47 protein-coding genes (2 of these 47 cut by a window edge) are annotated in these 57,671 nt (G+C 46.3%); 29 read left to right on the forward strand and 18 right to left on the reverse strand.

Annotated elements, in window-relative coordinates; all coding sequences use genetic code 11:
- From DXN04_RS16535 to DXN04_RS16560, 6 genes are all read left to right on the forward strand, one after another.
- A protein-coding gene (locus DXN04_RS16535) for an SDR family oxidoreductase (protein ID WP_116854492.1) crosses the window boundary here: on the forward strand, nt 1-460 show its 3' portion. The gene continues 281 nt to the left of window position 1, outside the view; 460 of the gene's 741 nt are visible here — the last part of the coding sequence; its start codon lies off the left edge, out of view; it ends in the stop codon at nt 458-460.
- Between the two features lie 39 nt (nt 461-499).
- On the forward strand, nt 500-1,390 hold the full coding sequence (locus tag DXN04_RS16540; RefSeq protein ID WP_233525610.1) for a helix-turn-helix domain-containing protein: 891 nt from the start codon (nt 500-502) through the stop codon (nt 1,388-1,390).
- Between the two features lie 171 nt (nt 1,391-1,561).
- Entirely contained in the window at nt 1,562-2,518 is a 957-nt protein-coding gene (locus DXN04_RS16545; RefSeq protein WP_116854494.1) for an NADP-dependent oxidoreductase, read from the forward strand.
- Nucleotides 2,519-2,635: 117 nt separating this feature from the next.
- On the forward strand, nt 2,636-3,094 hold the full coding sequence (locus DXN04_RS16550; protein ID WP_116854495.1) for an ester cyclase: 459 nt from the start codon (nt 2,636-2,638) through the stop codon (nt 3,092-3,094).
- 19 nt (nt 3,095-3,113) lie between these two features.
- The gene (locus tag DXN04_RS16555) at nt 3,114-3,863 is read left to right on the forward strand and encodes an SDR family oxidoreductase (protein WP_158569055.1); all 750 of its coding nucleotides are present in this window, start codon (nt 3,114-3,116) and stop codon (nt 3,861-3,863) included.
- A gap of 56 nt (nt 3,864-3,919) precedes the next feature.
- A complete protein-coding gene (locus DXN04_RS16560; RefSeq protein ID WP_116854497.1) occupies nt 3,920-4,366 on the forward strand; it encodes a hypothetical protein in 447 nt (148 codons plus the stop codon).
- Between the two features lie 304 nt (nt 4,367-4,670).
- Here DXN04_RS16560 and DXN04_RS16570 read toward each other — a convergent pair whose 3' ends face one another.
- The 4 genes from DXN04_RS16570 to DXN04_RS16580 all read right to left on the reverse strand — a co-directional run bounded on the left by DXN04_RS16570 (nt 4,671) and on the right by DXN04_RS16580 (nt 9,926).
- Nucleotides 4,671-6,971, reverse strand: coding sequence for a GH92 family glycosyl hydrolase (locus DXN04_RS16570; protein WP_116854499.1), 2,301 nt, complete (start codon nt 6,969-6,971; stop codon nt 4,671-4,673).
- 54 nt (nt 6,972-7,025) lie between these two features.
- Entirely contained in the window at nt 7,026-7,256 is a 231-nt protein-coding gene (locus DXN04_RS34570) for an MFS transporter (protein WP_147319961.1), read from the reverse strand.
- Between the two features lie 378 nt (nt 7,257-7,634).
- Nucleotides 7,635-8,771: a tannase/feruloyl esterase family alpha/beta hydrolase gene (locus DXN04_RS16575; protein ID WP_116854500.1), complete on the reverse strand. Its 1,137-nt coding sequence runs from the start codon at nt 8,769-8,771 to the stop codon at nt 7,635-7,637.
- A 3-nt stretch (nt 8,772-8,774) separates the two neighbouring features.
- A complete protein-coding gene (locus DXN04_RS16580) occupies nt 8,775-9,926 on the reverse strand; it encodes a LacI family DNA-binding transcriptional regulator (RefSeq protein WP_116854501.1) in 1,152 nt (383 codons plus the stop codon).
- 134 nt (nt 9,927-10,060) lie between these two features.
- Between DXN04_RS16580 and DXN04_RS16585 the strand changes: the two genes are divergently transcribed.
- From DXN04_RS16585 to DXN04_RS16615, 7 genes are read left to right on the forward strand one after another with little or no spacing between them, the layout of a single operon-like run.
- Entirely contained in the window at nt 10,061-13,078 is a 3,018-nt protein-coding gene (locus tag DXN04_RS16585; RefSeq protein ID WP_116854502.1) for a SusC/RagA family TonB-linked outer membrane protein, read from the forward strand.
- Nucleotides 13,079-13,090: 12 nt separating this feature from the next.
- Nucleotides 13,091-14,569: a RagB/SusD family nutrient uptake outer membrane protein gene (locus DXN04_RS16590; protein ID WP_116854503.1), complete on the forward strand. Its 1,479-nt coding sequence runs from the start codon at nt 13,091-13,093 to the stop codon at nt 14,567-14,569.
- The gene (locus DXN04_RS16595; protein ID WP_116854504.1) at nt 14,566-15,375 is read left to right on the forward strand and encodes a sialate O-acetylesterase; all 810 of its coding nucleotides are present in this window, start codon (nt 14,566-14,568) and stop codon (nt 15,373-15,375) included. The genes DXN04_RS16590 and DXN04_RS16595 overlap by 4 nt, the downstream gene beginning before the upstream one ends.
- Nucleotides 15,372-17,303, forward strand: a complete 1,932-nt coding sequence (locus DXN04_RS16600; RefSeq protein ID WP_199415068.1) for a glycoside hydrolase family 2 protein — start codon at nt 15,372-15,374, stop codon at nt 17,301-17,303. The genes DXN04_RS16595 and DXN04_RS16600 overlap by 4 nt, the downstream gene beginning before the upstream one ends.
- Nucleotide 17,304: 1 nt before the next feature.
- Nucleotides 17,305-19,569 (forward strand): FAD-dependent oxidoreductase, encoded by a 2,265-nt coding sequence (locus tag DXN04_RS16605; protein ID WP_116854506.1) that lies wholly within the window; start codon nt 17,305-17,307, stop codon nt 19,567-19,569.
- Between the two features lie 22 nt (nt 19,570-19,591).
- Nucleotides 19,592-22,108 carry a glycerophosphoryl diester phosphodiesterase gene (locus DXN04_RS16610; protein ID WP_116854507.1) on the forward strand — a complete coding sequence of 839 codons (2,517 nt, stop codon included), beginning with the start codon at nt 19,592-19,594 and terminating at the stop codon, nt 22,106-22,108.
- Between the two features lie 14 nt (nt 22,109-22,122).
- Complete coding sequence (locus tag DXN04_RS16615) at nt 22,123-23,760, forward strand: sodium:solute symporter family protein (RefSeq protein WP_116854508.1); 1,638 nt, start codon at nt 22,123-22,125, stop codon at nt 23,758-23,760.
- Nucleotides 23,761-23,931: 171 nt separating this feature from the next.
- On the opposite strand, the gene DXN04_RS16620 is transcribed toward DXN04_RS16615, so the two are convergent.
- A complete protein-coding gene (locus DXN04_RS16620) occupies nt 23,932-26,031 on the reverse strand; it encodes a glycoside hydrolase family 97 protein (RefSeq protein WP_116854509.1) in 2,100 nt (699 codons plus the stop codon).
- A gap of 141 nt (nt 26,032-26,172) precedes the next feature.
- Here DXN04_RS16620 and DXN04_RS16625 point away from each other — a divergent pair, with 141 nt between their 5' ends.
- Nucleotides 26,173-26,403 (forward strand): hypothetical protein, encoded by a 231-nt coding sequence (locus DXN04_RS16625; RefSeq protein ID WP_147319962.1) that lies wholly within the window; start codon nt 26,173-26,175, stop codon nt 26,401-26,403.
- Nucleotides 26,404-26,711: 308 nt separating this feature from the next.
- On the opposite strand, the gene DXN04_RS16630 is transcribed toward DXN04_RS16625, so the two are convergent.
- The 4 genes from DXN04_RS16630 to DXN04_RS16645 form a co-directional block, all read right to left on the reverse strand.
- Nucleotides 26,712-27,335, reverse strand: a complete 624-nt coding sequence (locus DXN04_RS16630; protein ID WP_116854511.1) for a hypothetical protein — start codon at nt 27,333-27,335, stop codon at nt 26,712-26,714.
- Nucleotides 27,336-27,539: 204 nt separating this feature from the next.
- Nucleotides 27,540-28,334 (reverse strand): SDR family NAD(P)-dependent oxidoreductase, encoded by a 795-nt coding sequence (locus tag DXN04_RS16635; protein ID WP_116854512.1) that lies wholly within the window; start codon nt 28,332-28,334, stop codon nt 27,540-27,542.
- 60 nt (nt 28,335-28,394) lie between these two features.
- A complete protein-coding gene (locus tag DXN04_RS16640) occupies nt 28,395-29,186 on the reverse strand; it encodes an AraC family transcriptional regulator (RefSeq protein WP_116854513.1) in 792 nt (263 codons plus the stop codon).
- The gene (locus DXN04_RS16645; RefSeq protein ID WP_116854514.1) at nt 29,187-30,074 is read right to left on the reverse strand and encodes a helix-turn-helix domain-containing protein; all 888 of its coding nucleotides are present in this window, start codon (nt 30,072-30,074) and stop codon (nt 29,187-29,189) included.
- A 113-nt stretch (nt 30,075-30,187) separates the two neighbouring features.
- Between DXN04_RS16645 and DXN04_RS16650 the strand changes: the two genes are divergently transcribed.
- Complete coding sequence (locus DXN04_RS16650; protein ID WP_116854515.1) at nt 30,188-31,165, forward strand: aldo/keto reductase; 978 nt, start codon at nt 30,188-30,190, stop codon at nt 31,163-31,165.
- A gap of 85 nt (nt 31,166-31,250) precedes the next feature.
- Here DXN04_RS16650 and DXN04_RS16655 read toward each other — a convergent pair whose 3' ends face one another.
- Entirely contained in the window at nt 31,251-31,835 is a 585-nt protein-coding gene (locus DXN04_RS16655; RefSeq protein ID WP_116854516.1) for a TetR/AcrR family transcriptional regulator, read from the reverse strand.
- 78 nt (nt 31,836-31,913) lie between these two features.
- Here DXN04_RS16655 and DXN04_RS16660 point away from each other — a divergent pair, with 78 nt between their 5' ends.
- The gene (locus DXN04_RS16660; RefSeq protein WP_116854517.1) at nt 31,914-32,345 is read left to right on the forward strand and encodes a pyridoxamine 5'-phosphate oxidase family protein; all 432 of its coding nucleotides are present in this window, start codon (nt 31,914-31,916) and stop codon (nt 32,343-32,345) included.
- A gap of 3 nt (nt 32,346-32,348) precedes the next feature.
- On the opposite strand, the gene DXN04_RS16665 is transcribed toward DXN04_RS16660, so the two are convergent.
- On the reverse strand, nt 32,349-32,807 hold the full coding sequence (locus tag DXN04_RS16665) for a TlpA family protein disulfide reductase (RefSeq protein ID WP_199415069.1): 459 nt from the start codon (nt 32,805-32,807) through the stop codon (nt 32,349-32,351).
- 97 nt (nt 32,808-32,904) lie between these two features.
- On the opposite strand from DXN04_RS16665, the gene DXN04_RS16670 reads away from it, so the two are divergent.
- From DXN04_RS16670 to DXN04_RS16695, 6 genes are all read left to right on the forward strand, one after another.
- Entirely contained in the window at nt 32,905-33,345 is a 441-nt protein-coding gene (locus DXN04_RS16670) for a MarR family winged helix-turn-helix transcriptional regulator (protein ID WP_116854519.1), read from the forward strand.
- A gap of 279 nt (nt 33,346-33,624) precedes the next feature.
- Nucleotides 33,625-34,416, forward strand: coding sequence for a diaminopimelate epimerase (gene dapF / locus DXN04_RS16675; RefSeq protein WP_116854520.1), 792 nt, complete (start codon nt 33,625-33,627; stop codon nt 34,414-34,416).
- Between the two features lie 16 nt (nt 34,417-34,432).
- On the forward strand, nt 34,433-34,933 hold the full coding sequence (locus tag DXN04_RS16680; protein ID WP_147319963.1) for a hypothetical protein: 501 nt from the start codon (nt 34,433-34,435) through the stop codon (nt 34,931-34,933).
- A 73-nt stretch (nt 34,934-35,006) separates the two neighbouring features.
- Nucleotides 35,007-35,945, forward strand: a complete 939-nt coding sequence (locus tag DXN04_RS16685) for a magnesium transporter CorA family protein (protein ID WP_116854522.1) — start codon at nt 35,007-35,009, stop codon at nt 35,943-35,945.
- A gap of 126 nt (nt 35,946-36,071) precedes the next feature.
- Complete coding sequence (locus DXN04_RS16690; RefSeq protein ID WP_116854523.1) at nt 36,072-37,106, forward strand: SDR family oxidoreductase; 1,035 nt, start codon at nt 36,072-36,074, stop codon at nt 37,104-37,106.
- Between the two features lie 148 nt (nt 37,107-37,254).
- The gene (locus DXN04_RS16695) at nt 37,255-37,725 is read left to right on the forward strand and encodes an NUDIX hydrolase (RefSeq protein ID WP_116854524.1); all 471 of its coding nucleotides are present in this window, start codon (nt 37,255-37,257) and stop codon (nt 37,723-37,725) included.
- Nucleotides 37,726-37,805: 80 nt separating this feature from the next.
- Here DXN04_RS16695 and DXN04_RS16700 read toward each other — a convergent pair whose 3' ends face one another.
- On the reverse strand, nt 37,806-38,588 hold the full coding sequence (locus tag DXN04_RS16700; protein ID WP_116854525.1) for a queuosine precursor transporter: 783 nt from the start codon (nt 38,586-38,588) through the stop codon (nt 37,806-37,808).
- Between the two features lie 66 nt (nt 38,589-38,654).
- The gene (locus tag DXN04_RS16705) at nt 38,655-38,936 is read right to left on the reverse strand and encodes a hypothetical protein (protein WP_116854526.1); all 282 of its coding nucleotides are present in this window, start codon (nt 38,934-38,936) and stop codon (nt 38,655-38,657) included.
- Between the two features lie 105 nt (nt 38,937-39,041).
- Here DXN04_RS16705 and DXN04_RS16710 point away from each other — a divergent pair, with 105 nt between their 5' ends.
- Both DXN04_RS16710 and DXN04_RS16715 read left to right on the forward strand, forming a co-directional pair.
- Nucleotides 39,042-39,977, forward strand: coding sequence for a glycosyltransferase (locus DXN04_RS16710; protein ID WP_116854527.1), 936 nt, complete (start codon nt 39,042-39,044; stop codon nt 39,975-39,977).
- 131 nt (nt 39,978-40,108) lie between these two features.
- Nucleotides 40,109-42,580 (forward strand): YfhO family protein, encoded by a 2,472-nt coding sequence (locus DXN04_RS16715; protein WP_116854528.1) that lies wholly within the window; start codon nt 40,109-40,111, stop codon nt 42,578-42,580.
- Nucleotides 42,581-42,713: 133 nt separating this feature from the next.
- Here the strand turns inward: DXN04_RS16715 and DXN04_RS16720 are convergent, their stop codons facing one another.
- From DXN04_RS16720 to DXN04_RS16730, 3 genes are read right to left on the reverse strand one after another with little or no spacing between them, the layout of a single operon-like run.
- Nucleotides 42,714-43,136 carry a hypothetical protein gene (locus tag DXN04_RS16720; protein WP_116854529.1) on the reverse strand — a complete coding sequence of 141 codons (423 nt, stop codon included), beginning with the start codon at nt 43,134-43,136 and terminating at the stop codon, nt 42,714-42,716.
- A gap of 21 nt (nt 43,137-43,157) precedes the next feature.
- Entirely contained in the window at nt 43,158-44,162 is a 1,005-nt protein-coding gene (locus tag DXN04_RS16725; protein ID WP_116854530.1) for a glycosyltransferase family 2 protein, read from the reverse strand.
- Between the two features lie 3 nt (nt 44,163-44,165).
- Nucleotides 44,166-45,122, reverse strand: a complete 957-nt coding sequence (locus tag DXN04_RS16730; protein ID WP_116854531.1) for a glycosyltransferase family 2 protein — start codon at nt 45,120-45,122, stop codon at nt 44,166-44,168.
- 250 nt (nt 45,123-45,372) lie between these two features.
- Between DXN04_RS16730 and DXN04_RS16735 the strand changes: the two genes are divergently transcribed.
- Together DXN04_RS16735 and DXN04_RS16740 are read left to right on the forward strand one after the other, a co-directional pair.
- Nucleotides 45,373-46,872, forward strand: a complete 1,500-nt coding sequence (locus DXN04_RS16735) for a lipopolysaccharide biosynthesis protein (RefSeq protein ID WP_116854532.1) — start codon at nt 45,373-45,375, stop codon at nt 46,870-46,872.
- A gap of 263 nt (nt 46,873-47,135) precedes the next feature.
- Complete coding sequence (locus DXN04_RS16740) at nt 47,136-50,249, forward strand: gliding motility-associated C-terminal domain-containing protein (RefSeq protein ID WP_158569056.1); 3,114 nt, start codon at nt 47,136-47,138, stop codon at nt 50,247-50,249.
- Nucleotides 50,250-50,369: 120 nt separating this feature from the next.
- On the opposite strand, the gene DXN04_RS16745 is transcribed toward DXN04_RS16740, so the two are convergent.
- Both DXN04_RS16745 and DXN04_RS16750 read right to left on the reverse strand, forming a co-directional pair.
- Nucleotides 50,370-51,260 carry a glycosyltransferase gene (locus DXN04_RS16745; RefSeq protein WP_116854534.1) on the reverse strand — a complete coding sequence of 297 codons (891 nt, stop codon included), beginning with the start codon at nt 51,258-51,260 and terminating at the stop codon, nt 50,370-50,372.
- A gap of 162 nt (nt 51,261-51,422) precedes the next feature.
- A complete protein-coding gene (locus tag DXN04_RS16750) occupies nt 51,423-52,073 on the reverse strand; it encodes a C40 family peptidase (RefSeq protein ID WP_116854535.1) in 651 nt (216 codons plus the stop codon).
- A gap of 205 nt (nt 52,074-52,278) precedes the next feature.
- Between DXN04_RS16750 and dnaE the strand changes: the two genes are divergently transcribed.
- The 3 genes from dnaE to DXN04_RS16765 form a co-directional block, all read left to right on the forward strand.
- Complete coding sequence (gene dnaE, locus DXN04_RS16755; protein WP_233525611.1) at nt 52,279-55,944, forward strand: DNA polymerase III subunit alpha; 3,666 nt, start codon at nt 52,279-52,281, stop codon at nt 55,942-55,944.
- 320 nt (nt 55,945-56,264) lie between these two features.
- Complete coding sequence (gene trxA / locus DXN04_RS16760; RefSeq protein WP_072357364.1) at nt 56,265-56,582, forward strand: thioredoxin; 318 nt, start codon at nt 56,265-56,267, stop codon at nt 56,580-56,582.
- Between the two features lie 585 nt (nt 56,583-57,167).
- On the forward strand, nt 57,168-57,671 hold the 5' end (the start) of the coding sequence (locus DXN04_RS16765) for a M43 family zinc metalloprotease (RefSeq protein ID WP_116854537.1). 1,647 nt of this gene lie beyond the right edge of the window; the window shows 504 of its 2,151 coding nt (coding positions 1-504); it begins with the start codon at nt 57,168-57,170; its stop codon lies off the right edge, out of view.

Consider the following 57,671-nt stretch of genomic DNA (forward strand, 5'->3'; position numbering starts at 1 on the left):
AATGCTGACCAAACCAATTGGACAGGTATCAGGTGATGAGTTCGATCAGTTAATCAGCATTAACGTGAAAGGTGTATTCAACACGCTGCATCAGGCAGCTGGCAAACTGGCGGACAAAGGGAGTGTGATTAATTTATCCTCTACGGTAACCCGCACCATGTTCCCTGGTTATGGTCCGTACTGTGCCTCTAAGGGCGCGGTTGAACAGCTGACCCGGATTTTTGCAAAAGAAGTAGGCGGCCGGGGTATTAATGTGAACGCAGTATCGCCCGGGCCTACCGAAACAGAACTATTCCTGAATGGCAAGACGCAGGAGGATATTGAACGCCTGGCAGGCAGCAATGCGTTTGGCAGGTTGGGACAACCTGATGATATTGCAAGTGTTATTGTTACCTTAGCCAGCGATGACGCTAAGTGGATTTCCGGGCAAATCATTGGTGTTAACGGCGCTATGGCTTAATTTTGTATCAAGCCAGATAGCTTAAATAATATGAAAAATATGGAATCATTAGAAGTGTTTTATCGCGAAAAAATGGGGATTCTCCCCAGTGAAATTTTTCGCAAAACGGGTCACTTTAATGTATTTACAATGGAAGACTATGCAGGCCCAAAGCCTGCATATCCTATGCCTTACAGCCGAAAGGATTACTATAAAATTGCGTTGATCAGAGGCCCTCATACAGTGGAGTATGCTGATCATACATATAGTGTAGAGACAAATATGTTGATGTTTGCCAATCCTCAAATTCCTTATAACTGGACCCCGGCAAATACGCAACCCGTTGGTGCTTTTTGTGTGTTTACGGAAGATTACATAAGAGGGTACGGCAATATTACAGACTATCCGCTATACCAACCCGGGGGAATCCCCATATTGGACCTCAACGATGAAGAGGCTACGCAGGTAATGGAAATTTTTAATAAAATGTTCACGGAAATTGCCTCAGACTACGCTTATAAGTATGACGCATTACGGACCCAGGTGTTTGAACTTATTCATAAGGGGCTTAAATTGAGGCCAGCATTAACAATTAAAGAAGTCGGATCTAATGCAAGCGTCCGCATTGCTTCTTTATTTAATGAATTGTTAGAAAGGCAGTTTCCTATTGAATCAACTGCACAGCAAGTGAAGTTAAAAACTGCTGCTGAATTTGCCGAAAAACTCAATGTTCATGTTAATCACCTGAATAGGGTTTTAAAGGTTGTAACCGGAAAAACGACTACGAAATTGATTGCTGATCGTTTTACTTCAGAAGCAAGGGCCTTATTGAAACATACGAACTGGAATATCTCTGAAATTGGCTGGTGCCTTGGTTTTGAGGATACTTCAAATTTTATTAAATTTTTCAAAAGAGAAAATACCTCCACCCCAAACCAGTTCCGTTCATAGCCTGTAAATGTAAAGTTATTGCCTGTATTTTTATCTACAAAACCGGGTCATTCCTGGTCCCCTTCCAGAAAAAATAAAATAGTTTGAATAAGACTATTTTTGGTTTGAATCAGCCTTGCTCACCCCTCTCCCAGTTCCTAATTTTGTTTTAAATATTAAACTAAACTTCAAATGGAAGCTTATATTTTAGAACAAAACGGAGGAGTGGAAAATTTAAAGAAAACCACGATAGGTACACCAGTACCCAAAGCAGGCGAAGTCCTGATTAAAACCAGGGCTATTGGTATAAATCCAATTGACGTGCAGGTACGTGCTTCAAAAGATATGTTAGGTATGATTACGGGTGGTCACCTTCCAGATCGCGTAATTCCAGGATGGGATGTAGCTGGTACTATTGAACAAACCGGGGACGGTGTAACTGCTTTTAATACCGGGGATGAAGTATATGGTTTATTGAATATGCCCGGGCTTGGAAGTACCTATTCCAACTATGTCATAGCAAATATTGACCAGATTGCACTTAAGCCGGAAAACCTGGATTTTACCGCTGCCGGGGCCACGCCGATGGCTGCCTTGACTGCATGGCAGGCAGTAGTTACTTTAGCGAATATCCGGAAAGGTGAAAAAGTACTGATTCACGCAGCCTCCGGAGGTGTAGGTCATTTTGCCGTTCAATTTGCAAAAGTGCGTGGCGCATATGTTATTGGTACTGCCTCTGCTAAGAACGAAGCATTTGTGCGTAGTTTGGGCGTAGATGAATTTTTAGATTATACCGCTGGTTCGTTTGAGGAAAAGGTAAACGATTTAGATGTAGTGATAGATACCATCAATTCTGTCGAACACATTATACGCTCGATCTCGGTTATTAAGAGGGGTGGAAAATTAATTTATTTGCAGCCTCATTTTGCTGATGCCCTTTCATCAAAATTGGAGGAAACCGGTATAAAAGGTTTCGGAGTATTTGTCAACTCATCGGCTCCAATACTCAATGAAATCAGTACACTGATCAAAGCAGGCAAGGTAACGCCCCAAATTACAAAAGTGTTTTCCTTTGATCAATTGCCTGAGGCACAAACTATGATGGAATCCGGAAGAGCAGTTGGCAAGATAGCCGTTGAAATACAGTAAACCATCTTCATTTGCATTAAGATCTCCTCAACACTTCTAATTGGACTTTGATTTCTTCTGAACTCCCTTTCTCAGGTAAGATACGAGTCTACATAAATTTAAACGAAACATATTTTTATGAATACAGATCAAACTGCGCAAGGCTTGGTGAAAGCCTTAACGCAACAGGAAATTGACACTTTAAAAGCATTTTATGGTGTATTTAGCAACCGTGATTATAGTGTAGTCAATCAAATTTTAGCGCCGGACTGGCAAGACATTCCACTAGCTACAGGCCAACAAGCAGGGCCGGAAGGATTTAAGGATTTAGTGAAAGGTTTTACTCAGGCATTTCCTGACGTAACTGTGAATGTACACGAAATTTTTGGCAGTCATGAACGTGCGGGTGTAAGGGCGGAAATGGTCTTTACACACAGTAACGAATTTATGGGAATACCTGCGAGCAATCAAAAACTCACTATTGCCATACATGAATTTCACCATTTTAAAGATGGTAAACTGGAAAAAACCTGGCACCTGGAGGACTGGCTTAGCATGCTATTGCAAACAGGCGCGTGGCCAGCACAATCAAAATAATCGTCTAAAGAATTATAATATGTATCCGGAACTAAAAGGAAAGGTCGCATTAATTACTGGTGCCACTAAAGGTATAGGCCGGGGCATTGCTGAAAAATTAGCGTCTGAGGGTTTACAGCTTATTCTAAATTATAGCTCGGATGAAACGGCAGCCCAGGAAACAGCGCAAGTCATGGATGGATATGGAATTAAATATCAACTGATCAAAGCAGATGTGTCGAGACCTTCCTCCATTGAGGAATTATATCAGCAGGCATTAGCTAAGTTCGGACATCTTGATATTGTGATAGCAAATGCAGGTGTAGAGATGGTGGATACACCATTTACGAACTATACCGAAAAAGATTTTGATAAAATTTATAACCTGAATGTGAAAGGTACCTTCTTTGTAATGCAACAGGCTGCAAAACATATTACAGATGGTGGCCGGATCATCCTGATTTCTTCCACTCAAAGTTTGAATGCCGAGACAGGTGCTGCAGTCTATGCATCCAGCAAAAGTGCGGGGAAAAAGTTCGTCGACATCTTAAGTAAGGAATTAGGACACCGTCAGATTACTGTCAATTCTGTCATGCCGGGCGTGATCGATCAGGCAGGAGTGATCACCAACATTTCCGAAGAGTTTAAGCAGCTGGTTCGTGATAGTTCGCCGTTTGGCCGCCTTGGAAGTGTACAGGATATCGGGAAAGTAGTCGCTTTCCTGGCTTCTGATGAAGCAGCCTATATCAATGGAGACCATATCAAAGCTAATGGCGGCTCCGGTTTTTAAAATTCAAACAGTCCGGGATGCCTCATTCCCGGACGTTTTGCTTATCTTTTTTTATTATGAAAAACAAACGTTTTCTTCATCAAAACTGCCTGCTCCTTTTTGTGTTCGCCTTTTGCGTCGGTTTAAGTTTGCAGGCATGCGGACAAAATCATTCACATCAAAATGAAAGAAAATCGATGATTAATTATGAACGCATAAGCGATCCTGTAGCACGTAAAGCACTCCAGGCATGGCAGGAAGCAGATAGAACACGATGGAAGTCTATGTTTGCTGATGATGCAAGTTTAACAGATGATGGTCATCCAAGGGATTTGGAAGATTTCAGTAACAATGCAATTGGAGATGAATATTTCCTCACCATTGACAAAATTGAAGATCACGGCAGGACAGTCACTGGCCAATTTCATACAAAAAAGTATGGAGACTTTATTGCCCGATTCCACTTTGAAATAAATGATGCGGGAAAAATTTTTCGGTTGGACATTGGAATGGTTGGCCACTAACTTAAACCATATTAAATTGAAAAATTTACCATTACAAGTGGATTTGAGGCTGCTAGCATTCAGAATTGGAATAGGTGGAATGCTGTTCATCAATCACGGGATTGAAAAGATCTTTCATTATGATGAAATGCTAAAATGGTTTCCTGATCCATTTGACATAGGGCGCTTACCCGGGTTTATAGTAGCTTTCAGTGCCAGGACAAGAATGAGAAAGCCTTTGGACGATTGTTCCAAAGGCTTTCTCATTCTTACGAACTTTTAATTTTTATAGGTGAATTCTTTAAAATCACCTACTATATATTCACTATTGCCGCTGAGGTTGTGCTCCCATTTTCAAATGTAGCGTACCTCCATTCACAATATCCTGATAAGGGACCCTATCCGTTTGTTTCCCATTCAGACTTGCTTCCTGTATATACATATTCTCCTTACTGTTGTTTTCAGCTGTAATCACAAAAGCTTTCTTCCCTCCATTAATAGTAATCTTATCAAAGAGCGGACTAGCCAGCTGGAAAGACGCATTAGGTGCAGTCAGTCCTTTTACATCAAACAGACCTATGCCTGCCAGCACATACCACGCTCCCATCTGGCCCTGGTCTTCATCCTGGCCATAACCATAGCCATGAATACCATCCGTACCATAGAAATCATTACAGATAGCACGTACCCATTTCTGAGTCAGATCAGGTCTGCCAGAGAAATTAAATAACCAGGAGATGTGGAGATTCGGCTGGTTACCCTGGTTATATAAGCCTTTTAATCCGGCAAAAGCATCAATCTCTTTACCACCCCCAAAGATGTTTTCCTGTGAAATGGTGAAGATGCTGTCAAGACGGCGGTTAAACACATCTTTGCCGATCAGGCTCACCAGTTGTTCCGGCTCATGGGGCACAAAGAAGGTGTACTGCCATGCGTTTCCTTCCTGGAAACCTACCCATGGAGCAGCAGGATCGAAGTTTTGAATGAAGTCGCCTTTGAGGTCACGTGGACGAATAAACTTAGTACTTGAATCATACAGCAGTTTCCATCCCTGGGAGAGCTTCATTAACTGTTCGTAGTCCTGCGTCTTGCCGAGGGCCTTTGCAAACTGTGCTACCGCATAGCTGCTGAAGCAATATTCAAGTGTATGGGAGGTACCGAACTGAGAACCTTCGGTAGTCAACTCTCTTGTGGCCTGGTCATCATTGTTGATGTATGGACAAAAGCCTCTTTTTACAAAGGCACCTACATCCATTTTACCTGCACCGGGCGCTCTGTTGATATAGCCGATTTCGTTTTTCAAAGCAGCTTCGTAGGCGAGCCTTACATCGAAATCCCGGATCCCGATGTTGTAAGCCGCAGCGATCACGAGACCCGTAAAGTTGGTACCTACACCGGATACATATTTTCCTGCGGCGAGACCATCCGCCAGCCAGCCGGTTTCTTTGTAGATGAGTAACTGACCTTTGATGAAGTCAGCGTAGTATTCAGGGTAAGCGATGGCCCATACCGGTGTGAGGTTCCAGTAACCACCCCATATGGCATCGGTATTGTAAAAGGCATGATCTGATTTGCCCACAGTACCATCATTCTTGGGATAGGCACCGTTTACATCGCTGGCGAGGCCACGGCCTAATAAGGCATGAAAGAGGCCCGTGTAGAATTTCACGCGGTCAGTTTCCTGGCCACCTTCTACTGCAATGCGGCCCAGTTTCTCATTCCATTCGTCGAGGGCATTGTTTTTTGCCTGGTCGAAAGTAAGGTCTTTGGCTTCGGTTTGCAGGTTCAGTCTTGCGTTTTCCACGGAGGTATAGGAAAGACCTACTTTGATATTTACCTGCTCGTTAGCCGTGGTTTTATAGGTGAGGTAGATGCCGGCACCTTTGCCTTTCACTTCTTTTGCATTGGGTGTAGCGATACTGTCGATGAAGGTACCATAAGCAGTAGGTGCCTTATCCAGCACGGCGGAAAAGTACATAGGCACGGTAGCTTCGGCCTGGTATTTCTTTACATATTCAGGTTTGGTGATGACATAGCCCTCGATGTGAGTGCCGTCTACAAGTTTCACTCCGGCATCTACTACAGGGCCACTTTCACCCATGCGGTGACCTATGTCAAAGATAATGTGGGAGGAATCGGACTGCGGGAAGGTATAGCGGTGAAAGCCGACCCTGGCGGTAGCAGTAAGTTCGGCTTTGATGTTGTAGTCTTTGAGCAGGACGCTGTAGTAACCGGCAGTAGCCATTTCATCTTTGTGGTCAAAGCGGGAGCGGTAGCCGCTTTCAGGATCTTCCATTTTTCCGGGCGTGGTTTGTAGTTTGCCGGTGGTAGGAGCGAATACGATGCCGCCAACCTGGAATTCGTGGAAGTTGGGAAAGCCTTCGATAGAAGTATGACGCTCGTCATAACCTACGGCTTCCCAGCCGTCTTTGTTGCCATAGCTGCCGTTTGTAGACGGTGCGAGTTTGGCCATACCGAAAGGGACAGCAGCAGGTGTGTAGAAGAAGTAGCGGCTGTGGGCGGTGCCAATGTTTGGCTTTACAAATTTTGTATAATCGGTTTTAGGTGGTGTAGGCCCTTTACATGCCGCAAAGAGGCATAGGGACAGGTAAAGCAGTTTTTTCATTTGCTGATTTGATTTGTGCATTTTTCCCAGGACAAATGCAATGACAATAAAAATTTATAGAGACACCCGGCGATGTGGGCCGGCCTCCACCAGGCCATCTCCAGGTAATCGCATCACCGCAATGGCAACAGAAAAAGCAGCATAACCGGCTCCACTAAAAATGGCAGAATCAGGGCCATTAAAAGGATGGAAAAGGTAATGACGATTTTGCTGCCGTATTTGTTGATGAAAATACTGGTGACTGGCATGGCCGGCAATGGGCCGGAACCGGAGAATAAGAGTCATAGGCCTAAGTGATCATCGTGGAGACCAGGATGGTCTTTGACATATGGTGCGATAGGCACCCAGCTGGTGGTTCTAATCCACAGTCAGGAAATATTAATTGCGTAGCATAACGTGCCCGTCTTAATTGCATATTAAGAGAGTTGAGACCTGAATAAAGCGCAATAATATGCAATTATGCATACAATCGCAATACGTTGCCTGGATTTTAAGCAAGGGATATCTTGTCTTTTAGTGAAAGTGGGTTGTAAATTTGTCCCTGTTAAGGCTGCGAAAGTTTTATGCCTCAAAAGATTAACAGCTAATGCGACGGACTTTTTAAAGATCCACGCCATGCTATTGGCGTGGTGCCGGTGTGGCCCCTGAAAAATTTACCGAATTTTATTCATCACCGGGACCGGGGTGCATTCCATGTTCTACCCAGTTTACAATTTGCCCGATTTCAATACCTCCGGCACCGCAATGACACATACCCGGGATGATATAGTATTGAAAGAAATCTTCTTTATCCTTCACGCTGTTGTAATACTCAATGGCATCACAGGCCGGAACAAGACCATCTTCTTTTCCGGTATACATAATCAATTTGCCACCTGCCTTTTTAAAAGGGCGCAAATCAGGATCTGTGGCATTTAGCACGGGGCCTAAGAGGGAATCTATCAATGCAAGGTCTTTATCAAAGTCAAAACTGCTATAGTCGTAATCAGCACCGAACACCCAGCGGAAAGGATATAGAAAAACCTCGCTGCCTGTGAACCCGATCCCCTTGTCCGAGTGCTCCGTGCCGGCTGGTACGCCGCAATAGATCTGTGCTCCTGTACGGGGATTGACAGGTCCTTTACGGATTTTTTGTAAGGCGGCTTTTTGTGCAGGGCTGTTAAAGCTGATGGGCGGGAAGATGCCTTTTGCCGTCAGGTAGTTAAAGAGTAATTGTGCATGTAAATGGGTTCTGTTATTGGCCGGTGCACCGGCTATGATACCGTTGTAGTCATCAGGAAAGCGCTGCGCTTCCATGAGGGCCTGCTGGCCGCCGGTACTACAGCCCACGAAATAACTGTGATGCGGCGCTTTGCCATAATAAGCGGTTACGATTTGCTTGCCCAGCACCGTCATGAGGTGGGTAGCACGGTAGCCGAAATCGGCCCAGCGATCGGGTTGATGGATGGCTTCGTCTACACCGCCGGAGGTACCGAGGTCTGTGTTGGCAGTAGCGAAACCTTTTTTTACACCATCTGCGAGTTTAGCGGTGATGATTTTTCCTCCGCTGCCTCCATTGCCTGTTCCTAAAAAACGGCCATTCCAGCCTGTTTTAGGCAGCCAAACCTGGATTTTGATATTGGGCCTCATAGTAACCGCGACAAGGCAATATTCAGCCCCTACATCGTGAATGTTATCGATCGCCAGGTCTTCTATTTGCAAGGCGAGGATTTGCTGCCGGAGCTGAAGGCTATCCGGCGGGTAATTTGGGCTCCTGTCCGGCTGCAGGAAACTCATTAAAACTGCTAATACATACTGCATGACTTACTTTATTGATGATTCTCTCACTATCAATGTTGTCTTCAGCGATTTCTTTTCCGGCACATACGCTTCTCCTTTTGCAATCGCTTCCAGCAGGATCCCGGCTGCCGAGCGCCCGATATCTGCCACTGGTTGCTGTACTGTAGTCAAGGCCGGTTCTATCACCTCTCCACTCGGCTCATTACTAAATCCCACAATCCCCAATTCAGCCGGGATTTTTATTTTCCTTTTCTTCGCCAGCAGCATCAGCTGGATTGCCACGGGATCATTCACACAAAATACTGCATCCGGCGGCTGCTTTAAATTCAACAGCTGTTCCGCACAGGCAATTGCATCCTTCTTCGATAAATTACAATGCACCACCAGTTCTTTCTTAAACGGCAGTTTATACTTCGCCAGGGCATCCTTATACCCCCTCAGTCTATTGTGCGTGATCAGCAATGCCGGCGGTCCACCTATATGTGCAATATTGCGGTAACCGTTTTTGATGAGGTGCTCCACCGCCTTCAATGCGCCCTCGTAATCATTCACCAGTACCTTTGAAGTATCCATCTCATCGCAGACCCGGTTAAAAAATACAACCGGAATTCCATGCTTTTCAAATGCCTTGAAATGATCGAACTTCTTCGTTTCCCTTGTCATGGAAATCAGCACCCCATCCACCCTGTTCGCCAGCAACACATTGGCATTGGCCACTTCTGTTTTGTAGGACTCCTGCGACTGACAAATGATCACATTATACCCCGCCTCCGCAGCCACCTGCTGCGCGCCCATAATGATGGTGGGGAAGAAATAGGTCAGAAACTCAGGTACGATAATACCGATGGTATTCGACTTGCTCCTGACAAGACTTTTGGCCAGCAGGTTTGGCTGGTAATCCAGTTGCCGGGCCATCTTCAATACCGCTGCCCGGGTATGCGGATTGATATCCTCATGTTCATGCAAAGCCCTTGACACGGTAGATTTGGAAACATTCAATGCCTTTGCAATGTCAACGATTGTAGTCATGTGCTTTTTATGCTTCATGTCTACCGTCGTTTCATCCGGCAAGGTAAAATAGATATTACAATCCTTACAAAAATATCGCTGTTTTCCCCTTACGATCCCCGATTTCGTTATCGCGTGCACATGCTTGCACCTGATACATTTTATCATTCCAATTATTTAAAATTTAAACATGCCTACCGGAATCGTTTGCGGTAGATTCCCTTGTCCCAATTCTTTCATTGTTTAAGATTCTTCTATAACATTGCATTACCACTTATGAATCACGTAAAGATGCTCTCGTTATGAAAAAAACAAGCCCCTTGTTTTCGATGTTGTTATTTATCCTTGTCCCACTTTGTATCCATGCGCAAACGCTGGTACCCGTCATTAACGGGAAAGTGCTGGATGAGAAAGGCCAGGCATTGCCCGGTGCTACTGTTGCCGTAAAGGGTACTTCCAAAGGAACTGTTACCAACAATGCCGGGATGTTCACGCTCAAAGACGTACCTGCCAATGCGCCACTCCTTGTCACGTTCCAGGGATATGAAAGTACGACTGTTGACCTCCGCGGCCAGTCCAATATCACCGTGACACTCAAAGCCGATATCAGTAAACTCGGCGATGTGGTGGTAGTCGGTTATGGTACACAAAAAAAGATCGCCTCCACCGGTTCTATCGCTTCTGTAAAAGGGGCGGACATTACACAAACGCCTGTCACCAATGTTGCCCAGGGTTTGGCTGCACGGGTACCCGGGGTACAGATTACGCAGAACAATGCAGCTCCCGGCGGTAACATCAGTGTGCGTATACGTGGTACTAACTCTATCAACGGTAGCTCTGAACCGCTCTACATCATCGATGGGATCCAGATCTCCAATAGCGGAGGCGTTGGCGATGTAAGTCCCCTCTCTACAATCAATCCAAACGATATCGAATCTGTCGAAATCCTGAAAGATGCCTCCAGCACTGCTATCTATGGTGCAAGAGGTGCGAACGGGGTGGTCCTCATCACCACCAAACGTGGAAAAAGCGGCGCGACACGCGTTCAACTGGACATGTACAGGGGTATTCAGAATATTACCAAAACACTGAACATGCTCAATGCAACGGAGTTTGCGAAACTGGAAAACGATATCTATAATTCACAGATCTATACTGATCCGGCTTCTCTGGGTCAGGGTACGAACTGGCAGGATGTAATCTACCGACAGGCAAACGTGCAGAACTACCAGGCTTCCGTAAGCGGCGGGTCAGAAAAAACCCAGTTCTCCCTCTCCGGCAATTACTTCAATCAGGAAGGTATCATAATTTCTTCGGATTTCAAACGCTATTCCTTGCGGACTACACTCGATCATACTATCAGTAACCATTTTAAAGTGGGCACCAGCGTGCTGACGAGTTATACCATTAATAACAATATTCCCACGGGGATCAGCTCTATCGATGGTCCGCTGGTCACCCAAAGTATTGTAGGCGCTACGCTGGGAGCCCCTCCTACCCTGGTGCCTTATAAGGATGACGGCTCCGTGTATCCGTTCGCGGATCAGTTCAACGGGCGCTATCGGGAGGTAAGTAATCCTGTTGGTCTGTCACAGATTACCAACCGGAATACCATCCGCCGTACCCTGGCCAATGTATATGGTGAGGCAAAGATCGTTAGCGGACTCACCTACCGTGCCTCCTTCAATGCAGATGTGGCGAATACCCTGAATGACTACTACTCCCCTATTTACATCCTGGGAAAAGCAGAGGTTAATGCCAACTCCGGCCAGGCGGCTAAAGGGAATGTGAATACGACCAACTGGCTCCATGAAAGTATCCTGACTTACAACCATGACTTCGGTCAACATAATATTAAGTTCACCGGGGTGTACGCGATCCAGAGCAATTTGTACAATGACAATAGTATTAATGCAAATGGCTTTCCGAACGATGCCACGAGCAATGAAGCGGTGCAGTTGGCCGTGAACAGGACTGTGAGCAGTAACCGTTCGAAAGAATCGCTGAATTCTTATATGGGTCGTATTAATTATGGTTATGCCAATAAGTATTTCGTGGATGTAACGGCCCGTTATGATGGTGCTTCCAAATTTGGCGAAAATCATAAATGGGGGTTCTTCCCGGCTGTAGCGGGTGCATGGCGGATTATTGAAGAGCCCTGGGTGAAAGACAGCCGCGTGTTCAGTGACCTGAAACTGAGAGTGAGCTATGGCCGTACAGGTAATGCAGGTGCCATCTCTCCTTACCAGTCGCTCGCCCTGGAAGGCTCCGGAAGCAATTACCAGTTTAATCATATTTATACTGTAGGCATCAGTCCAACGGGCATACCGAACGTAGACCTGCGCTGGGAGAAATCGACCCAGGCGAACCTGGGGATTGATATGAGCTTCTTTGAAGACAGATTGGGTGTGACGGCAGACATCTACAATAAGAAGACAAAGGATCTCTTGTTTGTAAAGAACCTTCCTTTGTCATCCGGTTATTCTTCTATCACGGGCAACTTTGCCAGCATTCGAAACAAAGGGATTGAGCTGGCACTGAATGGCAGGATCCTGACCGGTAAATTCAAATGGAACATGAATGCAAATGTATCTGTAAACAGGAATGAACTGCTGAGCCTTGAGGGAGGTGTGAATGAATATGTATTGAGTCCATATAGTGTGCTGCGTGTTGGACAACCCCTGGGGATCTTTAAAACTTATGTATTTGATGGGATTTACCAGACTGGAGAAACAGTCTTGCCCGGCAGCGGTAGCAGGATTGGCGGCGTAAAGGTTGCGGACCTGGATAAAGACGGACAAATTACAGGCAATGACCAGACTATTACCGGTAATGCGAATCCTTCTTTCATCTTTGGCTTATCTTCTAATTTCAGTTACCGCAATTTCGATCTTTCTTTCTTCCTCTCAGGTGTACAAGGCAATAAAGTTTTTAACCTGAGCCGCTACACCTTTGAGAATGGATTGGGTGGCAGAAATGTACTCGAAGGACTGGTAAACAGGTGGTCGCCAACCAACCCTAACAATGAATATGCCAGCGGGTTCCAGGGAGGCAGGTTGCCGGTATCGGACCGCTTTATTGAAGACGGTTCTTATATCAGGATGAAGAATATTACACTGGGATATAGATTGCCAAACATTAAGTATATCACGAATGCAAGGATCTACATCAGCAGTAATAACCTCTTCACCATTACCAAATACAGCGGCTATGATCCGGAAGTCAACTCCTTTGGCGGCTCCAATACTTTGATAGGCGTGGACAACCTCGTTTATCCAATGGCAAGATCATTCCTCGTGGGTTTACAGGTGGGACTTTAAAAAAATACTATTATGAAAAACATCCAATACTATATTTTCTTTTTCCTGGTGTGTGCTTCGTGTAACAAACTGGAGGAGACACCTTATTCTTCCATCTTTACGGACAACTTTTACAAGACAGCTTCTGATGCTGAAGCCGCGCTGACAGCCGTATACGGACCGATGGTAAACTTATACAACACTGCCGGTACCGGTGCTTCTGATTTCAGTGCGGACCAGATCTATCCAAGGCCGGTTGTAGGCAGGGATACCTATACTTTGTTTAGCTATGATCCGAACTATACCACGCAAAAGAGCTTTAGCAGACAGGCGGAATCTCCCCAACAGATCTGGCAATCCTGTTATTCAGGAATTGAGAAAGCGAATTGGGTGCTGCTGAAGGTGCCTGCTACGAATATGGATACCGTACGCAGGAGTGTGATCCTGGGGGAGGCTTATTATATGCGTGCATTTTACTTATGGACACTGGCAAAGAATTTCGGAGACATTGTTGTAAAGACATCCCCGAGTACAAGCCTGGATACGGCGATCGTAGGTAAGTCTACACAGGCAGAGGCATTCAAACAAGTCTACCTGGACCTGGATCAGGCTGTCAGCAGACTCCCCTCTTATTCTGCCGATATACAGAAAGGCCGCCCTTCCAAGGAAGTAGCAATGGCACTGTATGCCAAGACGGCTTTGTATGCACAGGACTGGGCTACAGCACTGAATGAGGCGAAGCTGGTATTGAGTGCTGGAAAGTATAGCCTGATGGCAAATGTGCTGGATGTATACGATGTTTCGAAAGAAGATGCAGCAAGACAGGAGAACATGTGGGCTTTTGAATGTGAAAGTACATCACCGGGTTTCTCTACCCAGATCATTGGCCTGTACGGACCCAGGAATAGCGATGGCCCCGCCTATGCAGCTACCTCCTATGGCTCTGCATTTGTGTACCAGGCCTTCTTTGATTCATTCAATCCTGTCGACAAGAGAAGGAAATTGCTGGATACCAATTACATTAATAAGCTCGGACAGGTCGTAGCACAGAAGGATATTACGCCTATTACAAAGAAGGGGGTTTTACTGAAGAAGTATATGGATCCAAATTCAGTAGGTGGTAGTGGGGCGATTAATATTCCTATTCTCAGACTGGCGGACGTATACCTGATAGCGGCGGAAGCCAGTGCACAGCTGAGCGGCCCTTCTGCAGAATCTTATGGATATATCAATACGGTGAGAGCAAGAGCAGGACTGCCGGATTTAACTGCCGGACTCGATAAGGGTCATTTTGTAGACTCGGTATTACAGGAGCGCAGCTGGGAATTATTTGGAGAGGGAGACCGCTGGTATGATCTAACGAGAACGAATACGTTTTTGCAGGTGATACCGACAGCGGTAAATGATGTATTCCCCACCCGTTCACCACAGAAAAAGCACCGTTACTTCCCGATTCCATTGGATGAGATCAACGCAAATCCTAAATTGGAGCAAAATTCTGATTGGAAATGAAATGGATCTTATTCTCAATGCTCTTTTCTGTAAATGCGATGGGGCAAACGATTTTTTTAGCGGCAGGACAAAGTAATGCGGTAGGTATGGCAGATAGCGCAGCATCTGTACAATGTGTGCCCGGGACTGCATTCGAGTACAGGTATAAGGCGAATGCACTGGTACATTTAAAGGACCCTGTGGGTGCCCCTGATTTGAAATTTGAACAAGCGCAAACAGGCAGTGCCTGGCCGGCATTTGGAAAGGCGTATCATGATCTGACAGGCAAGCAGGTGGTGATTGTGCCAGCAGCCAGGGGCGGGAGTTCCTGCCATTATAAAGCGGAGCTGGAAGAAAATGGCACCTGGGATACTACGGGCAGGTTACTGCTGTTCGATAGTGCGCTGGTGAAAGCAAGGGCGGCGATGCAGCTTTGTAAAAAGCCCCTATCCGGCATCTTATGGAGCCAGGGCGAAAGGGATGCCAACGCCGTAAATGCAGGACAACTGACCCCGGCAGAATACGAGGAGCAGTTTGTAAAACTGATTGAAAGGTTTAGAAAAGAACTGGGTGCAGGGCTGCCATTTTACATTATTCAGACAGGGCATTTTACAGGCCACTCCGATATAGGTTTTGATAACATCAGGAAAGCACAGGAGCATGTGGCTGCCCGTTTGAAAAACGTATTTATTGTGTATTCGCAAACTGTGGATTTTGCCGCTAAAAACTGGATGCAGGATGCGATTCATTATAACCAGGCAGCATTGAATGAGATAGGCGCGGTAATGGCGCGACAGGTAGTACTAAAAGAAAAAAAGAAAACATGAGACTGATTTGTTTACTGATATGTATGCCTGTTCTGCTCTTTGGGCAGCGGGTAAAGGATAATAGTCTGAATAGTGAATGGCGCTTTGCGGCAGACCCGGTGAAGGTAGGCGAAAAAGAGCACTGGCAGGATACATCTTTTGCTTTTGGCAGTTTTGATAAGGTGCAGGTACCGCATTGTTTTTCTACTGATCCGAGATACTTTTTCTATACGGGTACGGCCTGGTATTTTAAGCAGTTTGAAAAAGTTGCAGCTGGTGATGAGCATGTGTATCTGCGCTTTGATGCCGTGTTTTATAAATCGAAGGTTTGGTTGAATGGCGTGTTGGTGGGTACGCATGAAGGTGGGTATACTCCTTTTGAATTTGATGTAACAGATTTATTGAAGGCAAAAAATACGTTGGCAGTACAGGTAGATAATTCCTGGGATACGACAACCATTCCCGGTGCTAAAACATATGCACCTTACTCTTCTGCGGCCCAAAGGCAGGTTTTTCCATGGATTAATTATGGAGGTATCACAAGACCCGTGCATTTGATCAGTAAGCCGGCTATCCATATCAGTAATACAAAAATAGTGGCTACACCGGATGGAAATGTGCGGGTAAAGGCCCTGATCCGGAATAGTGGTAATGCGGTGGCCAGTGTTAAGGTCAATGTGAATGTTCTGAAATATAAATTTTCATCACGGGAAGTGAAGGTGGCTGCAAAGGCTGAAACAATAGTAGAGGTGAGCGGAACGGTGCCGGCATCAGAGATTAATCTCTGGTCGCCGGATGCGCCGAACCTGTATACGGCTGTTGTATCATGCAACAAGGATACTGTTCAATCCCGGATTGGTTTCCGCAAGGTAGAATTAAGTGGAACGAAATTGTTGCTGAATGGCGAAGCTATTAAAATGGGTGGATGTAACCGGCCACTGGATTATCCCGGCTATGGTTCTATGGACCCGCAGGAAGTATTGGAGAAAGACCTGGGGATGATTAAAAGTGGTGGTATGGAGTTGTCCCGGATCAGTCATTACCCGGTATCAACAGCTTTGCTGGACTGGGCAGATGAACATGGTCTGCTCATCATTGAAGAGGCGGGCAACTGGCAGATGACTGGCAGGCAGATGAATGATACAGGTATGCGGCGTAAGTACCAGTCACAGTTACGGGAAATGATGGAGCGTGACTGGAACCATCCCTGTGTGATTGCCTATAGTGTAGGCAATGAATTTCAGTCGCAGACGGAGGAGGGTAAATCCTGGGTACGTGATATGAGTGCTTATGTAAAAACACTGGACGACACCCGGCTGATTACCTTTGCCAGTATGCTCTTAGGACGTGAAGAGTTAAAAAAAGGCGAAGACGAGGCATCGCAATATGTAGACTTTGTGAGTGCGAATATTTATGGCAATCATTTAAAGGTATTGCAACATATACACCAACTCTATCCTGATAAACCTGTGTATATAAGTGAATTTGGCATTCGCACGGATGCGGTGAAATCAGAAGAAGAAAGGATCGCTCATCTGAAGAAAGCGATGGAAGATTTCAGGCAGTGTGATTACCTGATAGGTGCATCTGTGTGGACGTTCAATGATTACTTCAGCCGGTTTCCCGGCACTAATCCGAATGGTTACCGGCCCTGGGGCCTGGTAGAGCCGGACAGGTCTCCCCGTGGCATGTACATTGCCTGGCAGGAAGAGTTTGCCCCTGCTACGATAGAACTTGTCGATAAAAAGATCCGCATTACTGCAAGAAAAGATTTCCCTGCTTATACCATGAAAGGTTACAGGTTAACATGTAATGGAACATCATATACCCTCAATACACTGCATCCCGGGGAGAGCATGCTGATTGATGTCCCGCTGGCGGGAGGCACAGCAAACGTAACCCTGATCAAACCGGGCGGCTATACCATCATGCAAAAAACTCTTAAATAAAATGATCAGATCAGAAAGCACAGAAAAACGTTCCTGTCCCCTGGTAACACTGGAGGCCGGGTTGATTGTCACGGGTGGAGGTTTATCAGGCATTTGCTGTGCGGTGACAGCTGCCAGGGAAGGATTGAAAGTCGTACTGGTACAGGATAGAAGTGTGCTGGGCGGGAATGCGAGTAGTGAAATCCGCTTATGGATTTTAGGAGCGACCTCGCATATGGGGAATAATAACCGCTGGGCGAGAGAAGGGGGTGTGGTCGATGAGATCCTGGTGGAAAATACATACCGGAATCCGGAGGGGAATCCTGTGATCCTGGATTCGATCCTGTTGGATAAGGTAACGGCGGAACCAAATATTACTTTGCTCTTGAATACAGCAGTATATCATGTAGAAAAAAAGGATGCGGAGACGATCTCTTCTCTGCGGGCGTTTTGTAGTCAGAACCAGATAGAGTATGAATTACGTGCGCACCTGTTCTGCGATGCATCGGGCGATGGGGTGGTTGGATTTCTTTCAGGTGCGGCATTCAGAATGGGTGCGGAGCCGGTGGAAGAGTTCAATGAATTGTTTGCACCGTCGGAGAGTTATGGTGAGTTGTTAGGGCATTCACTGTATTTCTATTCTAAAGATACGGGGAAGCCGGTACGATTTGTACCCCCTTCATTTGCGCTGATGGATATAACGGAGATTCCGAAGTTCAGGAGTTTCAATGCACAGGAGTATGGATGTAAGTTGTGGTGGATAGAATTTGGCGGGCGGATGGATACGGTGCATGATACGGAGAAGATAAAATGGGAGCTGTGGAAGATAGTGTATGGTGTATGGAACTATATTAAGAACTCGGGCAAGTTTCCCGAGGCGGAAACCCTGACCCTGGAATGGGTGGGAATGATTCCGGGGAAGCGGGAAAGCAGGAGATTCGAGGGAGATTATATCCTGAAGCAGCAGGATGTGATAGAGCAAAGAGTGCATGCCGATGCGGTGGCATTTGGCGGCTGGAGCCTGGATCTGCATCCTTCGGATGGAGTGTACTCTGCACAGCCGGGATGTACGCAGTGGCATAGTAAGGGCGTGTACCAGATTCCTTATAGATGTTTGTACTCCAGGAATATTAAGAATTTGTTTTTGGCAGGGAGGATTATCAGCGCATCGCATGTAGCGTTTGGCTCATCGAGGGTGATGGCAACGAGTGCGTATGTAGCACAGGTGGCCGGTATGGCGGCGGTGCTATGCAAGGAGACCGGGGCTTTTCCTGCGGAGGTGAATGTGCCTTTGTTGCAGGAACGGCTGGCGGGTAGCGGACAGTATATTCCATTTGTTTCATTTAAGGATGCAGGGGACCTGGTGCAGACGGCGAGCATCAGTGCGAGCAGTGAGTTGTCATTATCACGACTGGAAGAAGATAGTGAGCCGCAGGCCCTGGATATTGCGGTAGCACAGCTGGTGCCGATACCGGCCGGAAGGTTGCCGGTGTTTAGCCTGAATGTGTATAGTGACGAGGTGACTACACTGCAGGCAGAGATAAGGATTTGTTCAAGGAGGGGAAGTTATACACCGGATAAGACGCTGGCTGCATTTGAGTTTAGTATTGCGCCAGGGAAGAATAGAATACAGCTGGAGAGTGATGTAGTGATTGAAGAAGACCAGTATGTGTTTGTACTATTGCATAAGAATCCATTGCTGCGGGTGAGCAGGTCTTTCAAGCGGATCACGGGGATATTGTCAGTGTTTAATACAATTAACCCGGCGGTGTCTAATTATGGCAGGCAGACGGCACCGGATGGCATAGGGATAGATAGCTTTGAGTTCTGGGTAGCGCAAAGGAGACCGGGGGGACAGAATCTTGCATTGGAGTTTGGGCAGGCGCTTACAGGTTTTGGAGTGGAAAATATCAGGAATGGAGTGGCGAGGCCGACAACGCAGGTGAATGCATGGGTGGCGGATCTTGCAGATAATGCACCTTCATTGACACTGGCCTGGGAAGAGAAAAAACTTATTAAAAAGCTTATCTTATCTTTTGATACGGATTTCGATCACCCGATGGAGTCTGTATTGATGACGCATCCGGAGAACGTGATGGTGTTTTGTGTAAGGGATTATGTGATTTATGACGATGCGGGAAAAGCAGTGTATGAGAAGCGGGGCAATTACCAGACAAGGAATGTGATTGAGTTTCCGGAAGGCGTACATACGGGCAGTCTGACATTCCGGTTTTCACATCCATCGGAACATACACCGGCAGCGGTGTTTGAGGTGAGGGTTTATTAAGCATTCAGTATTCCACGTGTTTATGAAAAAGATTAACCTATTCATTATATGTCTGCTTTATAGTATAGTTGCACAGGCGCAGACTGTTTCATTAGCCAACCGGCAAGTGCACATTGAATGGCAGCAAACAAAAGAGGGCTGGAAAGTAAAGGAGCTGCTTTATGACAAGCAGTCTGTAGCCCAACCTTCAGGAGAATATACCCTTTTATATACAGCGGATAAACCGGCGGATACATCCGGCATCCATTTTCAACGGGCGAATGGACTTCCCTGGCCGGATACAAATTATCATTACCAGATCAATGCATGGAAACAGGCTACGACCCCGGTGGCACTGAATACAGCGGGGCAGGCGATTCATTTTTATCCCGCAAAGGCAAAACAGGTATCGCCTACAGAGGTAGTGTTTACCTGGACATCTGCGCTGGCATCAATGACAGCCACCTGGACACTGGACCAGCAGTATGCCGGGGATATCAAAGTAACCTTGCAATTGCAATGTAAACAAGCGGGGTATTATTCATTGTCAAGTCCCAGTGTTGTGACGGTAAATAAACAGGATGTGGCCTGGGCGGTGATGCCCGGTTATTTCCAGGGGAATGAGTTTGGGAAGAATATGGTGCTGAGCTATGCGTATGGACAGGGTATACCAGAGATGCCGGTGCTGTACAGGGAACGCTGTGCCAGCTCCTTCTGCCCTGTTATTACAACGAAAGACCAGGTTTCCCTGGCGGTGATACCGGATCCTGGACTGGGGCGTGATCCCTGGGAAAGTGATCACAACACGCACCAGGTATGGCAACTGGCACTATCTCATTTGAACCGGAAGGTAGCAATATCGCCTACGGTGTACTACCCGGTACTGGGTGAACCGGGGTCTTTAAAGCAGGCAGGTGATAAAATCGCTTACGGCTACCGATACAGCCTTCAAAAAGGCGAATGGTATCATTTACTGACTCATGCTGTAAACGATGTATATGGGTTTAAAAATGCCCTTTCTCTGCGTAAAAATAAACAGTCACTTACCAGCAGGGTGGAAAAAATGCACCATTACCTGTGCGACAGGAAGACTTCATTATGGAATATTAAGGATTTTCATGGACTGACAATCGGGGGACAATCTTATTTGGGCGGTGTGGTTGGATCAAAGGGAGATGCGATCAAGAATGCGGATTACGGGGCGATGTGGATGCTGGCGAATACCAGCGGGGACCAGTTTTTAAAAGATAGTGTACTGCCCTATGCATTGAATTTTAAACTGGCACAACAGCAGACGGCCGCGGGTTTCTTCCGGGGAGCGGCAACGGGGCAGTATTACCTGGCGGGGAGCCAGGTATTCACGGAGGAATGGGGAGATTTTGTCGAGCCTGTGAGTCTGACCTATTACGTGATGCTGGATATAGGCAATATCCTATTGTTCGAGCCCGGGAATGATACGCTGAAAGGCAGGCTGGCATTGGGTGCGGACCTGCTGATGAAATGGCAGAAACCGGATGGTAGCTGGGAGGTGGCGTATGACAGGCATACGCATCAGCCGTTGTTTACAGACATCCAGGATCTGCGGCCTACATTTTATGGTTTGCTGGTGGCTTACCGGATTTTGCGTAAGGAAGAGTACCTGCGTGCTGCGATGAAAGGGGCGGATTGGTTTATAGCGCAGGCGGTGAATAAGGGACATTTTATCGGGGTATGCGGAGATGCACGGTATGCCCCTGATTTTGCTACGGCGCAGGCGGCACAGGCCTTGCTGGACCTGTATGACCTGACGAAGGAGAAGAAATACCAGGAAGCGGCCATACGTACGGCGAGGATGTACCTGACATCAATCTATACACAACCGGTTCCGGATACCAGGCTAAAAAAAGTAAAGGGTGTTGTGCGGGAGGACTGGCAGATCTCCCAGGCGGGATTAAGTTTTGAGCATGGAGGTATTATAGGTTCTGCGAATGGTGCTGGACCGATTATGTTGTGTAGTCATGCCGGCATGTTTGTGAGAATGTTCCAGTTGACCGGAGACAGTCTTTTTATTGAAATGGCCAGGGCAGCCGCCATAGGCAGAGATGCCTTTGTGGATTCGGCGACCAGTGTGGCGACTTATTACTGGAATGCCATGAATAAAGGTGCAGGACCGTATCCCCATCATGCATGGTGGCAGGTGGGATGGATCACGGATTATTTATTGTCCGAAGCACAGTTAAGGTCGGGGAACCAGGTTGTGTTTCCGAGAGGCTTTGTGACACCGAAGGTAGGGCCCCATGAATCATATGGTTTTGCACCGGGTAAGATCTATGGTGAAGAAGCGCGACTGGTATCCCAGGAGGGACTGGTGGAGTGTGATAACCCGAATGTAGAGTATATAATAGCGAAAAATGATAAAAAGACATTTGTGGTATTACTGAATGATCTTGGGGAGGAGCTGAAGGCAGGGATAAAAGTAAATACCGGCTCGATGGTAAGCGATATGGAGACGGGGAAAAAGGTGGATGATATGCAGGTGGCATTAGCGGGATATGGAATTAAAGTATTGTTGATACAGTAAAATAAATTTTTCGAATGGCGCAACTGGATTTTATCGTGATGGGCGTGTTTGCTTTGTTGGTGCTTGGCATTGGTATGATGTTTACACGTATTGGCAGCAAGAACTCATCTGCATTTTTTGAAGCCGGTGGCGCTACGCCCTGGTGGATCAATAGTATTTCTTTATTCATCAGTTATTTCTCCGCAGGGACATTTGTGGTATGGGGCTCTATTGCTTACAAGAGTGGTTTTGTGGCCAATGGTATTCAATTGACCATGGTATTTGGAGGAATGCTGGTAGCCCTTTTTATCGCGGCGAAATGGAAGCGTACAGGGGCGGTGACAGCCGCTGAATATATCGGGAAACGATTAGGGAAAGGCACGCAGAAGTTCTATACTTTTCTCATTATGCTGCATGGCTTGTTTACAACTGCTTCGGTGTTGTACCCTGTGGGCAAAATGGTGAGTGTGGCTACTCCCCTGTCTTTGAATACCTGTATATTAATTATCGGGGGCATTATCGTATTATATACATCGGCGGGGGGCTTATGGGCGGTACTGGTGACGGATGTGGTGCAGTTTGTAATCCTGACAGCGGCAGTCATGATTGTCATTCCGATGGCGCTGAAGGAGGCAGGTGGGATGCATACTTTTGTGAACAAGGCTCCTGATGGGTTCTTTAATTTTTTCAATGCAGAATATTCATTTGGATTCTTTCTTGCCTTCCTGGCGTATCAAACGGTGTATATAGGGGGTAACTGGGCCTATGTGCAACGATATACCAGTGTATCGAATGAACGGAATTCAAAGAAGGTGGCCTGGTTGTTTACCTTATTATATTTTGTCAGTCCCTTTATATGGATGCTGCCCCCTATGTTGTACAGGGTGATTAATCCATCGCTGACCGGCTTACAACCGGAAGGTGCGTATATGATGTTGTGTCAGCAGGTATTGCCTGCGGGACTGATAGGATTGGTATTGTCAGGTATGATCTCTGCGAGTGCCAGTAAGGCGAATACCACGATTAATATCATGGCAGTAGTATTTGCGCATGATGTGTATAAGAAGGCAATTAACCGCCATGCTTCAGAGAAATCCCTGGTACAGGCGGCAAGATTCTTTACAGTATTGTTTGGAGCGATTACCATCGGGATTGCGATGATGGTGCCGATGATAGGCGGGATTGTGGAGATGGTATTGGCTACGGCTTCTATCGCAGGAGGTGCCTTGTTTGCACCTGTTATCTGGACCTTGTATTCAAAACGGCAAACGGCGGTGTCCGTAATCAGTGCATCTTTGTGCGGGCTGGTGATTAGCCTGGGCCTGAAGCTGTTCGGAGGAAAGATGGACCGGGTGTGGGAGACGGCTTTGGGAGTGGGGATTCCGATTGTAGTGTTATTGCTTTGGGAGGTATATTATAGTTTAACTAACAAGGAAGCAGCCCCGCATTTATTGCAACCACTGGTGCAGGCAACTGGTACGCTACAAGGGAACCAGGATGCGAAAGCACAGAATCAGTTTGGTATGCGGGTGATTGCAGCTGCCATTGCTGTAGTGGGGGCAGGCATTGCGATATTGGGATTGGTGGCTACGGGTGGAACGGTGGCGATGTGCACGGGAGTGGTAATTGCGGTATGTGCATTGCCATTGTTCAGGGCCGCGAAGAATTATTAAGGACAAGAGGTGGTAGCAAAAGTAATTTGATGGCATTTAGCATTCAATAATAAGAAAGAGGCTGTACCAAAAGTAAGGTGATGGCATTTAGCATTTAATAATAAAAACGCCTCCATCAGGGTTCCGGATTAAATCCCATAATTTTACTTTTGCTACAGCCTCTTTTTGTTTTTATGACTTCACACTAATCGCCACCCCACCACTTGGTGCCAGCTTTTGCTTCAGCACTGTCTTGTTCGTTACTGTAATTTTCCTGATAGTATACTTCTGTGGATTTACCTGCCAGCTGATGTCTTTATCATCTGCATATACGGTAGCAGTGTATTTCTTCCCTGCTGGTAAGAAATCAAATTTAATCACTGCTTCGCGTGCATTTTCATCGGTAATACCGCCTATATACCATTCCTCTTTTCCTTTTGCCTTTCTGGCAATGGTGATATAATCACCCGGCTCAGCTTCCAGGATATAAGAATTATCCCAGTCTACCGCTACATCTTTGATAAACTGAAATGCATCGGCAAATTTATTATAGTTCTGTGGCAGATCTGCTGCCATTTGCAGCGGACTATACATGGTTACGTACAATGCCAGTTGCTTTACGAGGGTGGTGCTCAGCTTTGCTTTACTCTTTCCATATTCAGATAGGTTACCTTCGAAAATACCAGGTGTGTAATCCATCGGTCCACCCATCAATCTTGTAAATGGCAGTACGCAGGTATGATCAGGCCTGTTGCCACCGAAGGACTCAAACTCAGTACCTCTTGCAGATTCCTGCGCTAACCAGTTAGGCCAGGTACGGCATAAACCGGTAGGTCGTACGGCTTCGTGGGAGTCAACCATGATCTTGTACTTTGCTGCTGTCTGTGCAACATGCAGGTAATGGTTCACCATGTATTGGCCGTCGTGATATTCACTATGTGGTTGTATAGGGCCTACGTAACCAGTCTTCACTGAATTGTAACCATTGTCCACCATAAACCTGAAGGCATCGTCCAGCTGGCGCTCATAGCTTGTCACGGAAGAAGTGGTTTCATGGTGCATGATGATCTTTACGCCTTTTTGAGCGGCATATTTGTGCAGTTCAGCGACATCAAAGTCAGGATAAGCTTTTGTAAAGCTGTAGACATGTTCTTTTACGTTTGCTGTATTATCTTCCCAGCCTTCGTTCCATCCTTCTACCAGTACTGCATCGAAACCATTCTTAGCTGCAAAGTCGATCATCTCTTTTACATGGGTGGTGTTGGCACCATGATGTCCGTTTGGAGTTAAGGTTTTATAATCGGTTTTACCGATGGTGATGTCCTGGTTGTCAGTATACTGCCAGGTAGAACCGCCGCCGGTGAAGTACTCCCACCATACGCCTACATATTTCACAGGTTTAATCCAGCTGGGATCAGCAATTGCACAAGGTTCATTCAGGTTCAGGATCAGGGTGGATGCCAGGATCTGGCGGGCATCATCACTTACAACGATGGTTCTCCAGGGGCTATTGCTGCCGGTTTGGATATAACCCCTGTTACCAGATTTATCAGGTGTCAGGTGTGCACTTAACACGTAATGCTGATCATCTACATTCAGGCACATAGCAGGGAAATTTACCAATGCTGCTTCATGGATATTTACATACAGGCCATCGTCTGATTTCAGCATGAGAGGTGTTTGTACCGCCAGGTTAGGTGTTGGAGAATTGGCGGCCATTGGTTCCCTGGCCTTATCGATCAGGGAATGGATCTCAGAGATCCTGGATGTTACGGTTTCAAACTCGTTTGTGTCGTAGTCTCCCGGCAACCAGAATGCTTTGTAATCTTTTGCAAGGTTGAATTCAGTGACTTCATTTACGATTGTGAAGTGGCGTAAATTAGGCTGGATCGGGAATTCATACCTGAAACCCAGGCCATCGTTAAACAAACGGAAGCGAAGATCCAGTGCCCTGCCGGTAGCGGACTGTGTAAGTTGTACCAGGAGTTCATTGTGTTGATCACGGATTTCCTTTTGCTGGCCCCATACCGTTTGCCAGGTTTCATCGGCTGTTTTGGTGGAGGTAGCTTTGATTGTAAAATCTTTGCTGAAGGAACCAGGATCTTTGAGTTCGAAACCCAGTTTACTTTCATTGACGACTGTTTTGCCTTTATACTGCAAGGTGTATACGGGGACTCCATTGTTCAATTTAAAGGCTAAAATAAAATTCCCATCTGGTGATTTTAGCTCCTGTGCCCTGGCTGATAAGATAGACAGCAGCGCACATAAGCATGATAGATAAAAGCTGCGCATAATTTAAAATATTGACCTTGTATAACGACTAAAAATATTGATGAGTGAATCTTTTACCAATGATTCTCCCCTGCTCATTCATGACAGGCATCATTTGCATTGCTGATGATGGTCGTTTTTGCGCCTGCAATATACTTATACTTGTACAAGTATAACCCGCCACATGAAAAATTGCCTGCTGCTATTGCCGTTGCAGCACCTATCATTAAAAATAATTACCCTTTGCTTCCAACCTGTTATCCTCCCCTGATTTTAAACAAAGTGGTAATGCCGATTGCCGGCGTGCCCCGACGACTGGACCGCTATGTGGTGAATAAGGAAGTAAGTCTCTTGTTGACCGGGCAATCAAACCGGAATGGTATTGGGATATGAACCTGGGGTTTATTACAATATGCACCCGGGATTGAAATAGTTGCGAATAGGCCTATCCCGGTGAACGGGTTATCGGTGTATACCCTGCAACAAGTCATTCCCAGCAGGCACTAGGCCTTTACAAAACTAGATGATCAGAAAGGGAAGTTTATATTGCCGGTAGATTCTATATTACGAATGGGGAGCGGATAAAAATAAGGAATGATATAAGAACAATAGATGGGACCCGGTTTAATAATAATTGTACCGGGCAGTACTTACATGACCCGGTACAATTTTCGCTTACAGGTTGCATGAACCGGAAACGACTATTCCTGCACTACTTCATCTTCCTTCAGGGCATCGTTGAATTTCTTCACAGCTTTCTTATCTTCCTCGATAGCTGCCGGCAGGTTCTTACCATGGCACTGACTATAAGGTTTCATGCTACCACAATAGCATTTAGCACCGATCTTCTTACCTTCTGAGAGGAAGAGGAGCAGGTTATTGAACAAGGCATCGTAATGATTGTATACATTGCCGGTATAGGTATTGAAATTCACTTTACCATCTTCCAGCACCGTACCATAAGGAACCAGGAAGTCCTTCAGGTCTGCCAGTGCGATCAGGTGATCCACGAGTGGATTGTTACTAACGCTGACACGTATATGCTTACCATCGGGATTAATATTATCATCGGGAATAAACATGAGTTGATCAACGGGTACATGCGGGGTATGTACAGCAATCAGGTCGCCATTTTCATTTTCCCATGCTTCAGTTGGTTCTGCCTCGCAAATGAACTCACTTAACCACACGGCCCAGCCCGGAACCATGCGGCCACCATTGGTAGCGATGCCTGCCTGTACCGGTATTATTTCATATTCATATTCTGACCCTACACGATCGATCAGTAGCTGCACAGCGGCCGTTATCTCAATTGGACTTGTCATACTTAAGAGTTAAAAGTGCTGCAAGTTAAGTTAAACAATATAACTTAAGAAAAGGAACATATACTTAGCATCCTTTTTTCAGATATTTATTTCATGAGAAAAAGTTCCCTCTCCAGAATTTCCACAGAATTCGCGGATAATTTCGCGGCTCGTATAAATAACAATAAACATTACAAGAAACAGCCTGTCGTCTGGCAGGCTGGATTATAACTCCTTCTTCATCGCTCTTTTTGTAGCGCTGTCAATCAATCTTTCAGGCAATAAAGATATCAGAAAAATCTGGAGCGCATGCGGCCAATAAGGTGCTATCTGCTTTTTTCCACAACCGACAATGCCCAAAACATGCTTTGCAAAGGTAGCTGCCGCAGGCCGCATAAAGGTTACCGGTTTCTTATTGGAGGCCGTATGCACACTCCCTACTATCAGTGATATGACTTCAATATGATCTAGCTCCCTGGAAAGCGATATGGAAAAAGCATTATTATATGCCTTGGTACCAGCATACACTGCAAGATACGGGGGTGGCATCAGGCCTGCATAGGAGGAAACATTTAAAATAAGCCCCGGTTGCTGCATCAAGGGCAGCACATACCTGGTGAGCCTGGTAGGGAAAGTAACGTTCAAGTCGATCGTTTTTTCAAAATCTGAGCCGGATGCAAAACTTTCTACAGGCCCGATGCCAACATTATTTACCAGGATAGTTATTGGAAGATCCTCAGGAAGCGACAGCTCCCCATGCAGCAGGTGAATCACCTTACATGTTGGATTGATGGCCTTTAATTCTTCACTGACCAAAGCCAGCTTCTCCTTATTCCTGCCATGGATGATTAAATTAAAACCTGCGCCTGCCAGCTCAAGCGCGATAGCTTTACCAATACCATCGGTAGAACCGGTTACCAATGCATATGCATCAGGCCTTAAGTATTGCTTTAATCTGGAAGGTCTTAAATAAGGGAAAATATACCAGAGTATAATGCCGGATAAGATGAGATATACCATGCCGCAAAGTTGGACATTTGAGGCCCTCTATGAAATGGATGATTTATGGTGCCCTATGGATTATTTGCGGTTTCTGGTTTTATAGGCCAGCGGGGCCTCTCCAGCTGCATTGGTAAAGTAGCGGGTAAAATACCCCTGATCATCATACCCCAGTGAAAAAGCAATTTCCTTAATGCTCAGATCAGTGCCTGCCAATAACCGCTTTGCTTCTGTCACAACCGCCTGTTGCACCCAAAAGCTCAGCGGAGAACCCGTGCAATCTTTTACCACCTCATTTAAATAAGATGGCGTAATATGTAATAATTCCGCATAATCAGCAGCACTTTTAAATTCTCTAAAATGCTGCAATACGAGGCGTTTAAATGCAGTGGTAATCTCAGACCTGCGGGAGCCGTTTACAGGGGCAGGACAGGTCTTATTATAGGCATCAGCGATCATCCCGATACAGGCATCCAGCAATGAAATTTTCACTTCTGACAAAGCAGGACTGATCTTATAGAGTAAGGCGAAACATTCCCCCAGGGGAGCCTCCATGGCAAGACCGCTGTAGTAATAATAAAACCTTTCGAAAATAGCTGTATGACGCACCCTGTTCGCCCCTGCCGTGATAATCCAGGCTTTCACATCCTTACTCACATCGATCGTTTCATGCACCTGCCCGGGGCTAATACACATAACCATCTTACCTGATAATATTACCTCCACCCCATCTACATGCAATACACTCCTGCCACTTTCCTGGAATATAAAAAGAAAATGATCATTCCTCCGGTGCGGTGGCTTCTGCGCCACACCATTTTCCAGCCTGTATACCTGGAAATCCTCTTCTATCGAAATTATAGGTATCCCCATCTAATTTAATTTCCTGTACTCAACCGGTGTTACTCCCACCTTCTGCTTAAACAACCTCGTAAAATGCGCCGGGTACTTAAACCCTAACTCATACGCCACTTCACTGATTGACTTCTCCAGATCAAACACCCTCTCCTTCGCCATATCAATCACCTTATCCTGAATATATTCCTGTGCCGACCTGCCCGTTTCTTTCTTAACCAGGTCTCCAAAATAATTCGCTGACAAATTCAACTGCCCCGCACACCAGGATACAGAAGGCAATTGGCCCTGCTCAGTTGTAAAGTAGTCCTGCAACAGCGATTCGAATTTTTCGATCACTCCTTTATGTACATTATCCCTGGTTATAAACTGACTGTCATAAAAGCGGTTGCAGTAATTCAAAAACAGCTCTATACCGGAAGTCACCAGCTTCTTACTATGCTTATCTATTGCCCGGCCTAATTCTGCCTGGATCTTCCTGAAACCATCCAGCAAAATCTCCCTTTCCTCTTCCGACAAATGCAATGCTTCATTCACATCATAAGAAAAGAAGGAGTACTCCTGTATATGCCGCCCCAGGTGCGTACCCTTTATAAGATCAGGATGAAAAAGCAGGCCCCAGCCATTTGCCTCAAAAGAACGTTCCTTTGTATTCATACCCACAATCTGCCCCGGGCCTATAAAGACCAGCGTTCCTTCCTGGTAGTCATAATGCCTCCTGCCATAACGCAGCTCCCCGCACATCTGGTCTTTCAGGTACACCCCATACAACCCAAAATTGAAAGTCCGCGCGGGCATCCTGTTTGCCTTCGACAAATCAACTACCGTAATTAAGGGATGCCGGGTGCTCACTCCCCTCAATTTATTGTAGGTATCTATACTTTCTATTTTTATGATCTCTTCCATACATCCAAATTTAACCATTCTTATGGCACCCTGATACGCCCCCTGTAATCCTGGTAACGGAATCAGTAATCTGTATAAGCATAGATCCCCGCAATGACCCGAAATTTGCCCTTATGAAAAAGAGAACACTTGGCAACACCGGCCTTGAAGTCTCCGCACTGGGACTTGGCTGCATGGGACTCAGCTTCGGCTATGGCCCTCAAATCGACAAAAAGGAAGCTATCCGGCTGCTCCGCGCCGCCTTCGATGCCGGCATTACTTTCTTTGATACCGCTGAGGCCTACGGCCCTTTCTCCAACGAAGAACTTCTCGGCGAAGCCTTCTCCTCCAACCGCAACCAGGTAGTGATCGCTACCAAGTTCGGCTTCAAAGACGCACAGCCCCTACAGGGTCTGGACAGCCGCCCTGAAAACATCAGGAAAGTGGCTGATGCCTCTCTCAAAAGGCTGAAGACAGATTATATCGACCTCTTCTACCAGCACCGGGTTGACCCGAATGTACCTATTGAGGAAGTAGCCGGCACAGTACAGGAACTCATCAAAGCAGGAAAAGTAAAACATTGGGGACTTTCCGAAACTGGCGTACAAACCATCCGGAAAGCACACGCTGTGCAACCTGTAGCCGCCCTGCAAAGCGAATACTCCTTGTGGTGGCGGGAACCAGAGCAGGAAATACTGCCTGTACTCGGGGAACTAGGTATCGGCTTTGTGCCTTTTAGTCCGCTGGGCAAAGGATTCCTGACAGGCACGATCAATGCTGCTACTAAATTTGATGAGAAAGATTACAGGAATATTGTACCCCGCCTTTCCGAGGAGAACCGCAAAGCAAACCAGCCAGTCGTAGATTTATTACAGGCAATCGCAGCGAAGAAAGCAGCGACTCCGGCACAGGTGGCGCTCGCCTGGCTCATGGCACAAAAACCATGGATCGTGCCGATTCCGGGTACAACTAAATTACACAAACTGAAAGAAAACACTGGTGCTGTTGCCCTTGATTTAACGCAGGAAGAAATTGAAAGTATCAATAATGCTGACCTGCAGTTTCAGGGAGACCGCTATCCGCCACAGATGCAGGCATACATCAACAGATAAAATATAAAGGATGTATCAAAAGTAAATATCCCGCAGGCTAGCCGGATTCCTGAAGGAGAGAATTTTCTAGCATGCTCCACAGCCGTTAACTAAACACCGGGAGCAACACTTCATCCACCATCGCGATCAGTCGCTTTTTACTGATATTCGCTTGCCGGGCCATGTTCTCCATCCTGATCAGGTCAAAAGGCAGCATAAGTGTCACCTTGCTCAGTTTCTTTATTTTCTCCCCTCTTGCCTTCGCATTCTTCAAAATATGCGCTATGGCCTGCTGGTGCTTTTCCAGGGAAGCGGTATGAAGCGCCGTTTCCCTGCTATGATCCGGGTCCTGCATCCTGATGTAAAAGTAATTGTTCATCACATCAGCCCCTATTTCATCATACACACCCTGGTAGACAGTCAGCAACTGAATAAAATCCCCCCGCAGACTACCGGTATCCTTCAATTCATCGAAGTATTCCCCTTCAAACAGTTTCCTTGCCTTGTAAGTATAAATATCCTGGAGTAAATCGAAAGTGGTCGGCCAGCGGCGGTACAATACAGTCCGGCTTGTTTTAGCGGCTTCTGCTATCTGCTGAAAAGTCAGGTTAGTATGCGGCGTTTCTTTCATGAGCTGAAATGTCGCATCAAAGAGACTCTCTAATAACTCATCGCCCCTTCTTCTTTCCATTTTGAAAATATTTTTACCAAAAGTACAAAATTAAGATACAATTTGTACCTTCGTTAAATAAGATACAAAATGCACCTTATGAGCACATATGAATTATTAAGCCAGTTTTTCAACAATCACCATGACAAGCTATTGTGCACCGCCAATAGCAAGGGGGAACCAAATGTTGCCCTTATGGGTACGCCCAGGCTGGTAGCAGAAGGAATGATAGAATTTGAGATCAGTGACCCGGTGTCCGTATCCCTGCAGAATATAAGGGAGAACAAGGCAGTGGTCTTTATGGCCTACCTGCCAGGTGCCAGGGCACGGGACTACCATGGAGCAAGAATTTCCGCTACCGTAACGGAAATTGATACCGCGGGTGAGAAATTTGAAAAGAGCAAAACCCGCATCAGGGAAAAGCATGGAGAAGAGAAAGCGCGGGAATTGCTGGCGACGGTCACTTGCCAGATTGTGAAGGTAAGACCAGTGGTAGACAGGGGCCAGCAGTGGCATGAACCAGTATATTAATTCTTACTGCTCCGTCAGGTCTTTCAATCCTTTCATCACTTCTTTGGTATTATAATCCATACTCCCTTCAATATGCCCAACCATCTTCCCTTTCTTATCAATGATCACGGTAGTCGGGATAGCACTCCCAAGGAAATTGGAAGGGATCGGACTTTTAGGTGCATACACCGGCAGGTCATACTTATGTTTCTTCATAAATGCCTTTGACTTTGCCATATTGCCATCCACATCCACAAAGAGGAATACAATCTTATTATTATCCCTAAATGCCTGCTTTAATTTATGAATGGAAGGCAATTCTGCACGACATGGCGGGCACCAGGTAGCCCAGAAATTGATAAAGACCACTTTCCCTTTGAGCGCATTCAGGGACACTTCTTTATTATTTTCATCCAGAAACACCACATCAGGTGTCACAGGCACCACAGGCTTCAGCGGGGTGACAACAAAAGTGAGATACATTAAAAATGGTAGAACTGACATCTCCTAAGTTACTAAATATGCCTAAAAGTAAAATAGGTTAAATATTTAACCATTAAATCATTAACTTAGCCTCCGCATGACGAAGAACCAGGCTTTTTCAGAATTTACGGATTCACTCGGTGTACTCACCGGGGCTTTCAAAACGCGTATCCGTATTTTCCTGAAAGAACAGGACCTTCCCCTTACGACTGAGATGCTGCAGGTCATGCGCGTGCTTTGGAAAAAAGACGGTGTGAAGCAACAGGAGATTGCAGATGCTATATCCAAAGACAAAGTGAGTATTGTATACCTGCTGGACAATATGACCAAAAGAGGCTTGCTGGAGCGCAGGGAAGATCTGGCAGATCGCAGAAATAAGATCGTTGTACTGACAGCCGGTGGAAAAAAAATGCAGGGCATTGTGGAACCCTGGCTGAATGAACTAATGGCCGAAGCAGTAAGAAATGTATCGAAAGATGATCTGGCGAAAGCCACCAGCGTGTTCCAGACGATTATTAAAACATTACAGGAAGGCTAAGCCTTTTTTTTGCCTATAAAGTTAAATATTTAACGGTTTGAATTGACACTAAAGAGCTTTGTTAGCCAGGGACACTGGTGTAACAGTTGTAGGTTTAAGCACCACCAGGGGAATAGTCTTATTTCCCTGGTTTCAAAATATTGAATGTTGTTGTACAAGAAATTGTACATCTACCGAATGTAGACATGAAACACGGGTATATTTCTATACCTGTGGTTTTAATTTATAAGGCATGTTGCACTTGCACGCTATCTTAAAGAGTAGTAGATTTGTACAATTATGTCAGCAATTCACTTTTACAAATACCAGGGGACCGGCAATGACTTCGTCATCATGGACAATCGCAAGGGCCAATACGATTTTCTCACTGAAGAGCAGGTGCACTTCCTTTGTGACCGCCGTTTCGGCATCGGTGCAGATGGACTGATGTTACTCAACAATTACGAAGGCTATGACTTTGGTATGAAGTACTACAATGCTGACGGTCGCGAAAGCAGCATGTGTGGCAATGGCGGCCGATGCTTGGTAGCATTTGCCCGCAAAATGGGCCTGAACAGCGAAGTACTGCGCTTTATGGCAATCGATGGTCCGCACGAAGCGACCATGAAAGGTACCGACTGGGTGAACCTGAAAATGCAGGACGTGAATGGGGTGGAAATCGGCAACCTCTACTTCTACCTGAACACCGGCTCACCTCACTTTGTAAAGTTCGTAGACGATGTGAAAGCACTCGACGTATTCGAAGAAGGCAGGCAGATCCGCTACAATGATCGCTTCAAAGCTGTGGGCACTAACGTGAATTTTGTTCAACCTACTGACAATGGCATCTTCGTACGCACCTATGAAAGAGGCGTGGAAGATGAGACCTATTCCTGTGGTACCGGTGTTACTGCCGCTGCTCTCATGGCTTCAGGCCCTGAAGAAAAGACTTATACCGTACCCGTACAGACCCTCGGTGGAGGCCTGGAAGTGCGTTTTACCAAAACCGGCGAACGTGAATACAAAGACATCTGGCTGTGTGGTCCTGCTACCCTCGTTTTTGAGGGAGAGATCAGTACACCGGCTAAATAAGAATTTTGGTTGCACAGTGATGCTGCCTGCTTTCATGAGGGAGGAGGCATTCATCCGGCTCAGTAAAATAGCCGGGTGCACGGTTGTAATGCCTGAAAGGCAAAGAGAAAGGATGCTGGAAAAGGAGCGCAGCATTGGAGGATGTACAGTGCTGCTGTCCATGCACTTTAAAAAGAAAAACCCGGCTTGCATCGTGTTGATGCCGGAATTATTGAAGGAGAGGATGTTGAGACTCCTGGGTGGATTCTCCGCCTGCACAGTGCTGGTACCGGGATTCTTTAAAGAGAATGCTGCCAATACAGCACCGGTCACTAATCCTTTAAATGAGAAACCAGTTCACAATTCTCCTTCCGCCCCAAAGGAAGCCGCCATTCTCCCGATCAATATAAACCCTGTTAATCCCCCTGTCACCCCCGGCATACCTGCCCGGGAACCCGCCATCATTCCCCTCAGCTCCCGTACCGTCCGCTATCCCCGCTTCCTGAACCGCCACAAAACCATCCACGCCATCAGCTAATCTCCCCCCTCCCGCCATTAATTAATAATTAAGCAATATGCTTTCCTATTAATTATTCTACCTTTGCGGCCGGATGATCCAATACTTCAAAAATATAGACGCACGGACAGTTGAGGTAAAAACCCCTGAAAACGGTGTATGGGTGAATATCACCCCGCCCCTCAGGCAAGCCGAGTTCGAACAGCTCTCCGAAGAGCTGGACATTCCGCTCGACTTCCTCACCGACTCCCTCGATATTGACGAAAGATCCCGCTATGAGCTGGAAGATAACGTGAAACTCATCGTTATCAAAACCCCTACGGAGAACAACTCCATCAATGAAAGTGATGCTTATTATATCACGATCCCTATTGTGATCATTCTGACGCATAACCAGATCCTGACGGTCAACTCATTCGACAACGCTGCCATCAATAAATTCCTGAACACCTTCCACAACCGCCATCCTGAAAAGCGGAATATGATGGTGCTGAAGATCTTTGAGAAAGTAGTCATGAACTTCCTCGACTACCTGAAAGAGATCAACCAGCGGAGGAATATATTGGAACAGAAACTCTATGACAGCAACCGAAACGAAGAGCTGCTGTACATCATGCGGATCCAGAAAAGCCTTGTATACTTTGTGACAGCCCTGCGAAGCAATGAATTGCTGCTGATGAAAATGGAAAGGACTAACTTCCTCGGCCTAAACGAAGATGAAAAGGAATTCCTGCAGGATCTGATCGTAGATACTTCACAGGCTCTTGAAATGGCGAACGTATACACCAATATCATGGGGAGTTCTATGGATGCATTTGCAAGCATCATTTCGAACAACCTGAACCTGGTGATGAAACGCCTGACCTCGATTACCATCGTACTCACCTTTCCTATGCTGGTGGCAAGTATTTATGGAATGAATGTGGATATACCCTTTCAGCGGAATGCCCATGCATTTTATATCCCGGTCATGATTTCGATTATCATTTCGGTGATCATCAGCTGGTATTTTATGAAGAAGAAATGGTTCTAATTGCCATATTATGTGTATAGAAGGCCGCAGCAGTATCTGTTGCGGCCTTTTTTATAAAATCATATTAATCAACCATTTACTTCTTTTGGCACTTCCCTTGTTTTCTGATTTATAAATTTCAGCCATATGGATCAGAACAATCATTTCACGCGCCGGCAGGTCGTTACCGGACTGGGCGCAAGCATTGCTGCGATGGCCATTAGCCCCGTTATTTCCAGATCAGGATCACTGTCTCCTGTAATGAATAATCATGCTACTACAGCTGCAGGTAATACTGCTGCCCCATTGGAGAACCCACTCAACAAATACCCCAAACCTCCCTTTCAACCTCAATCTCAGCCCTGGCCGGCATTGGCATCAAAGATGATTCCGAAACCCGATCATGGCGAGACCTCCTATAAAGGCAGTGGCAGACTCACCGGCCGCAAGGCACTCATTACCGGTGGAGACTCAGGCATGGGCCGTGCCGCCGCTATTGCGTATGCCCGTGAAGGTGCAGACGTAGTGATTAACTACCTGCCGGATGAACAATCCGATGCCGACGAAGTGCTGGCCCTCATCAAAAAAGAAGGAAGAAAAGGGGTGGGTATTCCCGGTGACCTGCGGGACGAAGCCTTCTGTAAGAAACTCGTGGATGATGCCGTGAAGGCACTGGGTGGCCTGGATATCCTGGTAAGTAATGCAGCCCGGCAACAATCCCACGAATCTATATTGGATATCTCTTCTGAGCAGTTCGACTGGACCATCAAGACGAATATCTATGCCCCCTTCTGGATTATAAAGGCTGCGCTGCCACACCTGCCACCAGGTGCTGTAATTATCGGCACTACTTCGGTGCAGGCCTATGATCCCTCTCCTAATTTGTATGATTATGCGCAGACAAAAGCCGCTACCATGAATTTTGTGAAGTCACTGGCAAAGCAACTGGCACCCAAAGGAATCAGGGTAAATGGCGTAGCACCAGGCCCGATCTGGACCCCATTACAGGTCTCCGGCGGTCAGACGATGGAGAAGCTGAAAAAGTTCGGGGAAGATTCGCCCATGGGAAGACCAGGACAACCAGCGGAACTGGCATCGATTTATGTACAGCTGGCAGCAAGTGATGCGAGTTTTAGTACAGGACAGGTGTATGGTGCCGCGGGAGGTGGCGGACAACCTTAAGGAGACATTCCCGCTTAATTTTCTTACCTGCAAAAGGTCGTTAAATGAGGTCGTATAAGAAGTAAATTTCCGGCATTACTGCCATCCAATTACTTTTTATACAACCTCATTTTTTTTACCCTACATTTGCCCTACACAACATTTTTTTATGGCAGCTTTGTTCAACGTACGGGTGTATGGCATTATGATCAATGACAAAAAACAAGTACTCGTTACTGACGAATACATCAAAGGCAATTATTTCACAAAATTTCCCGGTGGTGGATTGGAGTTTGGAGAAGGAACACTGGAATGCATTGTCCGCGAATGGAGAGAGGAATTAAACCAGGATGTAGCAGTAGTAGAACACCTTTATACGACAGACTTTTTCCAGATCTCTGCTTTTGATAATGAGACGCAGATTATCTCCATTTATTACCTGGTTACGCCGCTATCACCATTTGTAGCGCCTTTGCTCAGCAAGCCTTTTGATTTTGTAGTACCCGAAGGTGTGACGGATGTTGAAGCTGCAAGGTGGATTGATTGGGATGATTTCTCTGCAGAGTCAGTACACCTGCCAATTGATAAAGTGGTTGCCACCATGATTAAATCAAAATACAAAGAGCCTGGAACAAAGTAATTTGAACAAATTTAGAATTTAAAAAACAAGACTAAATCCGTTCAAATTACTTTGATCCAGGCCCTCTTTTATTATTTTACTCAGGCCAGCTCCTGCCCCATCGCCGCCTTCTTCATCCTTTCGGTAGTCTCTTTCCCCAGGTACTTCTCCACCCTGCCTTCCAGGAAATAAATCAGCGGTGTCAGAACAATCGCCATGATAAACTTATAAGTATAATTCACTACACAAATGGCCAGCACCTGCTGCCAGCTCCAGCCTTTCCCGATCTTAAATGCAATGAACAGGACGATAAAACTATCTACCAGCTGACTAATAATCGTAGACCCGGTAGCCCTCAGCCACACATGCTTCTCGCCCGTTGCCCGCTTGATCCTGTGAAACACCGTCACATCCACGATCTGGCTCACCAGGAATGCCATAATACTTGCAAAGATGATCCACATACCCTGTCCGAATATACTGCCAAATGCATCCTGCATATTTGGTACGCCATCCTGCGCACTTGAACCCAGCCACCAGTCGGCCGCAGGGACTTTGATCGCGATATAGAACATCAGGAATGCGTAGGAGATCAGGCCCACCGCAATGTAAGAGATCCTTCTTACTGCCTTTGGTCCAAAGTACTCATTCACCACATCCGTCAGTACAAACTCAAGGGGCCATAATAAAACCCCACAGGTAAGATTGAAGGATAATCCCGGATACCCGAAGATGGTGAAAGTATGCACCGGCAGCCCCAGTAAACGCTCCAGGGAGAAGATCTTGCCGCCTATACACTCGGCAATCAATGCATTCGCCACGAAGAAACTACAGAAGATCATGAAGAGCTTCGTCGGCTTATCTTTTAGTAAATTCTCAATCATCAGAAAATAGAAATGAGGAAGTAAGTTAAGAAAAAAAGGCTGGCTTTAACAAGTTAGGCAAATCCCTTAAAAGAGAAAATAAAACTGAAACAACAATACCAATAAGTTCACCACAAACACAAAGGGCGGCAAATCGGCCATCCTCACCTTATGCCTCAGCAGCATCACTATTGCAATTATAAGTGTAATCAGGTTAAGCGGAAACGCCACTATCAGCCCCATAGGCAGTACGAATTTCAATAATTCACTCCCCTGCCCCTTAAAATCAATGTATTGTGCCACCTCAGCCAGCGCGAAACACAGGTTGCAGATAAAAGCCAGTTTTAAAAAGAATCGTAACCTGTCCATATTGAAATTTCGGATAAATTACAGTTATTTTGCTTTCTTCAAAAAAAATTTGTGATTGGCATGGTTTATTCCGTGCTGTCCTGAATTAGAAAAAACACAACGCCCATGCAAATTGCCATTTCAGTAGTCATATGCTCTTATAACAGGGAAGCCTATATTATACAGGCCATCGATAGCCTGTACCAGCAGGATCTTGACAAAAAACTGTATGAGGTAATTGTGGTTGACAACAACAGCCAGGATAACACCGCTGAAAAAGTAAGGGAATATATCGCTACCCACCCGGACATGCAGCTCTCCTATCATCTCGAAAAGAGGCAAGGCGCTTCTTATGCGCGCAATACAGGGGCAGCACTCTCCACCGGCCAACTGATCTGCTGTATGGACGATGATGCCGTGGCTATGCCGGGCTACCTGCAGAATATCATTCGCTTCTTCGAAACCCACCCGGATGCGACCGGTCTCGGCGGCCGGATCATTCCAAGATACATCCCGTCTGAACCAAAGTGGATGTCGCATTACGTATCCTCCCTGGTAGGGAATTTTGATTATAGTCCGGAGACCAAACCCTTTGACAACGGCCGCTATCCCCTGGAATCCAATATGATCGTACGCAGAGAAGACTTCTTTGCAGTGAAAGGGTTCAATACCAGTCTGCCAGGTGTGAAAGGGACTTTGAGGATCGGGGGCGAAGGCAAGGAGTTCTTTTATAAATTAATTGAGAGAGGGGGAGTGATCTGGTATGATCCAACCGTGATTGTGCACCATGTGGTGGAAGTAAAGAAACTAACATCTGAATATATGTATCGTGTGGCCTCCGGCATTGGCCGGGGCGAAAAGGTGCGGATGAAGGAGAAAGGCGGTGGAGCGACGTTTAAGAAAGGAATAGAGTACTTATTTAAGTTAGGTGCCAGTGTGGTGATAGGCGGGTACTATCTGCTGCAGGGCAAGCCGGCGAAGTCCTGGCCGGTGATCCAGTTCAGGATTGATGTGCTGAAAGGGTTCTGGGAACCGGTGCACCTGCCGGAAACGCACTCATAAATGCAAAGACATCCCTTTTTTGGAATGCATCTTTCCCTACAGGCAAGGACCTCCCCGGAAGGAGCGTTTCAACCTATTAGATATTCCATAATATATTACCTTTACCCACTCAAAAACAAGTACATAATTATATGAAACCTGACTGGTTCAAGAAATTCCTGCCACATATCATCGCCATCGGCATCCTCCTGCTGCTGGCCATCATCTACTGCAAACCAGTGCTGGACGGCCAGGTCCTGACACAAGGCGATAATATTCAATGGCAGGCCATGGCCAAGCAATCGCTTGATTATAAAGCGGCTCATGGCCAGGCCCCTCTGTGGACCAACAGCATGTTCGGCGGCATGCCAGGCTACCAGATCGTACTGGAAAGCCGCGAACCGTTCAACATCTCCGATCTCGGCAAGGTATTCACCCTCTGGATGCCCAAGCCCATCAACTTCTTCTTCCTGGCAGGCCTCTCCTTCTACCTCCTCTGCGTGGTGCTCGGTACCCGCTCCTGGATCGGCCTCCTCGGTGCCATCGCATACGCCTATTCCAGCTATGACCCTATCATAGTCGGTGCAGGCCACGATACGAAAATGATGGCCATCGCCTACCTGCCCGCTGTTCTCGCAGGTATCATCATGCTCACACAAAAGAAATACATCAAAGGCGTGGCAGTCACCGCACTGTTCATGTCCCTCCTCATCGCTTCGAACCACATGCAGGTGACCTACTATTTCCTCCTGCTGCTGGGCGTGCTGGGAATTGTATTCGCAATATTCACCATCAGGGAAAAAGATTACAAACACCTCATCCTCACCGGAGTACTGGTCATAGCGGCCCTGGGCCTCAGTATGGCTGTCAATACCATGACGATGTGGACCACCTACGAATACTCCAAAGAGACCATTCGCGGCGGTAAATCAGAACTCACCCAGAAAGCTGCCGATACCAAAGGCAGTGGCCTCGACAAAGAATACGCTTTCCGCTGGAGCTACGGCATCTTCGAAACTTTCACCTTCGTAGTACCTAACCTCTATGGCGGTAGCTCACAGGGCGAACTGACCGAGAACTCCGAGACCTACAAGACCTTAAAAAGCCTTGGCGTTCCTGACCAACAGGCCTCCCAGATGATCAAAGCATGGCCTATGTACTGGGGTGAACAACCTGGTACCTCCGGTCCCGTATACCTCGGTATAGTGATCGTATTCCTCGCCATCTTCAGCTTCCGCCTGATCAAATCCTGGCACAAATGGTGGATCCTCGCCATTTCTATCCTGGCAGTCCTCATGTCCTACGGTAGCAACCTCGCATTCTTTAACTATGCCCTGTTCGACTACCTGCCCTTCTACAACAAGTTCCGCGCACCCAGCATGGTGCTGATCATACCTCAGCTCACACTCGTGATCCTCGCAGTGCTCGGCATCCAGGCCTTACTGAACCCTGAACTGAAGAAAGCTGACCTGGTAGCCAACCTGAAGCGCTCCGGTATCATCATGGGCGTGATCCTTGGCATTCTGCTGATCCTGTCTGTCACCCTGAGCTGGTCTAACAACTCAGACCAGATGATGGCACAGCAATTCAAACAAATGGCCGGTGGCAGCGATGATATTGCCAACCAGCTGATGCGTGCCCTCCATGCAGACAGAGCCTCCCTCTATAGAAGCGATGTATTCAGGGCCATCATTCTGTTTGCCCTTGCATTCGGCATGATCTGGTACTTCCTGAAAGATAAAATCAAAATGCAGTGGCTCGCTGCCGGTCTGATTGTACTGGTAGTATTCGACTTACTGCAGGTAGATACCCGTTACCTGAACTCCGACAACTATGTAGAGGAATCCAAATACAAAGGCAATTTCAGCCCTACTCCTGCCGATCAGCAAATTGCGGAAGATAAGGACCCTTACTTCAGAGTGTTCAACGTGACCAAAGGCGATCCGTTCAGCGATGCGATGACCTCCTACTTCCACAACTCTATAGGTGGTTACCACGCAGCAAAACTGATCCTGTACCAGGACCTGATCGAAAACCAGATCAGCAAAAACAATATGAACGTGCTGAACATGCTGAATGCGAAATATGTGATCACACCCGGCCAGGGCGGCCAGCAGGTAGTGGCACAGCGCAACCCGCAGGCACTGGGCAATGCATGGTTCGTAAAGGATATCGTGTGGGCACCTAATGCGGATGCTGAAATGAAAGCACTGGACAACCTGAATACAAAAGATTCCGTAGTAATCGATCAGCGTTTCAAATCTGCTGTAAAAGCACAGCCGGTCTACGATTCTGCTGCTACCATCGCCTTAGTAAAGAACGATGTGGATGAGATCAGCTACACCTCCAATGCAGCGACTCCTCAATTCGCCGTGTTCAGTGAAGTCTATTACAAAGAAGGTTGGAAAGCCTATATCGATGGGGTAGAGACGGACTACGTAAGAGTAGACTATGCCCTGAGAGGCCTGAGCGTACCAGCCGGTAAACATGAAATCGTATTTAAGTTCCACCCGAAGAGTTTCTACCTGGGTGACAAGATTGGGTTCTTCAGCTCCCTGATCGTACTATTGTTGCTGATTGGTGCAATAGTCCTGGAGTTCAGAAAGAAAGAAGTAGCCGCTTAAGAAAACATTGCAATAAATAAAAAGAGGTTGTATCAACATAAGTTTTTGATACAACCTCTTTTTATTTGAAATTAGTTTTCATTCCGGATGGTGAATTCCCTCTTTCATAAAGGTTTTATTTTGGTACCCCTTACTAATAAATGATTGCCTGGATGATGATCTTCCCCTCATCCCCCAGCAGCCTCACCCACTCATCATTCTTAATCAAAGACCGCTTCGACAATTTATTTGTTTTCACCTTCCTGTCATAAAACGCCGCAAATAAATCAACGAGATCCTTTTTCTTCCCCCTTATCTGCACAGATATAATCCTGGAATCTTCATAGAGCTGGTAGTCGATGCTCAGCTGATGATGATTCACTGCCCTGATATAAGAGAAGCTATGAGCAATTTCCTGTTCCCTTTCAAGGCCCAGCACCTTCACGACCTGTGCATTGAACTGCTTGTATACATCATTATAATATGCATGTACCACCTTTACAGGTGTCTGTGCCGAAACAATGGTAACGCAACAGACTAATGCCAGTATAAAGCATAAACGAGGCTTGATCTTCATGGTAACAATTCTGGTATTATTTTATAACACTTTATAAAAATGCGGTTTATTCCTGATGATCACCGGGCTATACTTCCACAATGCCCACACATTCTTCGTCAGGCCCCACACCTGCGGCATATACTTAAACGGATTCCGGCCCTTCAGCAAATTCTCAATGATACTCCCGAAAAAGAATACCGGTACCGCAAAACTATAATTCAATAATAGGAACAGAAACCAAAACACCCCAAACTGCTTTCTCACCCGCACATGATTTGACAACATCACCTGCAATGCCTTCCTGTCAAACAATCCCTGGTACCCCTTCTCCTCTGAATCAAACGCCTCGCCCGTGGTCTCTCCCTGCAAATGCACAATATTGATATCTCCAAAGATGGCCAGTTTACCCACCTTTTTAATCCTGCTACACCATTCTACCTCTTCCGCATACAGGAAGAAATCTTCATCCATATATCCCGCCTTCTCCAGCGTACTCCGCCTGATCATCAGGTAAGCGCCACTGATCCAGTCCACCTCATGTATACTACTTGCCTGCTGCACATTAGGTACCTTCGTCTTCATCTTAAACGCTACCCATCTCAGTACTTTGCCCCAATATGGCAATGGCAGTAAATGATTCAGACCTCCCTTCATAAAATAGTTCCCGGAGATCTGCGTACTATGATCCGCGTTCAACTGCTGCACCCCACACGCCGCAAACTCACTCATGCTAAAGCGCTGTACACATTTGTCCAGAGCGCCATTCAAGATCAGCGTATCGGGATTTAACAACAACATGTATTCCCCCCTGGCGGCACGCAGGCCTGCATTATTCGCTCTCGAAAACCCGCCATTATAACCCATCTCAATCGCCCTGATAAACGGATGCCTGGCCACTATCCGGGCCAGGCTCCCTGGGGCCGACTGATTATCTACCACAATTACTTCGTAACTGATTTCTTTCGTCTGACTCACGATTGTATCGATACAATCATTGATCAGTCCATGACTATTATAATTGACTATAATGACAGATAACTGCATGAACTATGCTTTAGGTTTAGGTGCAAACAAAAAAGAAAATCCACTCGCCAGTTTGGACAATGGCCCAAACTTCAGCCAGCCCTCAGGGAAGATCCGCTGCCATCTCAACACATAATTCGTGACCAGTGGCAATGGCCCTTCATAACCTGCACTACGAATATCCATCACACCTTTTATCTTCATATTCCGCAACAGGCGCCAGAAGAAATCATACACCAGCACACTCCTGAAAGCCCTTTCTCCCATCTTCTGCAACACATAAAAATACTCCGGTATAAACACCTCTTTTACCCCATGCACTTCCTCCGTAATCTGCTCCTTCCCCATCCCTACATAACACAAAGGCTCGGGGATATACGTAAATCCCGGATGCGCATTCAGCAAACGGATATAGAAGTCTACATCCACCGTCCAGCGCACTTTTTCATCATACCGGTATGCCGGCTTATTCCGGTGAATGACCACACTCGGTGGCCCCACAAGATTATCGAACAAGACATTTACCGGCGCTTTGGCAAAGGCTTTCCTGAACCAGGCCGGAGATGTCATTTCCTTTTTCTCTCCCGTAAAAAGATAGTAATTATAGTATGCAGCATAAGCGAAATCGTGTTCAGGATGATCATCCAGCGCCTTACACAGGGTAGCCAGTGAATGCGGATGCATAAACCAGTCATCGTCATGCATGATCTTGATATATTCCCCCTGCGCCAGATCCAGACAGGTATTCCAGTTGCCCGGCATCCCCCTGGCCGGCACATTTTTATAATAACGAATAGGCAGTTCCTGCATAAACTCATTTACCAGCTGCTCCACCGCGTTGTCCGGACTATCATCTGTAATCACCACTTCCAGCTCTTTCAGGGTCTGTATGGTCAGTGAATCCAGCAAACGACGCAGGTAATCCACCTGTTTATACGCAGGAATACATATCGAGACTTTTATCTTATAAGGGTTTTTCATGTTCAAAATTGTCTTATGGTTCAATAGCCTTTACAGGTAAAGACTCATTTTGTATTTATTGCAAAAAATCAGCCGGATGCTGTTCCGCGCCGCCGGCACCGCATCCCGAATGAGTCATCCCCTCTATAGTAAGGCATTATATTTGAAGACAGACCGCAAGATATAATAATCCGAAATTATGAATACCTTTAATTTTTGGTTGCAAAGGATTTTGGATCACTTTTTAAAAAATACAGCTAGCTTTTAATATATGAGTACCATCAGGAAAAAAGGTATCATTACAACGATCTTCATTTATGCCGGATTCTTATTAGGAGCGCTGAATACTTACCTTTACGCCAAATATTTTGCACCCGATCAAACAGGCTTAACCCGCGTATTACTTGAAATCACCCTGCTTTTCAGCAGCTTCGCCCTGCTGGGTACCAATACCATCGTGGTGAAGTTTTTTCCCTATTATAAAAATTATCATAAGGAGAACAAAAGTGAACTGGTCACCATCTCATTTGTCTTTTCCACCATTGGCTTCCTGATTATCCTGCTGAGTTTCACAACGTTTATGAAACCCCTGATCCTTCAGAAGTTCGGTGGCAAATCCCCTCTCCTCGTAGAATATTTCTATCTTGTATTCCCCCTCACATTATTTCTTACACTGTTCCAGGTACTGGAGGCACAAACCTGGACCATACAGAAAGGTCATGTAGCCAATTTTCTGAAAGAAGTGTTGTTCCGCGCCATCAATACCATCCTGAACCTGCTATTCATAGGGGGCCTCATTTCATTCCCGCTGTACGCCGATCTCTTCAGCTTTCAGTACTTTGCCATCTTTGCAGCACTGATCATTTACCTGCTGTTTGCCAGGCAATTAAAGATGTCTTTTAAGATCAGCAAACTCACCCAGCGCCTCTGGAAGAAAATGCTGCCTTACAGCCTGTTCATCCTGGGCAGTAATGTGATCACCCTGCTGAGCACCACTATGGACAGCATTGTGATTTCGAGCTTTATGGGACTGGATTTCACCTCCGTCTTTGTGAATACACAATACATTTCCAACTTTATCGTGGTCCCTTACAGGGCAGCCCTCAGCATGCTGGCCGGCCCTATTTCACAGGCATGGAAAGACAAGGATATGTTAAAACTGGACAGGATCTATAAGAAGACCTCCCTGAACCTGCTCATCGCATCCAGTTTCATCTTTGCCATGATCATGCTGAACTGGGATGACCTGCTGAACTGGGTAAATCCAAACCCGATCTATCATCTAGGCAAACCGGTGATGTTCTACCTGGGACTCTACCAGGTGATTGAACTGGGTACTGGTATGAACAGCGCCATCATCATTACTTCGAGGAGATGGAAATTTGAATTGTACTCAAACATCCTCCTGCTTACCCTCACACTGCCGCTCACCTATATCCTCATCAAAACACATGGAATGGTAGGTGCGGCACTCGCCACCCTGATTTCCAGGACCGTCTTCAATGTGATCAGGTATATCTTCCTCTATAAAGTTTATCATTTACAGCCTTTTACTAACAAGACTATCCTGGCGGTGCTGCTGCCCATAGCCGTATACCCCCTGGTAGCATATACCATTCACCTGGATAACCCGTTTTTGGGACTGGTGGCCAGGTCCGCAGCATTTACTGCCATCTATGGGGTACTGCTCCTGCAACTGAAGATCTCTGAAGATGTAATGCAGGTATGGGGTACAATCAAAAAGAGAGCCTTTGCCGTGATAGGCCGCTAAGAATTATGCATTCTAGGGGTGCAAGGCATTAGGCATTGCGTTTATACATATGCGATTGTATAACAGCCGTGGGCATCTGGTTTACGCAGGCCAGGACCTGATAGCAGCCAGCATGGAGAGGGTGTTTTTACCCTGATTTGGTAGGATGCCCCTGATAATTAAATCAAAAAAATTTACCTTTATGTAAAGAGGTTAACTCTGTTCGGGACAATAAGGACAAATCTGTGCTAATGAGGCACTACGTACGCAATCTATACCTATTTATGAAGCAATTACTCTTATTCAGCTTTTGTTTGTTAATGTGGCTGAACGTTTGGGGACAAGCTGGTTTTACAGCACCGGATACCGTTTGTATTAATGACCCCGTGAATATCACCAATACATCTGTAGGGGCAAGTACCTATTACTGGAATTTTTGTGGGTATGACCTATACGGTACCCCTACACTCACTGATCTGGGAAACCCCGGTAGCCTGCTCTATGTGCCCACTTTCATTACCATCCAGCAGGACAACGGCATTTGGTACGGCTTTGTTTCTAACTTCGGTAAGAACAGCATTGTCCGGCTTACCTATGGTAGTAGTCTGCTCAACACCCCCACTGCGGAGGATCTCGGTAGTTTCAACGGGGTGGTACCGCAATATACTGAAGGTCTCCAGGTGGTAAAAGACGAAAACGGCTGGCACCTGATCGTAGTCGGCGGCCACACGACCCCTTTAGCCCGCATCATCAAGGTGGACTTCGGTACTAGTCTTGGCACCGCCCAGGCGAGTCTGACCGCAACCAACTGGGGGAATATCGGTACTACACTAAACTACCCTACAGAACTCACCATCATCCAGGAAGGCGATGAATACTGGGGACTCACAGTAAACGCGGACGACAACACGGTAACCCGTTTTTACTTCGGTAAGAACTTTACCAACCCTCCTACTGCACAAAACTTAGGCAACGTGACCGGTACCCTTAACTGGCCCTCCGGGATCTATGCTGCTAAATACAATAACAAAAATTACATCTTCATCACCAGTACATACTCCGGTACCCTCGTCCGCATGGACTTCGGCAGCTCTATCGGCAATACGCCTGTCAGCACCGATCTTGGTAATGCCAGCGGCGTACTCACCCAGCCCAGGGATATCACCATCATCAATGATTGCGGCAATTTCTACGGCATCGCGGTCAACAACCTTACCCACGATGTAGTGAGAGTCGATTTCCCCAGCGGCATAGAAGGTCCTATCACAGGTTCTAAGCTGAACATCAGCGGTCTGACCTTCCCCCACTCTATCTCTACCATGTTCAGGGATGGTGATAACCTGTATTCCATGATTGCTGATGCGGATTCACACAAGATCTTCAGACTACAGTTCAACAGCTGTACCAATTCCAACACCCCATCTTCCACTAATGCGACACCGCCATCACCAATCATATACGATTCAGCAGGAGTGTACAGCATTCACCTGCTCACCAACGAAAGTCTTTCCACCCAGTCGTCTTTCTGTAAAGAGGTGGTTGTACTGGCACCGCCAAAACCAAAGCTTGGCAATGATACCGGTACCTGTGGTGTAGGAACGGTGACACTCGATGCAGGTGAAGGCAGAACTTATTTATGGAACACCGGTGCCAAAACCCGTACCATCGTCGTATCTACAACAGGTGATTATATCGTTACGGTGAGCAATGGCTACTGTGAGGGCAGGGATACTATACATGTCGCCATCAACCAGCCGCTGGACCTGTCCAATACCGCGGTGACCAATGTAGATTGTGCAGGCAGCTTAGGTCAGATCGATGTAAGACCTACCGGAGGCACCTATCCATATACCTATTACTTTGATGGCACCAATAAGGGTACAGATTCATTGAATAAAAACCTGGATGCAGGCATGTACACCATCAGGGTTACAGATGCTATAGGATGTGAGATCTCGCAGACATTTACCATCACAAGACTGACCTCCATGACGAAGCCAAACCTGGGCAGGGATACAGGTACCTGTAATACTACATCCGTCACCCTCGATGCCGGTCCCGGTCTTACTTATAAGTGGAGTACAGGCGAAACAACCCGTACCATCGATGCTACTTTCACCGGTGACTTCAGCGTAACCGTGAGCAATGGCTTTTGCGAAGGCAGCGATACTGTGCATGTAACCGTCAGCAAACCGCTTTCCCTTTCCAACACAGTCGTGACCAATATTGATTGCGGTATTGAACTGGGCCAGATTGAAGCAATGCCTACAGGCGGTGTTTACCCCTATACGTATTACTTCAATACCCAGAACAAGGGCAGCGATTCCCTGTATCCTAAACTGGATCCCGGTACTTACAATGTGAAGATTATAGATGCCGTAGGGTGTAGCCTGGCGCAGCCTTTTACGGTAGTAGAACACACTGCCAACATCATTAGGGCTACCGCGAGTGGTACGAAGCCTACCTGCTATGATGCGACCGATGGCTCTATTACGATCCAGATCAATAAAGGTGTACCGCCGTTTGAATATACCATCGATACATTCAAAACTGTGCAGACATCGCCCGTGATCACAGGCCTGCAACAGAAGAATTATCATATTTATATCCGCAATGCGGTATGTATCGACAGCGTCAGCATCGAACTGCCGGCACCGGCTCCGCTCAAAACAGGGGTGGCCATCACCAATGAACTCTGCGAAAGAGGGAATGGAACAATCGAAGTAAACCCTTCAGGCGGAACCTCTCCGTACAAGTTCTATTGGGGCAGTGACCTGATGACGCAGACCCATATCTCCAATCTCAGTGCAGGTACCTATTCGATTTTGATCAGGGATGCACAGAACTGTCGCCTGGATTCTATTGTGACAATTGAAAATAATGATGTAGCTGCCATTCATATCTGGAATAATGATACCACTATTAATATCGGGCAGTCAGTAACCCTGAAAGCTACGAACGGATTGGATTATGTATGGACACCGGATGAGAGCTTAAGTTGTATAGACTGTGCTTCGCCAGTGGCAACGCCTGATTCTACTATTACTTATGTGGTAAGTACGCTGACAGGATTGAATTGTATTCCAACTGATACAGTGACAGTCACAGTGACGCATTATAAGAAGTTGTTTATACCAACAGCGTTTACGCCAAATGGTGATGGACAAAATGATGTGTTCAGGGTGAAAGGATTGGGGATTGCTTATTTTAGTATGCGGATCTTTAACAGGGTAGGTAACCTGGTGTACCAGACAGAAGATTATAGTAGTGGATGGGATGGTAAAGTGAGGGATGAATTAGCGCCGGTAGGAACTTATGTGTATATGATCCAGTATGGGTTTTATGGCGAAGAAATGCATCCGCAAATGGAGAAGGGAACCGTGACGCTGATCAGGTAATGGAACCAGGTTAAATAAAAAAGGTGTGGTTAAAACAACCACACCTTTTTTATTTTAAATAAGAATAACCGTTAAAAAGATTTTCATTTAAAAAATAAATGCTCTTATAAGTTTAACCTTTTATGATATCATGGCTTTCAACTTCATCTTCGCCTTCTCTACATAAGGGAAATAAAACCCCGCCACCGTTGGCCACAGGCTCGGAAAATCCATCGCCTTTGCCGCCTTCACCCACAAGCGTCTATTTTCCCAGCTAATCTTTTCAATCTGCAATCGCTGCAACCAGGCCTTACACACATGCAGCTCCGCATGCCCGGCAGGGGTATCCAGGCTTGCCGGCAAGGGCACCTTATTCACCTGCTCATGAAAGAAGATCGCCCCCCTCACCCACTCATCGCCGAAGTTGCCATTCGAGAAATGTAAAAGATCTACATCATACACAACCGCCACCGTATATACTTCAGAGATCCGCAAACTTAGATCCAGGTCATAAAAATGGAACCCTTTCAGATCAGCAGTATTAAACGGAAACTCCTGCCAGATTTTCTTGCGCGTACACAACCATACGCCATCCAGGCACTTCACCGGCACAACGACATCATTCTTCCCCGCCGGGCGCAGCAAAAACTTCCTGTCCTTGCCAGTAGGCAGCCGCTGATAGATATTACAACAATCTGCCTTTGGCTGATTCGTCCACCAGCCAGAAATCGTTTTACTTTTATAACGGCTACCTGCAATTCCGATCAGTCCCAACTTTGCATCCGCTTTAAAATGCGAGAGCACGCACTGGCCCCAGTCCTTCGTCAGGAACTCCACATCGTCATGCATGAAACAGATTGTATCGTATTGCGCTTTTGCGGCACCTGCATTATAACCAGCTCCCATGCCGCCTAAAGCTTTGGCATTGTCAATGATAATCACTTCATGTTCAACCCCAACAGTAGCATGGATATTGTCAGTCACCGTGCGCGCACGTTGAGGATCAATGGAACAAATAACGATTGAAAGCATGAAGCAGAAAAGAATTTAAGTTTAACAAATTGTAGGTGGAAATATGCAATTAGAATACCGGATTCGGCTGACAATTTAAATAGTATGTATTCCCCTCTCGTAAATTTTTCGCTAAGGTAGTGTTTTTAATTCCGCCGCGGCGGCCTGGGTTAAATTTTGAACTCAGTTGATCCTCCCCGCTCCTACAAAATACTTCTTCCAGTAGGTCTCATTCAGGTCACTGATCATCACGCCTGAACTGGTAGAAGCATGTACGAACTTAGAATTATCCAGGTATACCCCTACATGCGAGACCTGCGATTGATTGATCTTAAAAAAGACCAGATCACCCGCTTTCATCTGCGCATTACTCACTTTCTTTGACTTGTCATACAAACCAGAAGATGTACCGGAAGAATTGACACGGAATACGGTGCTTAATAATTGATTGGCAAAATTACTACAGTCAATCCCCGACTTGGAGCGACCGCCCAACTGGTAAGGCGTACCCCACCAGTCTTCAATAAAATAAAACAAATTGGCATTCAGCACCGTCTCTACCGGAACATCCAGCAGCTGCGCATATTTGAATTGCCACAAAGGTGCGTTTTCCACGTAAGTACTGGCGGCCTGGGAAAAACTCACTTTGGCATAGCTGACGGTAGTCGTCTTAGCATTGCTGGAAGTAGTAAAGCCATCGAGAAATTCCGGGGAAGAGCTGGAAGAAGTGGTCCTGGATTTTTTGGAAGTAGGGGCATTTTTAACAACAGAACACGAACTTGCTGTTAACAGAAAAATACCGATCACCCAAATAAATCCATTTCTTCCTGGCATATGTGCTTATAGTTATTATTTGAGCTAAATTACTAATAATAATTGTTTTTAAAGTGTTCTATTTGGATTTGAAAAGGGAATGAGCGGTGAAATTCCCTGCTTAAAGCAAGTTTCCCGCTATCCCTATGCAGTGGCTACTTTGCCTTTCCCAGCCATCCTCTCCACATCCCCCGGAGCCCCTTGTGGATAATTTTTACCTAACTTTGTGCCTGAAGAAACGGAATTTTGTGCCATGATTTTCTCCCACTTACACGTTCATACTCAGTACTCCCTCCTGGATGGAGCCGCAGATATCAAGTCACTGTACAAGAAAGCAATGGCCAGCAACCAGCCAGCCCTTGCCATCACTGACCACGGTAATATGTTTGGCGTATTCCAGTTTGTGGCAGAAGCATACAACCATCGACTCAACCCGGAAGATCCAAAAGATAAGCGCCTGAAAGTAAAGCCCATCGTAGGCTGTGAATTCTACGTGGTAGAAAACCGCTTCAAACGCGCCTTTACCCGCGATGAGAAGGATATCCGTAACCACCAGGTACTCCTTGCCAAAAACGAGGAAGGCTATCGCAACCTCATTAAACTCTGTTCACTCGGCTATATCGAGGGACTGTACGGTAAGTATCCCCGTATTGACAAAGAACTCATTCTCCAGTATCATAAAGGGCTCATTGCCACTACCTGCTGTCTCGGTGCCTCCGTGCCCCGTGCCATCCTGAAGCATGGCGAAGATGCGGGAGAAAAGGAATTTAAATGGTGGCTGGACATCTTCGGCGAGGATTTCTATGTAGAAATGCAGCGCCATGGTATTCCGGAACAGGACAAGGTGAATGTGGTCCTGCTGAAATTTGCAGAGAAATACAATGTGAAAGTAATCGCATCCAACGACTCCCACTACGTGGACAAGGAAGATGCGAATGCACATGATATCCTGCTCTGTATCAACACCGGTGAGAAGAAATCTACTCCTACCAACAAAGAATTTAATGAAGACGAAGGCGGTAAGAAAAATACCCGCTTCGCATTCTATAACGACGAGTTCTATTTCAAGACCACGGACGAGATGTCAACCCTCTTCCACGACCTGCCACAAGCCATTGACAATACCAATGAGATCGTGGACAAGGTGGAACTCCTGGACCTGAAAAAAGACATTCTGCTGCCTAACTTCCCGATTCCCCCGGGTTTCTTTACCCAGGACCAGTACCTGCGCCACCTTACCTTCGAGGGTGCCCGCGCCAAGTACGCCGAGATCACAGCAGAAGTCGAAGAACGCCTTAATTTCGAACTCCAGGTAATCGAGAACATGGGATTTGCCGGTTACTTCCTCATCGTATCCGACTTTATCAAGGCCGGCCGCGACCTGGGGGTATTTATCGGTCCGGGCCGTGGATCGGCAGCGGGATCGGCGGTTGCCTATTCTATCGGTATTACCAATATTGACCCGATCAAGTACAATCTCCTGTTTGAGCGTTTCCTGAACCCGGAACGTAAGAGCATGCCCGATATTGATACGGACTTTGATGATGAAGGCCGGCAGAAAGTAATTGACTACGTAGTAGAAAAATATGGCAAGAACCAGGTAGCACAGATCATTACCTATGGAACCATGGCTGCCAAGATGAGTATCAAGGACGTAGCCCGCGTGATGGACCTGCCCCTGGTAGAATCCAACATGCTTGCCAAAATGGTCCCTGATAAACCGGGTATCCAGCTGGACCGTATCTTCAACGCCCCCATCGATGAAGGTGAAAAGAGCCTGGCCGAGAAAGAAGGCCTGGGCCCCGAAGACCTGGACAACGTAAGAAAGCTCCGTGAAATCATCAAGGGCGACGACCTGCAGGGAGAAGTGCTCCGCGAGGCATGCGTACTCGAGGGCTCTGTGCGTAATACCGGCATCCACGCGGCAGGTATCATCATTGCTCCGAAGGACCTCTACGACCTCATCCCCGTATCCACCGCCAAAGACTCCGACCTGCTGGTGACCCAGTTCGAGGGTAGCATCATCGAGAGCGCCGGTGTAATCAAGATGGACTTCCTGGGTCTGAAGACCCTTACCATTATCAAGGGAGCACTGGAGCTGATCAAGCAAAACCATAATATAGATATCTCCATAGACGACATTCCTCTGGATGATGCCCGTACCTACGAGCTGTACCAGAAGGGCGAAACAAACGCTACCTTCCAGTTCGAGTCGCCCGGGATGCAGAAGTACCTCCGCGAACTGAAGCCGGATAGATTCGATGACCTGATTGCGATGAACGCCTTGTACCGTCCGGGACCACTGGAGTACATCCCCTTGTTCATCCGCCGTAAACATGGCCTGGAAGAGACGGTCTATGACCTGCCGGAGATGGAGGAATACATGCGGGATACTTACGGGATTTCCGTATACCAGGAGCAGGTAATGCTGCTGAGCCAGAAACTGGCGAACTTCTCCAAAGGTGATGCGGACGTACTCCGTAAAGCCATGGGTAAGAAGCAGAAGGCGGTACTGGACAAAATGAAGAAACAGTTCATGGACGGTTGCCAGAAGAACGGCCATGACCTGAAAATATGTGAGAAGATCTGGACGGACTGGGAGGCATTTGCATCCTACGCATTCAACAAATCGCACTCTACCTGTTATGCCTTCGTGGCGTACCAGACGGCCTACCTGAAGGCCCACTACCCTGCCGAGTATATGGCAGCGGTACTGAACTGTGCAAGCAATATTGAAAAGATCACCTTCTTCATGGAAGAGGCGAAGCGCATGGGCATCGACGTATTGCCACCGGATGCGAATGAATCTTTCAAGGGTTTTGCGGTGAACAAAATGGGGCAGATCCGTTTTGGCCTGGCAGGTCTGAAAGGTGTGGGTGAAGCAGCGGTAGAAAACATCCTGGAAGAGCGTAAAAAAGATGGTCCGTTCAAGGATATCTTCGACCTCATCAAGCGCGTGAATCAGCGCGCGGTAAATAAGAAATCGCTGGAAGCCCTGGCGATGTCGGGTGCTTTTGACTGCTTCCCGGCCTTGCATAGAGCGCAGTATTTCTACAAACCGGAGAATGATGTAACGACAGGTTTGGATAAGATCGTAAAATTCGGCAACCAGGTCTCAGCAGGTGCTTCCAATATCGGCAGCCTGTTTGGGGATGAAGATATGCCGGCGATAGAGCCACCTAAACTGCCAAATTGTGATCCCTGGCCGCTGATATTGAAACTGAATAATGAGCGGGAGGTAACCGGGATATACATTTCCGGCCATCCGCTGGATGATTACAGGTTCGAAAGCAGGTTCTACAACATGAACAAGGTATCAGAACTGGTTGAATACCAAGCGGAAATAACGGCTCCTGGCGGTGGTAAACCAGGTCGTGAAAAGAACTTCAGGCTGGCTGTGTATGTGACTGGTGCGCAGGAGCGAATCTCCAGGAATAACAGACAGTTTGGCATCATGACGGTGGAGGATTATAGCGGGAAATTTGAGTTTGCGTTGTGGAGTGAGGACTTCATCCGGTTTGCGCCTTACCTGAAAACGGGATTGTGTTTGTTTATCAATGGTGGGTTTAAAGCGAAGAGATTTAATGATAGCGAGTATGAGTTTAAGGTGAATAGCATCCAGTTATTGCAGGAGGTGAAGAAGACGCATACGAAAAAGGTGGGATTGGTGACGATGCCGAAGTTTATAACGAGGGATCTGGTCGACTTTTTGGTAGATAATATTAATAAATATCCGGGGTCCAGTGAGTTATTTTTGCAATTGGTGGATAGGGATAATGATTTGCAGGTGAAGATGCATACGTTTAATAAGCATATTGAGATGAATGATGAGCTGGCGCATTTCCTGTCGAAGCAGCCGGATCTGGATGTGTATATAGAGACGGCGAAGTAAAATGCCGCCTGGGGTGAAGGGAACCATGGAGGCTTGCATTTTTTTGTTCAAACCGCTTGTGTAAAGAAAATCTGCTTGAGCAATGAAAATTCCGCTTACTTCACTAAAACCAATAATGCGGACAAAAGAACCAATTCGCCGGAACTTGATACATGTATAGATACTATCAATAAGTATGCGATAAAAAATGATTTAACTTGCATCGTAAATAATCGATATAACGATTTGCAGAACATGCCAAAAAAGCAGTAATTTGCGCCCGGTTTGATTCTTGCAGAGTAAATAACAAGATTTTAGAAATTTTTATAAATATTAATAACATGGCATTAGAATTCACTGATTCCAACTTCCAAACGGAAGTGTTGAGCTCAGACAAATTGAGCGTAATTGATTTCTGGGCAGAATGGTGTGGTCCTTGTCGCGCTATCGGTCCAGTGATCGAAGAGCTGTCTAAGGATTACTCTGGTAAGGTTAATGTTGGTAAAGTAAACGTTGACCAGAACCCTCAGTTATCTATCAACTACGGAATTACAAGTATTCCTGCAATTCTGTTCATCAAGAATGGTCAGGTGGTAGATAAACAAGTAGGTGCTGCGCCTCGTTCAGTATTAGAAAAGAAGATTCAGGCAAATCTGTAATCTTTGACAATAAATTTTAAAAAGGGCGACTCTTTAGGGTCGCCCTTTTTTTATACCTGTTTAGGGACTTATGTATGCTTCCCACGATATTTCAAGGCTATTGTTCGACGTTTGTTCGACGCTTCTTCGACCTTTGTTCGATGCTTCTTCGACGCTTCTTCGATGCTTGTTCGACGCTTCTTCGACGCTTGTTCGACGTTATAAGGTCTCCCGTATTTCGATTGGATATTCAGGTAACCCTACGGTACCTAATGGTGCACTTTTAGTAAATTATCTCCCCTATTGCCAGGATAGAACCCCCATGTTCGAAAAATCCCCCAAATACGAAATATAACATGATCGCGTTTTAAACAATACAAAAAAAACGCGGTCAAACTGTCGAAAGCCAATTAATTGCTACAGAACCAATTTTCTAAATCGAAGGCATGCATTTTTTGAGTAAATCCCCGTTGTAAATAGCCGGGAACTTATTCAATATGATACCCTAACTTTTGGAAATTATCTCTCAGGTGTGTAACAAAAGATTGTACCTTTCCCCGGAATTTTCGGTCAACAGCCGCTAATTTTAACTTTCAAACTTGAACATTGCGCAATTTTACCCTTTTTATCCTAACCGTCTTCCTATCATTACCTGCCTGGGGCCAGCGTCAGTGCGGCACCGAAATCGCTGTTCAGGAACAGATCAGGGAAAATCCCTCTTTGCAGGTACTACGTGATAAGATCGAAGCACGCAACCGCTCAAAAATCACCACACTCAAAACTACCAGGGCCGAAGCCAAAGCAACCGCTACTTACAACACCGTTACCATCCCGGTAGTCGTTCACATTGTACTGCAAAATCCCAACGCAGTGACCGATGCCCAGGTGCAATCCCAGATCGATGTACTCAACAAGGACTATGCTGCCCTCAATACCGATACCAGCATTCTCCCAGCTGTCTGGAAAGCCCTGATCGGAAACGCCAAAATCCAGTTTTGCCTCGCTCAACGTACCCCTTCAGGTGAAGTAACAAATGGGATAGAGCGTATAACTACCACAAAATCAAGCTTTAGTATTAGTTCTGCTGCAAAGGCCGTAAAGTTTACCAGC

The sequence above is a fragment of the Chitinophaga silvisoli genome, from assembly GCF_003412465.1.
In the GTDB taxonomy this organism is placed as follows: Bacteria; Bacteroidota; Bacteroidia; order Chitinophagales; family Chitinophagaceae; genus Chitinophaga; species Chitinophaga silvisoli.

Bases quoted from the DNA above. Each gene is read 5' to 3' on its own strand.
- DXN04_RS16540 (WP_233525610.1), top strand. From the start codon at position 500: ATGGAATCATTAGAAGTGTTTTATCGCGAAAAAATGGGGATTCTCCCC.
- DXN04_RS16545 (WP_116854494.1), top strand. From the start codon at position 1,562: ATGGAAGCTTATATTTTAGAACAAAACGGAGGAGTGGAAAATTTAAAG.
- DXN04_RS16550 (WP_116854495.1), top strand. From the start codon at position 2,636: ATGAATACAGATCAAACTGCGCAAGGCTTGGTGAAAGCCTTAACGCAA.
- DXN04_RS16555 (WP_158569055.1), top strand. From the start codon at position 3,114: ATGTATCCGGAACTAAAAGGAAAGGTCGCATTAATTACTGGTGCCACT.
- DXN04_RS16560 (WP_116854497.1), top strand. From the start codon at position 3,920: ATGAAAAACAAACGTTTTCTTCATCAAAACTGCCTGCTCCTTTTTGTG.
- DXN04_RS16570 (WP_116854499.1), bottom strand. From the start codon at position 6,971: ATGAAAAAACTGCTTTACCTGTCCCTATGCCTCTTTGCGGCATGTAAA.
- DXN04_RS34570 (WP_147319961.1), bottom strand. From the start codon at position 7,256: ATGACTCTTATTCTCCGGTTCCGGCCCATTGCCGGCCATGCCAGTCAC.
- DXN04_RS16575 (WP_116854500.1), bottom strand. From the start codon at position 8,771: ATGCAGTATGTATTAGCAGTTTTAATGAGTTTCCTGCAGCCGGACAGG.
- DXN04_RS16580 (WP_116854501.1), bottom strand. From the start codon at position 9,926: ATGATAAAATGTATCAGGTGCAAGCATGTGCACGCGATAACGAAATCG.
- DXN04_RS16585 (WP_116854502.1), top strand. From the start codon at position 10,061: ATGAAAAAAACAAGCCCCTTGTTTTCGATGTTGTTATTTATCCTTGTC.
- DXN04_RS16590 (WP_116854503.1), top strand. From the start codon at position 13,091: ATGAAAAACATCCAATACTATATTTTCTTTTTCCTGGTGTGTGCTTCG.
- DXN04_RS16595 (WP_116854504.1), top strand. From the start codon at position 14,566: ATGAAATGGATCTTATTCTCAATGCTCTTTTCTGTAAATGCGATGGGG.
- DXN04_RS16600 (WP_199415068.1), top strand. From the start codon at position 15,372: ATGAGACTGATTTGTTTACTGATATGTATGCCTGTTCTGCTCTTTGGG.
- DXN04_RS16605 (WP_116854506.1), top strand. From the start codon at position 17,305: ATGATCAGATCAGAAAGCACAGAAAAACGTTCCTGTCCCCTGGTAACA.
- DXN04_RS16610 (WP_116854507.1), top strand. From the start codon at position 19,592: ATGAAAAAGATTAACCTATTCATTATATGTCTGCTTTATAGTATAGTT.
- DXN04_RS16615 (WP_116854508.1), top strand. From the start codon at position 22,123: ATGGCGCAACTGGATTTTATCGTGATGGGCGTGTTTGCTTTGTTGGTG.
- DXN04_RS16620 (WP_116854509.1), bottom strand. From the start codon at position 26,031: ATGCGCAGCTTTTATCTATCATGCTTATGTGCGCTGCTGTCTATCTTA.
- DXN04_RS16630 (WP_116854511.1), bottom strand. From the start codon at position 27,335: ATGACAAGTCCAATTGAGATAACGGCCGCTGTGCAGCTACTGATCGAT.
- DXN04_RS16635 (WP_116854512.1), bottom strand. From the start codon at position 28,334: ATGGTATATCTCATCTTATCCGGCATTATACTCTGGTATATTTTCCCT.
- DXN04_RS16640 (WP_116854513.1), bottom strand. From the start codon at position 29,186: ATGGGGATACCTATAATTTCGATAGAAGAGGATTTCCAGGTATACAGG.
- DXN04_RS16645 (WP_116854514.1), bottom strand. From the start codon at position 30,074: ATGGAAGAGATCATAAAAATAGAAAGTATAGATACCTACAATAAATTG.
- DXN04_RS16650 (WP_116854515.1), top strand. From the start codon at position 30,188: ATGAAAAAGAGAACACTTGGCAACACCGGCCTTGAAGTCTCCGCACTG.
- DXN04_RS16655 (WP_116854516.1), bottom strand. From the start codon at position 31,835: ATGGAAAGAAGAAGGGGCGATGAGTTATTAGAGAGTCTCTTTGATGCG.
- DXN04_RS16660 (WP_116854517.1), top strand. From the start codon at position 31,914: ATGAGCACATATGAATTATTAAGCCAGTTTTTCAACAATCACCATGAC.
- DXN04_RS16665 (WP_199415069.1), bottom strand. From the start codon at position 32,807: ATGTATCTCACTTTTGTTGTCACCCCGCTGAAGCCTGTGGTGCCTGTG.
- DXN04_RS16670 (WP_116854519.1), top strand. From the start codon at position 32,905: ATGACGAAGAACCAGGCTTTTTCAGAATTTACGGATTCACTCGGTGTA.
- dapF (WP_116854520.1), top strand. From the start codon at position 33,625: ATGTCAGCAATTCACTTTTACAAATACCAGGGGACCGGCAATGACTTC.
- DXN04_RS16685 (WP_116854522.1), top strand. From the start codon at position 35,007: ATGATCCAATACTTCAAAAATATAGACGCACGGACAGTTGAGGTAAAA.
- DXN04_RS16690 (WP_116854523.1), top strand. From the start codon at position 36,072: ATGGATCAGAACAATCATTTCACGCGCCGGCAGGTCGTTACCGGACTG.
- DXN04_RS16695 (WP_116854524.1), top strand. From the start codon at position 37,255: ATGGCAGCTTTGTTCAACGTACGGGTGTATGGCATTATGATCAATGAC.
- DXN04_RS16700 (WP_116854525.1), bottom strand. From the start codon at position 38,588: ATGATTGAGAATTTACTAAAAGATAAGCCGACGAAGCTCTTCATGATC.
- DXN04_RS16705 (WP_116854526.1), bottom strand. From the start codon at position 38,936: ATGGACAGGTTACGATTCTTTTTAAAACTGGCTTTTATCTGCAACCTG.
- DXN04_RS16710 (WP_116854527.1), top strand. From the start codon at position 39,042: ATGCAAATTGCCATTTCAGTAGTCATATGCTCTTATAACAGGGAAGCC.
- DXN04_RS16715 (WP_116854528.1), top strand. From the start codon at position 40,109: ATGAAACCTGACTGGTTCAAGAAATTCCTGCCACATATCATCGCCATC.
- DXN04_RS16720 (WP_116854529.1), bottom strand. From the start codon at position 43,136: ATGAAGATCAAGCCTCGTTTATGCTTTATACTGGCATTAGTCTGTTGC.
- DXN04_RS16725 (WP_116854530.1), bottom strand. From the start codon at position 44,162: ATGCAGTTATCTGTCATTATAGTCAATTATAATAGTCATGGACTGATC.
- DXN04_RS16730 (WP_116854531.1), bottom strand. From the start codon at position 45,122: ATGAAAAACCCTTATAAGATAAAAGTCTCGATATGTATTCCTGCGTAT.
- DXN04_RS16735 (WP_116854532.1), top strand. From the start codon at position 45,373: ATGAGTACCATCAGGAAAAAAGGTATCATTACAACGATCTTCATTTAT.
- DXN04_RS16740 (WP_158569056.1), top strand. From the start codon at position 47,136: ATGAAGCAATTACTCTTATTCAGCTTTTGTTTGTTAATGTGGCTGAAC.
- DXN04_RS16745 (WP_116854534.1), bottom strand. From the start codon at position 51,260: ATGCTTTCAATCGTTATTTGTTCCATTGATCCTCAACGTGCGCGCACG.
- DXN04_RS16750 (WP_116854535.1), bottom strand. From the start codon at position 52,073: ATGCCAGGAAGAAATGGATTTATTTGGGTGATCGGTATTTTTCTGTTA.
- trxA (WP_072357364.1), top strand. From the start codon at position 56,265: ATGGCATTAGAATTCACTGATTCCAACTTCCAAACGGAAGTGTTGAGC.